Origin of the sequence: Cohnella boryungensis, assembly GCF_042651945.1 — a bacterium.
GTDB lineage: Bacteria > Bacillota > Bacilli > Paenibacillales > Paenibacillaceae > Cohnella > Cohnella boryungensis.
On record NZ_JBHSED010000013.1, the window covers coordinates 344,576 to 387,580 of the forward strand.

37 protein-coding genes and 2 riboswitches (1 of these 39 running past the window's edge) are annotated in these 43,005 nt (G+C 53.7%); of the genes, 11 read left to right on the forward strand and 26 right to left on the reverse strand.

Annotated elements, in window-relative coordinates:
• Positions 1 to 810, forward strand: the 3' portion of a protein-coding gene (locus ACFO1S_RS09325; RefSeq protein WP_204602629.1) for a carbohydrate ABC transporter permease. Its footprint begins 81 nt before the window's first position; the window shows 810 of its 891 coding nt (coding positions 82-891); its start codon lies beyond the left edge, outside the window; it ends in the stop codon at positions 808 to 810.
• Positions 810 to 1,640 (forward strand): carbohydrate ABC transporter permease, encoded by an 831-nt coding sequence (locus ACFO1S_RS09330; RefSeq protein WP_204602628.1) that lies wholly within the window; start codon positions 810 to 812, stop codon positions 1,638 to 1,640. Before ACFO1S_RS09325 ends, ACFO1S_RS09330 begins: the two co-directional genes overlap by 1 nt.
• 109 nt (positions 1,641 to 1,749) lie before the next feature.
• On the opposite strand, the gene ACFO1S_RS09335 is transcribed toward ACFO1S_RS09330, so the two are convergent.
• The 3 genes from ACFO1S_RS09335 to ACFO1S_RS09345 all read right to left on the reverse strand — a co-directional run bounded on the left by ACFO1S_RS09335 (position 1,750) and on the right by ACFO1S_RS09345 (position 6,036).
• Entirely contained in the window at positions 1,750 to 2,724 is a 975-nt protein-coding gene (locus tag ACFO1S_RS09335; protein WP_204602627.1) for an HD-GYP domain-containing protein, read from the reverse strand.
• 84 nt (positions 2,725 to 2,808) lie between these two features.
• Positions 2,809 to 4,647, reverse strand: a complete 1,839-nt coding sequence (locus ACFO1S_RS09340) for a flagellar assembly protein A (protein WP_204602626.1) — start codon at positions 4,645 to 4,647, stop codon at positions 2,809 to 2,811.
• A gap of 75 nt (positions 4,648 to 4,722) precedes the next feature.
• Positions 4,723 to 4,809: riboswitch (cyclic di-GMP riboswitch) on the reverse strand.
• A 159-nt stretch (positions 4,810 to 4,968) separates the two neighbouring features.
• The gene (locus tag ACFO1S_RS09345) at positions 4,969 to 6,036 is read right to left on the reverse strand and encodes a branched-chain amino acid aminotransferase (RefSeq protein WP_204602625.1); all 1,068 of its coding nucleotides are present in this window, start codon (positions 6,034 to 6,036) and stop codon (positions 4,969 to 4,971) included.
• A 129-nt stretch (positions 6,037 to 6,165) separates the two neighbouring features.
• Between ACFO1S_RS09345 and ACFO1S_RS09350 the strand changes: the two genes are divergently transcribed.
• Positions 6,166 to 7,053, forward strand: coding sequence for a LysR family transcriptional regulator (locus ACFO1S_RS09350; protein WP_204602624.1), 888 nt, complete (start codon positions 6,166 to 6,168; stop codon positions 7,051 to 7,053).
• A 69-nt stretch (positions 7,054 to 7,122) separates the two neighbouring features.
• Here ACFO1S_RS09350 and ACFO1S_RS09355 read toward each other — a convergent pair whose 3' ends face one another.
• On the reverse strand, positions 7,123 to 7,854 hold the full coding sequence (locus ACFO1S_RS09355) for a CAP domain-containing protein (RefSeq protein ID WP_378126650.1): 732 nt from the start codon (positions 7,852 to 7,854) through the stop codon (positions 7,123 to 7,125).
• A gap of 137 nt (positions 7,855 to 7,991) precedes the next feature.
• Here ACFO1S_RS09355 and ACFO1S_RS09360 point away from each other — a divergent pair, with 137 nt between their 5' ends.
• Entirely contained in the window at positions 7,992 to 8,933 is a 942-nt protein-coding gene (locus ACFO1S_RS09360) for an alpha/beta hydrolase (RefSeq protein WP_204602623.1), read from the forward strand.
• Positions 8,934 to 8,996: 63 nt separating this feature from the next.
• Here ACFO1S_RS09360 and rpiA read toward each other — a convergent pair whose 3' ends face one another.
• Positions 8,997 to 9,695: a ribose 5-phosphate isomerase A gene (gene rpiA, locus ACFO1S_RS09365; RefSeq protein WP_204602622.1), complete on the reverse strand. Its 699-nt coding sequence runs from the start codon at positions 9,693 to 9,695 to the stop codon at positions 8,997 to 8,999.
• Between the two features lie 205 nt (positions 9,696 to 9,900).
• Here rpiA and ACFO1S_RS09370 point away from each other — a divergent pair, with 205 nt between their 5' ends.
• Positions 9,901 to 10,431: a Crp/Fnr family transcriptional regulator gene (locus ACFO1S_RS09370; protein WP_204602621.1), complete on the forward strand. Its 531-nt coding sequence runs from the start codon at positions 9,901 to 9,903 to the stop codon at positions 10,429 to 10,431.
• Here the strand turns inward: ACFO1S_RS09370 and hmpA are convergent.
• From hmpA to pdxR (ACFO1S_RS09385), 3 genes are all read right to left on the reverse strand, one after another.
• Positions 10,389 to 11,612: an NO-inducible flavohemoprotein gene (hmpA, locus tag ACFO1S_RS09375; protein WP_204602620.1), complete on the reverse strand. Its 1,224-nt coding sequence runs from the start codon at positions 11,610 to 11,612 to the stop codon at positions 10,389 to 10,391. The genes ACFO1S_RS09370 and hmpA overlap by 43 nt on opposite strands.
• A 259-nt stretch (positions 11,613 to 11,871) precedes the next feature.
• The gene (gene greA / locus ACFO1S_RS09380) at positions 11,872 to 12,351 is read right to left on the reverse strand and encodes a transcription elongation factor GreA (protein ID WP_204602619.1); all 480 of its coding nucleotides are present in this window, start codon (positions 12,349 to 12,351) and stop codon (positions 11,872 to 11,874) included.
• Positions 12,352 to 12,454: 103 nt separating this feature from the next.
• The gene (gene pdxR, locus ACFO1S_RS09385; RefSeq protein WP_204602618.1) at positions 12,455 to 13,870 is read right to left on the reverse strand and encodes a MocR-like pyridoxine biosynthesis transcription factor PdxR; all 1,416 of its coding nucleotides are present in this window, start codon (positions 13,868 to 13,870) and stop codon (positions 12,455 to 12,457) included.
• A 104-nt stretch (positions 13,871 to 13,974) separates the two neighbouring features.
• On the opposite strand from pdxR (ACFO1S_RS09385), the gene ACFO1S_RS09390 reads away from it, so the two are divergent.
• The gene (locus ACFO1S_RS09390; RefSeq protein WP_204602617.1) at positions 13,975 to 14,526 is read left to right on the forward strand and encodes a pyridoxamine 5'-phosphate oxidase family protein; all 552 of its coding nucleotides are present in this window, start codon (positions 13,975 to 13,977) and stop codon (positions 14,524 to 14,526) included.
• A gap of 249 nt (positions 14,527 to 14,775) precedes the next feature.
• On the opposite strand, the gene ACFO1S_RS09395 is transcribed toward ACFO1S_RS09390, so the two are convergent.
• From ACFO1S_RS09395 to ACFO1S_RS09430, 8 genes are all read right to left on the reverse strand, one after another.
• The gene (locus ACFO1S_RS09395; RefSeq protein WP_204602616.1) at positions 14,776 to 15,066 is read right to left on the reverse strand and encodes a response regulator transcription factor; all 291 of its coding nucleotides are present in this window, start codon (positions 15,064 to 15,066) and stop codon (positions 14,776 to 14,778) included.
• A 172-nt stretch (positions 15,067 to 15,238) separates the two neighbouring features.
• Entirely contained in the window at positions 15,239 to 16,441 is a 1,203-nt protein-coding gene (locus tag ACFO1S_RS09400; RefSeq protein WP_378126652.1) for a chemotaxis protein CheA, read from the reverse strand.
• A gap of 150 nt (positions 16,442 to 16,591) precedes the next feature.
• Positions 16,592 to 17,251 carry a response regulator transcription factor gene (locus ACFO1S_RS09405; RefSeq protein ID WP_204602614.1) on the reverse strand — a complete coding sequence of 220 codons (660 nt, stop codon included), beginning with the start codon at positions 17,249 to 17,251 and terminating at the stop codon, positions 16,592 to 16,594.
• Positions 17,252 to 17,287: 36 nt separating this feature from the next.
• Positions 17,288 to 20,560 (reverse strand): PAS domain S-box protein, encoded by a 3,273-nt coding sequence (locus tag ACFO1S_RS09410; protein ID WP_204602613.1) that lies wholly within the window; start codon positions 20,558 to 20,560, stop codon positions 17,288 to 17,290.
• Positions 20,561 to 20,592: 32 nt separating this feature from the next.
• Positions 20,593 to 21,588, reverse strand: a complete 996-nt coding sequence (locus ACFO1S_RS09415; protein ID WP_204602612.1) for a peroxiredoxin family protein — start codon at positions 21,586 to 21,588, stop codon at positions 20,593 to 20,595.
• A gap of 45 nt (positions 21,589 to 21,633) precedes the next feature.
• Entirely contained in the window at positions 21,634 to 22,608 is a 975-nt protein-coding gene (locus ACFO1S_RS09420; protein ID WP_204602611.1) for an aldo/keto reductase, read from the reverse strand.
• A 20-nt stretch (positions 22,609 to 22,628) separates the two neighbouring features.
• Complete coding sequence (gene rlmN, locus ACFO1S_RS09425) at positions 22,629 to 23,702, reverse strand: dual-specificity RNA methyltransferase RlmN (RefSeq protein WP_204602610.1); 1,074 nt, start codon at positions 23,700 to 23,702, stop codon at positions 22,629 to 22,631.
• 200 nt (positions 23,703 to 23,902) lie between these two features.
• Positions 23,903 to 24,862: a hypothetical protein gene (locus ACFO1S_RS09430; protein WP_204602609.1), complete on the reverse strand. Its 960-nt coding sequence runs from the start codon at positions 24,860 to 24,862 to the stop codon at positions 23,903 to 23,905.
• A gap of 131 nt (positions 24,863 to 24,993) precedes the next feature.
• On the opposite strand from ACFO1S_RS09430, the gene pdxR (ACFO1S_RS09435) reads away from it, so the two are divergent.
• The gene (gene pdxR, locus ACFO1S_RS09435) at positions 24,994 to 26,436 is read left to right on the forward strand and encodes a MocR-like pyridoxine biosynthesis transcription factor PdxR (protein WP_204602608.1); all 1,443 of its coding nucleotides are present in this window, start codon (positions 24,994 to 24,996) and stop codon (positions 26,434 to 26,436) included.
• Positions 26,437 to 26,498: 62 nt separating this feature from the next.
• A complete protein-coding gene (locus tag ACFO1S_RS09440) occupies positions 26,499 to 28,430 on the forward strand; it encodes an ATP-binding protein (RefSeq protein ID WP_204602607.1) in 1,932 nt (643 codons plus the stop codon).
• 143 nt (positions 28,431 to 28,573) lie between these two features.
• Here ACFO1S_RS09440 and ACFO1S_RS09445 read toward each other — a convergent pair whose 3' ends face one another.
• Positions 28,574 to 28,810, reverse strand: coding sequence for an NHLP leader peptide family RiPP precursor (locus ACFO1S_RS09445; protein ID WP_204602606.1), 237 nt, complete (start codon positions 28,808 to 28,810; stop codon positions 28,574 to 28,576).
• Between the two features lie 132 nt (positions 28,811 to 28,942).
• Positions 28,943 to 29,938 (reverse strand): hypothetical protein, encoded by a 996-nt coding sequence (locus ACFO1S_RS09450; protein ID WP_204602605.1) that lies wholly within the window; start codon positions 29,936 to 29,938, stop codon positions 28,943 to 28,945.
• Positions 29,939 to 30,195: 257 nt separating this feature from the next.
• Here ACFO1S_RS09450 and ACFO1S_RS09455 point away from each other — a divergent pair, with 257 nt between their 5' ends.
• Complete coding sequence (locus ACFO1S_RS09455) at positions 30,196 to 30,735, forward strand: hypothetical protein (RefSeq protein ID WP_204602604.1); 540 nt, start codon at positions 30,196 to 30,198, stop codon at positions 30,733 to 30,735.
• A gap of 136 nt (positions 30,736 to 30,871) precedes the next feature.
• Here ACFO1S_RS09455 and ACFO1S_RS09460 read toward each other — a convergent pair whose 3' ends face one another.
• From ACFO1S_RS09460 to ACFO1S_RS09490, 7 genes are all read right to left on the reverse strand, one after another.
• Positions 30,872 to 31,840 (reverse strand): hypothetical protein, encoded by a 969-nt coding sequence (locus tag ACFO1S_RS09460; protein WP_204602603.1) that lies wholly within the window; start codon positions 31,838 to 31,840, stop codon positions 30,872 to 30,874.
• A 129-nt stretch (positions 31,841 to 31,969) separates the two neighbouring features.
• Positions 31,970 to 32,830: a helix-turn-helix domain-containing protein gene (locus ACFO1S_RS09465; RefSeq protein WP_204602602.1), complete on the reverse strand. Its 861-nt coding sequence runs from the start codon at positions 32,828 to 32,830 to the stop codon at positions 31,970 to 31,972.
• Positions 32,831 to 32,914: 84 nt separating this feature from the next.
• Positions 32,915 to 33,799 (reverse strand): carbohydrate ABC transporter permease, encoded by an 885-nt coding sequence (locus ACFO1S_RS09470; protein ID WP_204602601.1) that lies wholly within the window; start codon positions 33,797 to 33,799, stop codon positions 32,915 to 32,917.
• Between the two features lie 19 nt (positions 33,800 to 33,818).
• On the reverse strand, positions 33,819 to 34,709 hold the full coding sequence (locus ACFO1S_RS09475) for an ABC transporter permease (protein ID WP_204602600.1): 891 nt from the start codon (positions 34,707 to 34,709) through the stop codon (positions 33,819 to 33,821).
• Positions 34,710 to 34,796: 87 nt separating this feature from the next.
• Positions 34,797 to 36,506, reverse strand: coding sequence for an extracellular solute-binding protein (locus tag ACFO1S_RS09480; protein WP_204602599.1), 1,710 nt, complete (start codon positions 36,504 to 36,506; stop codon positions 34,797 to 34,799).
• Positions 36,507 to 36,654: 148 nt separating this feature from the next.
• Entirely contained in the window at positions 36,655 to 37,776 is a 1,122-nt protein-coding gene (locus ACFO1S_RS09485) for a response regulator transcription factor (RefSeq protein ID WP_204602598.1), read from the reverse strand.
• Positions 37,777 to 37,780: 4 nt separating this feature from the next.
• A complete protein-coding gene (locus ACFO1S_RS09490; RefSeq protein WP_378126655.1) occupies positions 37,781 to 39,499 on the reverse strand; it encodes a sensor histidine kinase in 1,719 nt (572 codons plus the stop codon).
• Between the two features lie 210 nt (positions 39,500 to 39,709).
• On the opposite strand from ACFO1S_RS09490, the gene ACFO1S_RS09495 reads away from it, so the two are divergent.
• A complete protein-coding gene (locus ACFO1S_RS09495; protein ID WP_204602597.1) occupies positions 39,710 to 41,101 on the forward strand; it encodes an ADP-ribosylglycohydrolase family protein in 1,392 nt (463 codons plus the stop codon).
• Between the two features lie 71 nt (positions 41,102 to 41,172).
• Here the strand turns inward: ACFO1S_RS09495 and ACFO1S_RS09500 are convergent, their stop codons facing one another.
• Positions 41,173 to 41,859: an MIP/aquaporin family protein gene (locus ACFO1S_RS09500; RefSeq protein ID WP_204602596.1), complete on the reverse strand. Its 687-nt coding sequence runs from the start codon at positions 41,857 to 41,859 to the stop codon at positions 41,173 to 41,175.
• Between the two features lie 117 nt (positions 41,860 to 41,976).
• Between ACFO1S_RS09500 and ACFO1S_RS09505 the strand changes: the two genes are divergently transcribed.
• Positions 41,977 to 42,456 (forward strand): GyrI-like domain-containing protein, encoded by a 480-nt coding sequence (locus ACFO1S_RS09505; RefSeq protein ID WP_204602595.1) that lies wholly within the window; start codon positions 41,977 to 41,979, stop codon positions 42,454 to 42,456.
• Between the two features lie 119 nt (positions 42,457 to 42,575).
• Positions 42,576 to 42,764: riboswitch (cobalamin riboswitch) on the forward strand.
• Positions 42,765 to 43,005: the final 241 nt, after the last annotated feature.

The window sequence follows — 43,005 nt, forward strand, 5'->3', positions numbered from 1 at the left end:
GTCGCCTTCTATATTCCGTTCGCCATGACGATTCAATACTCCATGATGAAATGGAACGGGATATCCAAAAATCCGAAGTTCATCGGTCTGGATAACTTCAAGCAAATCTTCACGGGCGACGCCAACTTTACGAACGCGGCCTGGTTCACCATCAAATATGCCGTGCTGTATATCGTTCTGATCAATGTGCTGGCTATTCTGCTGGCCGTCATTCTGGACATGAAGCTCAAGAGCTCTACCTGGCTTAGAACGTCGTTCTTCATTCCGTACATTCTGAGCCTAGTCATTGTCGGCTTCATCTGGAAGTTCATCTTCATGCAGGGCTTCGAGTCCCTCGGAGCCAGCACGGGCTGGGCCATATTCAAGCTCAGCTGGCTGGGAGAGCCCGGACTTGCCTTCATTTCCATATTGGGCGTCTCGATCTGGCAATCGATCGGCTTCTACCTGGTCATCTACATTGCCGGCCTGCAATCGGTGCCGGAGGATCTGAAGGAAGCGGCGACCGTCGACGGCGCAGGGCCGCTTCGCAGATTTTTCAGCATTACGCTTCCGCTGCTGGCGCCGTCCATTACCATCTCCGTGTTCATGGCGCTTACGAACTCGATCAAAGTATTCGACGTCATCCTGTCGCTGACCGGAGGAGGCCCCGGCGGAACGACCTACAGCGTCGCTTACGATATTTACCGGGACACGTTCCAGAACAACATGTATGGATACGGCACGGCTAAAGCGCTTATTCTGTTCGTGGCGGTACTGATCGTCACTATAGTTCAACTGACCCTCTTCAAGAGAAGGGAGATTGAAGCCTGATGAAAAGCAACAAGGCGGGACGGATCGTCCTCGAAATCGTAATGGTGCTTCTCTCGCTCCTGTTCCTGTATCCGTTGTTCCTGGCCATTAACAACTCGCTTAAAAACTTCGGAGAAGTCATGAGCGATGTCATCGCCCTGCCCAAGCAGCTGGCCTTCGAAAATTATTCTTACGTCTGGTCTTTCATCAACTACCCTCGGCTGTTTCTGAACAATACGATTATTACGGTCGTCGGACTCGTCGGTATCGTGCTGGTTTCTTCTATTGCCGCTTACAAGCTGTCTCGAACGAAGAGCCGCACGAGCACGATTATTTATTTCCTGTGCATCATGCCCATGCTCATTCCCTTCCAATCGATCATGCTGACAGTGCTGCAATTGGCGAAGGACATCCACTTGAACAACAGCACATGGGGACTCGGCCTCCTGTACTGGGGCTTCGGCGCTCCATTGGCCGTCTTCATCTATCACGGTTTCGTGAAGGGCATTCCGAAGGAGATCGACGAAAGCGCGACGATCGATGGCGCTTCCGGTTTCCGATTGTTCTTCAGCGTGATCTTCCCGCTGCTGAAATCCGTTACGACAACGATCATTATCATCGACGTGATGTGGATCTGGAACGACTTCCTGCTCCCGCTCCTCATGGTCAACGGCTCGCCGTCCACGAAGACGCTCACGCTTGCCGCCTATACCTTCGTAGGGCAATATACGTCGGACTGGCAATATGCCATGACGGCCATGGTGATGGCTGTGCTGCCTTCCATCGTCGTATTCATTCTGCTGCAGAAATATATCGTCAAAGGCGTAGTCGCGGGAGCGGTCAAGGGCTGATCTTCGCCCTCCCGCTCGTGGTATGGCTGCCCAAGCAAACAAAAACAGGTCGCGTTCAAGGGAAGCACTGCTCCTTGACGCGACCTGTTTCGTTATATCTATCTTCGGGCTATTCGGCCACAATCTTGTCCAGATTGATGTCCTGGAGCTTGCTCAAATCGATGTATTCGCCCGCCACCTCCACGATGGGGCGAACAGGATCCTGAGCGCTTACCATGACGATTTTCCCCTCTCTCCCATCGGACAACACGACCGTATTGCCGATCAGCATATCCATAATCCTCTTGAGGAAGCTTAGCGTAATGGCTGGCTCAAGCGATCCGTACACGTTAGCCGCCAATTCCTTCAGCACCTGATAAAGCGGGAGCGGACTCTTGTAGACCCGCTTGGACACCATGGCATGGAAGACGTCGGCCACGGCGACGATCTTGCTGTACACGTCGATCTGGTCCGCCTTCAGACCGAACGGATAACCGCTGCCGTCCTCGCGCTCATGATGCTGAAGCGCCACGTAGGCATGGCGTTCGGGCAAGCCCTCCGAGTTTTTCAGAATCTCGAAGCCGTGAAGCGTGTGCTCCTTCACGATGGCGAACTCCTCCTCCGTCAACCTCCCCGGCTTGTTGAGAATCGCGCCGGGAATTCGCGATTTTCCGATATCGTGAAGGAAGCCCGCCGTCATCAGCTCCAGCGTTTGCTTGTCGTTCAGGCCCCGCGCTTTGCCGATCAGCTTGGACAGCAGAGCTACAGCGATGCTGTGCCGATAGACATACTCGTCGTGAACCTCGAGATAGAAGAGAATCTGATTCAAATTCGGATGATTGCTCATGAACAGAATGACGGGAATGATCTTGCTCTGCACATCCTCATACGGAATTCGATCCGTTTGCTTGGCGAACATGAACAGCTCCCGAACCTCCCGGATGGTCGATTCCACAAGATGGACAAGCGAAACCGGTTCAACATCCTGATCGGACAACGCTACCCCTTGCCGATTCAGCAATTGAACCTCCTTATCCGTCAGCACCCGCATGATCGGAACGATCAGAGTTCCCTGGTCGTTATATATATTTTTGTTAACTCGCATTCCTATGTACGATTTCTGTCGCGAAAGCGGCATGTCCACCCCACCAAGCACTGTTCGTTATGCGAAATTTGTTCTCTCGGCCTTCTATTCATTCCTCTTGAGCATCTGAATGTCGAAGGTGGTTTGATCGATGGGCTCGAATATATCCTTGCAGTATTTTCCGATGCACACTCTGCCCGAGTACATCTTCGTTACCTGAATCTTACGCTTGGCCTTAAGGATGGAGTTCGCCCCCGTCTGCCCGCCAATGATTTTCGCTTGAATGCTGTCCCCGGCTTCCAGACGGGAGCCTCTGCAGATCGAATGGCTTGAGTGAAACACGATGTTCCGGGCCGAGAACAGCTCGCACAGCAGCACCCCGTCGCGATGAACCACGATGTCACCGTTCGACTTCAGCTGGCTGTTCTGGCTTTGGCTGATACTGATCTCCACGTTCTCCTCCTGCATTCTCGCCACCTCTTTATGGGTATCCTGCAGCAAGGCGAGAAAGCTCTGCACGTACTCATAGGTGGCCGATTCTATCAGTTGGGTAGGCTGCGAGAATATAAGCGACAATTCCTTAAGCCTCTCGTATTCCGCCTGCTTGATGTGCTGAATGTTGGAGATTACGACATGAAGCTCTTTAATGGCCGGAACGATCTCTTTCATCTTCGTTTCCAGAAGAAGCTGGACGATCTGCCCATAGCGTACGCTCTGTCTCTTGGCCTCCAAGGCTTGCTCCAGCATTCTGGAAGCGGACAGCAGCTTCTCGATGTAGTCGCACAGCAGCTTCGACGTATGATAGAGCCGATTGAACAGTACGCCGAAATAGCCGGAATACAGCTTGCTGGCAATGGCGTTGCCCCTTACGTTGATGCTTCCGGTAGCCGTTATCGTCGAATTATAGACATTGCCGTACACATAGACGTTGCCCAGCGATTCGATGATCATATTATCCGTAACGTCGCCGTAAACGAGCACGTCTCCCGAGAAGACGATGTTCCCGGTCGCAATGTCCACATTGCCGGAAATGACGTAAGCGGTCGACACGTCGAAGGTTTTGATTTTGCCGCCGGTCACTCTCGGCCTTCCTTGCGCTTTGGCGATGACGACTCCGTCAGGCGTCAGCTCCACATTCGGCTTTCCCATGATGAAGATGTCCTTCGGCGGAGTAGGCAGCGACAGATTGCCGAGCACATCGTAGCCTGCGGTGCCTTCCTGCATCGGAATTTTTCGCGCCATGACCTCGCCCTTCTGGACCGTGGGAATACGCAGATGGTTACGATAATCGATCGAGCCCTCAACCTCGAAAAACTCGCTCGTCACCTGCTGAGGAAAGTAAATCTCCAGGCGGGCATCCTGGCCCTCCACCGGCTCCTTGCCGCTGGCTACGACAATCGGTTTGTATGTCGGCTCCAGCAGCTCCTGCTGGATGGCGGCGAACTCGATTCTCGCTTTAATCGACATCGCTTCCAGCTTGGACACGACATCCGCTAGCTGCACTGTCTTCAGCACCAGATTCTCGTCATCCTGCGCCCTAACGATTACCCGCTGAGCGGGTCCCGCATCCACGAGCGTAGTCGCATAGCGCTCTCTCGCATGCACGAGCAAGTAAGCGAACAGCTTGTCCTCGCTGATCGTAATCTCAAACAAAGGCTGCTCCTCGACCTTCCAGGTTACCCGATCGGTCGCCTTCACCGGAGATTCCCAAAGCACTTCCTCATCGTTGACATACAGCTTAACCGGGCTCATCGGGTAGATAATGGCGTATTCTCCGCCCCCCGTCGGGTCTTGAACCGAAATCTGCTGATTGCGAATGCGAATGGATCCGTCCTGCTTGAGAGGCGGATCTGCGGGCTCTTCCTCCGAAGAATCGTCGTCGCGATCAATGTTCAATTGATGAATCAACGTACGCAGCTCTGACTCGGTTATCTGTTTCTTCAAAATCTACACCTCTCGAAAAGCAAGCTGGGACCAATAAAAAAGACACCCTCCGAATGGAAGATGCCTAACGCCCCATTCGGTAGCTTGGCGACCATAGAACTTCAGTTCCTTAGGCCCATAGCTTTGCGTCCCTTTCTTTCAAAAGGTTTGCCTTTTCGTGCATGCGTCTCGTTGTTGTGTCAATCAAATTGTTTATTTATATAGTCAACCATGTCTTTATGCATAAACGATCCGATTTAATTATAAGACTATGGTCTTACTTTTATCAAGAAGTTTATCGATAAATGTCATTTCCTCCGCGATCGGCTCGAATGAACGATTCTACAGCTTAAGCAGCCAGCCGAACGGATCCTCGACGGCCCCGCGTTGAACCCCCGTCACGAAGCCGTACAGCTTCGCGGCCAGCGGCCCTGTCTGTCCGCCGTTCAGGATAAGTCTCTCGCCCTGCCAATTCAACTCGCCGACAGGCGAGATGACCGCGGCCGTTCCTGTGCCGAAGGCTTCCTCCAGCGTGCCGTTGCGGTAGGCTTCGACAAGCTCGTCGATCGAGATGGCTCTCTCTTCCACCTCAATGTTCCAGTATTTCAATAATTGAATGACCGAGTCGCGCGTCACGCCGTCCAGAATGCTGCCGCTTAACGCCGGCGTCACGACCTTGTCCGCGAGCTTGAAGAAGACGTTCATGCTGCCGACTTCTTCTATATACTTGCGATGAACCCCGTCCAGCCAGAGCACCTGGGAATAGCCCTTGTCGGACGCTTCCTCCTGCGCCTTAAGTCCCGAAGCGTAATTGCCGCCCGTCTTGGCGTTGCCCACCCCTCCGGGAACGGCCCGCACATATTGGGGCTCCACATAAATGCTGACCGGATTAATCCCCTCGCGGTAATATGCGCCCACCGGAGACATAATGATCATAAACAAGTATTTCTCCGAGGGAGAAACCCCGAGCGCGGCCTGGGTCGAGATCACAAAAGGCCGAATGTACAGAGACGTTCCTTCCTCTGTCGGTATCCACGATTCGTCGATGGTTACGAGCTGCTTCAACGCTTCCAGGGCCAATCCCTCGTCTATAGCCGGGATGCTCAGGCGGTCGTTAGAGCGATTGAGCCTTTGCAGATTCTTGAAGGGACGGAAGAGAGCCACCTTGCCCTCGGCATCCTTATACGCCTTCATCCCTTCGAATACCGTCTGTCCGTAATGGAACACTTTAGCGGCCGGGTCCAGCGAGATCGGCTGATACGGAACGATTCTGGCGTCGTGCCATCCCTCTCCGTCATCGTACTCCACGATAAACATATGGTCGGTAAAATACTTGCCGAAGCCCAGCTGGGAGAAATCCGGCTTCTGCTTAAGAGCGCTCGTCCGCTCGATCGAGATGGAATAACTCATTTCAACATCTTCTCCTTTAATAATAGCCCGCTGTGTATATAGTTGAATGATACCAAAGCGTTAAGTATATTGATAATATCTGTTTTGTCGGTTATCTATACCTTTTAGGTATAAGAGGAGGGTGCAAACATGGATATGCGACAGCTGCGTTATTTCTTGGCCATCGCCAGCGAAGGGCAGATTACACGCGCCGCAAAGCAGCTCAACATGGAGCAGCCCCCGCTCAGCAGGCAGCTCAGGCTCATCGAGCAGGAGCTCGGCGTCGTGCTGTTCGACCGCAACGGCAAGCAACTGCAGTTAACCCAGGCGGGAGAGCTATTGCGCCAAAGGGCGATCACGCTGCTGAATCAATTCGACGAGACGGTAACTTACGTTCAGGAGCTCGGAGAAGGCGTACAGGGCGTGCTTTCCATCGGAGCGGTCGTATCCTGCGTCTCGCTGCTTCCGCCGGTTCTACGCCGATTCACGGAGAAGTATCCTCAAGTGACCTTCAAAATCCAGGAAGGAGATCACTTCCTGTTGGGCGAACTTATGGAGAACCGCGATCTGGAGCTCATCGTAACCCGTCTTCCCTTCCAGTCAGACTTTCATTCCGAGCACTATTCCGTTCTCCCCTTGCCGTCCGATCCTTTCGTTGCGCTCCTTCCGTCAGAATGGACCCAAGGCGAGCATGAGGAAATGACGCTGCAGCAGCTTGCGCAGCTCCCCTTCCTCACCTTAAAGACGGACAGAACGACCGGAATGCACAATCAGGTGTTCCACGAATTCAAGCAGCTTGGTCTGGAGCCTAGAATTATTAGCGAATGCTCCAGCGTCGCAATCGCTATCTCCCTGGTGTCCGCCGGGATCGGGGCGGCGATTCTGCCCAAATCGGTTGTGAGCGTCTTCGCTCCGCCGAACCTTACGCAAGTCAACATCGCCAATGCTGCGATTGAGAGCGAGGTCGGGCTGGTCTGGCTCAAAAATCGGCATCTCTCCAAAAGCGCGCGTCACTTTCTGGAGCTGTTCACCGCGTAATTCGCGCGCAAGCGCGCAGGGATGACCGTAACCCGCAACGGTTTACGAACATCCCCGCGCACTGCCTGCTTATTTCGAAATAAACTGCTGCGTCCAGCAAGGCTGTCCGTTATTCGCCACGTAACCTACACCCAGGTGCGTATAAGCCCCGTTCAGGATATTGGCGCGGTGCCCCGGGGAATTCATCCAGGCTTGCACTACCTCCTGCGGGGACGGCTGGCCTTTGGCTATATTCTCGCCTGCGGATTGATATTGCACCCCGAAGCTCCGCATCATAGCGAACGGATCGCCGTATGTGGGGGAATTGTGGGAGAAGTATCCGTTGACGGCCATGTCCTGGGACTTGGCTCTAGCCGAACGATTCAGACTAGAGTCGTCGCCTGCGCAGGGCTGCAAGCCTGCCTTCTGCCGTTCCGCATTCGTCAGTCTCAGCACCTCCTGCTCATAGCCGGTCATACTCTCGTTTGCCGGAAGATTTACCTCTTGTCCCTGCGGGATTTGCGTATTCCCTCCCGCTCCGGGCGCCGCCGGTTGGCCCGCATTCGGATTGCCGCCGCCGGTTCGCTGCAGATCCGGGTTGGCCCGCAGCAGTTCGTCGAGATTCAGGTGGTATCTGTCCGCGATCTCCTGAAGCGATTCATTGCTCTTGGCGACATACTTGTTCGCAGGCAGCGTAGTCTCGATCGCGCTTGTCTGCATGGATGAGGACCTCAGGGGCATCGGCTGCGTCTTCATGTTGAGCGATTGATGTCCGCAAGCGGTCACGAGCAGGATACACAGAGCAAGAAACAGTTTTTTCATGGGGAACCTCCTTAGTCTAAGCTCAAGCTTACTTTCCCCGTTCCATGCGCAAAGCATCCAATCCGTTCGATTCGCAATGCCGAAACCGGCGGATGGCCTATACCCTGCCATGAAAAAAGCTAAGGAGGTTCCCCTAAATGAAAATTTCTTTCTACCTCGCCTGGTTTGTCGCATTCGCTCTGGCGAACGTCGGATGCGGCAACGCTTCGAGCCCCGATGCGGCTCCCTCAGTCTCCTCGCCGTCCACTCCACCCACTCCGGCGCCTGCTTCCACAAGCTCGCAAATCGAGCATGCCTATTTTCGCAGCGACACCTTGGGACGGGAAGTCGGAATCACCGTATATCTTCCACCGGGATACAAGGAGGAAGCCCTCGCTCGCTACCCTGTCGTGTATTTATTCTACGGCTATGGCGGAAATCAGGATGCTTGGTTCAGCGGACTGCATCTGGACCAGACGGCCGATCGTCTTATCCGCGATGGAACGATTCGTCCCCTCATTATTGTATGTCCGGACTATGGCAACAGCTTCGGCGTAAATACGGCGCCTGGAGAAGGCGTAGACCCTGGAGGCGTGGATATCGGGCCGTATGAGGATTATTTCATTCAGGAAGTCATTCCCTATGTCGATGCGAATTATCGAACCGATGCCGTCAAGGCCGGAAGATCGATCGGAGGCGCATCGATGGGCGGATTCGCCGCCCTGCATCTCGGCTTCCGGCATCCCGAGCTATTCGGCAAGATCGGCGCGCACAGCGCGGCTATCTGGGACGGCACTTCCAGCGATCTATATACCGATCAGCGCGATTGGCTGTACCCGAGCGAGACGTTGCGAGACGCGCGCGATCCGTTCCGGCTTGCGAAGAAGACCGAGCTCGGCGATGTTCGGGTTTATCTGGATGCCGGAGCGAACGATCCGTTGACCAGGGTGGACTATGCGCTTTACGAGCAGCTGCGAGACCGTAATGTCGATGCTCTGTGGGTGCCGAATGCCGGAGGGCACGATCCCTCCTACTGGTCCGGTCAGCTTTCTAATTATTTGATGTTCTACGCCGATGCAACGGCGAACGAATCGGATTGACCAACGCAAAGAAACGGCTGCTTACACAGCAGCCGTTTCTTTGCGTATTGCGTCGGTTCAGGTTCAAGTTGTTAAAACCTCGAAGTTATAGTTCATGAACAATCCGGATTCGACAACGCCAGGAATCGACTTGACTTCCTTCTCGAAGCCGTCGGCAATCTGGGCGAAGCGCACGTCCAGAATCAGATTGCCCGCCTCGGTAATGACCGGGCCATCCTTGGATACCGCCATTCTCAGCGTCACCTCGCGCGCGCCCAGCTTGGCCAATTCCGTCTCGACGAGGTGCAGCGCACGCGGATCGACTTCAATCGGAGCCGCGAATTTCTCGCCCAGAAACGAGACGAACTTCGAGGAGTCTACAAGAATGTAGTTTTCCGGTGCGCTCTTCATGACGAGCTTCTCCGCGAACATCGCGCCGCCTCTTCCCTTGATCAGGTTTTTCTTCGGATCTACCTCGTCGGCGCCGTCGAAATACCAGTCGGGTCTCGCGTTCAGAAGCGTAGAGGTCGGAAGCCCCATAATCGAGCAGGTCAACGACACCTCGTGAGATGTCGGGATCGCTGTCACGCGCAGCTTCTGCTCCTTGACCTTCTGGCTGATCGCAAGCAGCGCAAGGTATGAAGTAGAGCCGGAGCCGACGCCGATCACGTCTCCGTCCTTCACGCGTTCGGCGATTTTGGCCGCAACCGCTTCCTTCTGCTCTCTATTGGATATTTCCTTCGTCCACTGCAATGTCGTCGCGATTTTATTTTCCCAGATCATGACCAAACCCCGCTTCGATAAAATGTGAAAGCTCGACTGTACAGACTGCTTCTAATTATAGCATGTTTGACCGAAGCCGTCTCAGCCGTCAGCGCGCCGGGGTGTTCGATTGATTGTATCTTAACTGCTATAATGGGCAAAGAAAAAGCGAACAGCCCGCAGCGCGGGCAGTCGCTTGAACGTCACAGAAGAAAGGCGGGCTCGCGTGATTCTGCATCGAGGAGAAATTTTGTTTCGCCAGGGCGACATAGGATCGCTTTACCGCGTCAGGAGCGGCCTGCTCAAGATTATCCGTCTTCATGAGGATGGCACGCCAACGTTGATGAATATCATCGTGCCGGATGAAGTCATTCCCCATCATTCGCTGATCAGTCCGAATCCGAATCACGGAACAGCCGTCGCGCTTACCACCTGCGAGATTGAGCCGATCTCGGGAGCAACATGGTATCGGGAATTGGAGCAGAGCCCCGAGCGCTACCGCTCAATTGCATTGCTCCTCCAGGACAAGCTGCGAATGATGCAGAAGCGTATCGACCAATTGACGGAAGTGTCGCCCGCCGACAAGCTAAGCAAGCTTCAAGGCTGGTTTCGCGCTTACTTCCCGGATATTCCCCTGAAGGAACTGCTTACTCAGGATGAAATCGCTCAGTTTATTGGACTGCGCCGCGAGACGGTGAATCGGCTGCTACGCGCTCAAGCCGTCTCCAATGAACCGGCAGGCCCGAAAAACTCATAACGGATATCCTGCTCCGCAGCGCCCCACTCCTTCAAGGAACGGTAAATGGCTTTCATGAACGGAACCGGACCGCAGAAATAAAAGCAAGCATCCTTAGAAGGAATAATCGATTGCAGCCAAGGAAGATCCACGAAGCCTTCCTTGTGATAGCCTTGCAATTCCCGATCGCGAGCTGTGGGCTGCTCGTAGCACCAGTAAGTCTGGATATGCGGGTGCCGGCGCGCCAACTCCTCCGCTTGAGGCTTCAGCGCATGCCATTCCCCATTGCGAGCAGCTTGAATAAACGTCACGCGCCGACCAGGAGACGATTCCGCCAGCACGCTAAGCATACTCATTAACGGAGTCACGCCGATCCCGCCCCCGATGAGCACGATTGGACGATGGTCCTCCGTATTCAACGTGAATTCTCCGGCCGGCGCCGAAATCCATAGCTCGCTTCCCTCGCCCGCCCGATCGTGCAGATCGCTCGATACCTTTCCGGCAGGCAGGCTTTGAATCGCGTCCTCCCGTTTGACCGAAATCCGGTAATAAGGCTTTCCGGGAGCATCCGATAAGCTGTATTGGCGAATGTGCGTATTCTTTTCTCCGGGAATATCCATCTTGACGCTGATATACTGTCCCGGCAGGTAGCTCGCGATCCCCTTTCCGTCCGACGGCACCAAATAGAAAGAATCGATTACGTCGCTTTCCTTCACTCTCTTCGCAATCTTGAACGCCCGGAATCCCGACCAGCCGCCTTCCTGCTGCTCCGCTTCCCGGTACATATCCGCTTCTATGCCGATGAAAGCATCCGCGATTACGCCGTAAGCCTTCGCCCAAGCGCCGATAATCTCCTCGGTAGCGGCATCCCCGAGCACCTCCTGAATAGCCGCAAGCAAGTTTTGCCCGACAATCGGATAGTGCTCGGCTTTAATTCCCAAGCTTCTATGCTTATGGGCGATCTGCTTAACGACCGGAAGAATCGCTCCGAGATTGTCGATGTGCTTCGCCGCCGCATAGACGGCGTTCGCCAATGCCGTCTGTTGCCTTCCCTGCTTCTGGTTGGCGTGGTTAAAAATATTCAGCAGCTCGGGATGATTCTCGAACATTCTCGCATAGAAGCGCGTCGTAATCGCCGTTCCGTGCACCTCCAGCACCGGCACCGTGGACTTGATGATTTCGATGTTCTTTGCGCTAAGCATTATAAGTTCCCCCTCGTCTTTTCTGTTTGGACAAGACCCAGTATAGACGAGTCTTCTTCGGCGTCCCTGTGATCCGGATCACAGGAAATCGCAACAAAGCATGACGGAACGATAGTGCAAGGAGACAAGTAACAACGGCTTCGCCGTCCCTGAATCGGCGACAGACGTTGTGTAATCTTGGTCTATCCGATCGTTAAATCAAAAGCGGGAGCGCAAGGAAAATTCCCCTCTCGCTCCCGCTTCCCGTACCCCGGATCGTCTAGTCGACCTTGATCTCCAGCAATTCATACTTCACGGCCCCCACCGGAGCCTCCACCACGATAATCTCACCTACCTGCCTGCCGATCAATTCCTTGCCAAGCGGGCTTTCGTAGGAAATCTTGTTCTCGTTCACGTCCGCCTCGGCGGGACCGACAATGCGGTAGGCGATCTTCTCGGCGAATTCAATATCGTTCAGGACCACGGTCGAACCGACGCGAACCTTGGAGCTATCCAGACTGCTCTCGTCTACGACTCGCGCGTGCCGAAGCATCTTTTCCAGCACAAGTATTCTCGTTTCCATGAACGCCTGATCATCCTTGGCCGAATGGTACTCGCTATTCTCCTTAAGGTCTCCATAGCTGATGGCCAGCTTGATCCGCGCGGCCAGCTCCTTGCGCTTTACATATTTAAGGTCATCAAGCTCGGCCTGGAGCTTGTCCAAACCTTCTTTGGTCAGAATCACTTCATCTGCCGACATGGCTTACAGCTCCTAACTAGCATTCTGCTTTCCTAGCTCCATTGTACCCGATATCCAATTCGGTTGCACTTTACCGCGCGGAGCATCGCCGCATTCCGCCAAATCAAGTCCGATCATCGAACCACGCCTGCTTTAACCTGCCGATGCTCGCGGAAATGCGCTCTTCCTCAAGCCCTCCGAAGCCGAGCATCACATAGGAATCCGGACAATCCTCGGGGTTCATCCAGTGGCGACTCGGCGCGTACACCCGAATGCCATGCTCCAAGGCCCGATTCACAAGCTCCGTGCTCTCGCGGCCATAGACGTCCAGAAGCATGTGCAGACCCGATTTCTGTCCGATTACCCCGACCCGCTCCCCCATTTCCCGATGAATGGCATGGAGCAGCGTTCGATGTCGTGCCTGATAGCTTTTTCTTGTCTTACGGACATGTCTTTCATAATGGCCGTCTTTCATAAATAAAAACAACGCTTGCTGCAAGAGCGGAGATACCGACTGGCTGTAAGACTCCAGCCGAGCGCGGAAGTCACCCGCGAGACGCTCCGGCAGCACCATGTAGCTAAGGCGCATAGCCGGCATGAACGATTTGGAGAACGTCCCCAGGTAGATCGTCCTGTCCAGCGCGTCCATCGCTTTAAGCGCGGGAATCGGCTGTCCCTGATATCGGAATTCGCTGTCGTAATCGTCCTCGATGACAAGTCCTCCCGTCTCCTCCGCCCACTGGAGCAGCTCTCGCCGCTTCCCGACGGGCAGCACGCCGCCCAGCGGGAACTGATGCGCAGGCGTGACGTAGACCGCATCGGCTCGGCTGCGCCGCAGCGCCTCCACGCTCAGCCCGTCTGCTTCAACCGGTATCGGAACGATTGTCAGCCGATGGTTAGCCAGCACCGTTCGTACACCGTCATATCCGGGCTCCTCCATCCCGACTACTCTGATCTGCGGCAGCAACTGGCATAAGAGGCTGATCGCCTGCTGCGTTCCGCTCGCGAGAAAGATTCGATCGGGAGAGCACTCGACTCCGCGCGAGGCTTGCAAATACCGGGCAATCTGGGCACGCAGCTCCTTCTGGCCCTGTATATGTCCATAGCCGAGCACCTGACGGGACTCAAAGCGAAACGCGTCCATGAGGCATTTTCTCCATATTGCCAACGGAAAGCGCTCAAGCTCGACATCCCCGTACTGAAAATCGGCGATCAAGGGCGGCCTCTCCTGCTGACCCGGACCGCCCTGAGAGTCCTTCTTGCAAACCATAGGCACCATTTCCATCACAGGCTCAAGCGCAAGGACGAACAGCCCGCTTCGCGGCCTGCTCTGCACATAGCCCTCGGCAATGAGCTGCTGATAGGCAAGCTCTATCGTATTCTTGCTCAAGAGAAGGAAGGTCGACAGCTCCCGGATGGAAGGCAGCTTCTCATTACGCTGACGCTTGCCCGATTCGATCTGATGCCGAATATAGACGTACAGCTGCTTGTAGAGCGGGACTGTACTATCCCGCTCCAGCAATGGAGATAACCCGATCATTTCCGCCCTCTGACCCCTTTATTCTTATTAAATCTGTCACTTACAACCATGCCAGTATTTGAATACAATGAGCTTACCACAATATCGGACAGGAGTGACAGCCCATGATCCCCATGCGAATGTTCAAGCTTGAATGTCTCGATCCCGTGCGGATCGACGCCTTTCTTGCCCAGGCAAGAACCGGCTTTCTCGGCCTATCCTCGGCGGACCGTCCCTATGTCGTCCCGCTGAACTATGTATGGCACGACGGCTCCGTCTATTTCCACGGCGCCTCCGAGGGCCGCAAGACGGATATGCTGCGCCACAATAACCAGGTCTGCTTCACTGTATGCGAGGACCTCGGCACGATTACCGCATCGGTTCCCGCCCATACTGACACGGCTTACATGAGCGTTATGATTTTCGGCGACGTGACGGCCGTATCCGATCTGGATGAGGCCACCGAGGCCATGCAGCGAATGCTCGACAAATACGTGCCCGGTTACTACGATCAGCCGCTCGCTCGCAGTCACGTGGAGAAATACGTCTCTTCGCTGGGAAGCCGCACCGCCGTATTCAGACTGATACCGGACCGAATCACCGCCAAGGAGAACGAAGCTGCGGACGCCAGGGCTCTGTTCCGCCCTGGAAAGACCCGACAGGACGAGCGTATCTGAGCGAGCGTGAAAACCCGCTATCCGATGGACGAAACAAGCCGAGCGCCGGGGTATTAACCTCCCGGCGCTCGGCTCTTTCCTGAATTTATTTGAACGTCTCTGCCTGCTCACGAGAAGCAAGGCGAGCTGGATGAATTCACTTGCCCAATTGCGGCGCCCCGCTCCTGCCCCCACAATCTGTTAAAGCCTCCGGGTCGTCTGCGCCTCGTTTTATTTTTTGCAAGGCTTGCTCATACTTCGCTCATATCTCTAGAGGGCCACAGCCATTTCCTTATCCGTAAGCAGTCGGTTATGTACAATAAATTGCTCGACAACCATCGCTAGCAGCTCTCTCGTCGATCCGGCCTTCGTTTTATCCTGAATTTTGGCGATATGATTTTTGACCGTTTTCTCGGTGATGCATAATGCTTCCGCCAGCTTCCTATTGCTGTAGCCATGTCTGGCAAGACAATATACGATTTCCCTCTCTCTTGCGGTTAGACCGTGCAGCTTGGCAAAGTACGCTACGATATCCAATAAATAAGGCGAATCCTTATGCATCGATTCAGCACCTTTCCTGTCGTTAGATTTCCAATGCGAACATCCGTCAGCATCTTAGGCATAATACTACAAAAGTGTTAGACAAATATTTGCAGGATGTGAAAAATCTACGTTCTCCCCTCTGTCAACTAGGGGTTACAGGACGTTATTGTGCATTATTCCCGAGCTTCCGCTAGCGGGCGTCCGTTCGATCCGAACGGCCGGCATGAAGCGCCGTAATGGCGGCTACATCGACAATCATCGCGGGCTTTCCCCCCGAGAGAATCGCCATACCCGCAACACCCTCCGATTTGCCGATATAAGAGCCCAGAAGCCTCATGCGCACATCCTGGCTCCAGAGCACCTCGTCTACGGCTAGCGCAACTCTGCGCTCCGCCGAGCCGACGATAACCAGCGGTACTTTCTCTGTCGCTTTCACAACTCTCGGTATACGATACTGAGCATGAAGCCAGACAATGGGCAGATTCCTGTGCTGCAGCGGATACATTTGCCGTCCGTCCTGACTTCGAATATCGCTGTAATCGGCTTCTACGATCTCCGAGATCGCGCTTCTTGGGATGATATAGATATGCCTGCCCAGCAGCACCAGTACGCCGAAGAGCAGCTCCAGCGTCTGCGGCAGTTGAATTCGGAAGGAGGTTCCCTGACCGGGAGCCGTGTCGATATCGATCAAGCCTTGAACGCTCTCCACTCTTGTCCTGACCGCTTTAAGCCCCCCGCCCTCTCCTCTATGATAGCCAGGGTGCAGAACCAACTCAGCGGCTTCTCGATCCGTCATGGACGCCGCTTCTTCGGAAGTCGTCAGGCTTCGGCTCAGAGCCAGCCGTATCACGGATTTGGTATCAATACCAACACCGTCGTCCTTTACCCGGATAACGACCTGATTATCTTCCCGGTCCGCCGTAATTCTCAGCGTTCCTTCCCGCCTCTTCCCTTGGCCCTGCCTGGTCTCGGGGCGCTCGATGCCATGCTTGATCGCATTGCGGACAAGCTCTCTGAGCGGTTCCGCGATTGCCTCCAGAATATCGCGGTCCAGTTGGGTATTCTCTCCCTCAATCCTCAGGCTCACTTCCTTGCCCAAGTCTCGAGAGCATTCCTCCGCCAGCAAGGGCAGGTCGTCGAGAATCGTCGCGATCGGAAGCCGCTTAGCCTTCAGCACGCTTTCCTGCAAGCCATGGATCACATACGTCAAATGCTCGGCAATCTGGCCCAGCTCCTCCGTCGTCTCCTCCGCCATACGCATCTTCAGCTTCTGCGACAATTGATGAAGGCGATTCTGCCCGACAACCAAATCCTCCGCAAGCTTCATAATTTCGTCCAAATCGATCTTATTTTCATGAACGGGCCGAATAGTTTCCGCCAAGTCCTCTGTCAACGACTCTTCGCATCCCTTTCTTAGCGTTAAGTGAATCAACACGTATTGTCCTAGACTAGCTTGATCATAATAGGGCAGCACGATTGGCAACACGAAAATATATGGCGCGACCCCGCAATTTTTTTTCGGGCTGCTGCGGCCATAGGACAATTACGGCATAAAGTCCGCGTCGGACAGAAATCCCAATTGCTTAGCCTTGATTGCCGCCTCGATTCTAGACTTCACGCCAAGCTTGACGAACAGGTTGGTCAGCGCATATTCCAGAGAGCGTTGGCTCATTAAAGCGAACTCCGCAATATCCTTATTGCTCTTTCCTTTGGCGATTTGCTTCAGAATTTCATATTCCTTGTGGCTGATCGCGAGATTCACAACGGAGGAATTGTTCGACTCCGCGGCCTGCAGAGTCGTTCGGCGCAGCTGCCTGACTAGGGAAAGGGGGAGCACCACCTCGCCTCGCAGAGCGCAGCGGACGGCGGTCAGCAGTTGCTCGCTGTTGGACGTCTTCGGAATAAATCCGCACAAGCCGGACTCGATCATCAGATTGAAGTGATTGCTGACATCGAAGCCGGTGTAGATAAGAATGGTCGATTCCGGCCTGAGCTTCAACACCCGCTTGGCCAGATCGATGCCGTTGCCGTCGGAGAGATTGAGATCGATCAGCATGACGTCATAGGCCATCTGCTCGACCTTCTCGCAGGCTTCTCCGGCAGAGTGCGCCAGAAAAACCTTCATGCCCCCCTCCTGCTCAAGGATAATCTTCGTTCCTTCCATGACCGCCGGATGATCGTCCACCAGTAAAATCTTAATCATGCTGCCTTCACCTCGTTGTCTGGAGTGGAAACGAAACTATTCAATCCAAGGGACGGAGATCAGGATGGATAAACCCTTATTATGCGAAGAGTACAGCTGGATCGTCCCGTTCAAGCTTCGCACCCGCTCCCTCATTCCATATATTCCCATGCTGACAAAAGAATTATCAATCTTCCTGACGTCCATCCCCACCCCATTGTCCCCATAATCCAACTGAATCCTGCCATTCTGAACGGAGAGGGCAATGCGAACCTCCGAGGCAAAGGAGTGCTTCGTCGCATTCGCCAACAGCTCCTGAATGATGCGATACAAGCCGAGCAGCAGATCATCGTCCAGCGTGCGGAAGAACGGATCCGACTTGAACACAATCCGGTAGTTCGTGCGGAGCTGCGTCACCGCGAACAGCGCCTCCAGCGAGGAGATCAGGCCGCCCTCCTCCAGCATAGGCGGTCTCAGCTCGTTGCAGGTCAAGCGGATTTGGTAGATCACATCGAGCAAGCCCTGAGCGATCCGTTCGATGTGGCCGCGCATTCCAACCGGCAGCTCTTCGTGGGCCGTCAGCCGATCAAGCTCCCGGTACCAAATAATCTGCTCCTGCAGAGCCGAATCATGCAGGTCGTGGGACAAGCGTTTGCGTTCATTCTCGGACAGCTTGAATAACAGTCTCAGCAGCCACGTAGGGGCAACCTGCTGGGAAGCCGTCCGTTCCAGCTCTTTCGTCAAATCCTCTATGAGCAGGAAGTGATCGAACAGAACGCTGACATAACGCGCCAACGTCTCCAGCCATACCTTCTTTGACGTAATCTCCATGAGGGGCAGCTTCTCGTCAATGCGCAGCACATAGTTTTTGCCCCGCACCTCGCCGAGCTTCACTGAATAACCCCGCTCCGTCTCCATGACCCGGCACAGTCCGTCCGCATTCGGTTCTTCTTCCCTCACCCTCACCTTCGTGGCATCGAGGATATCCCGGACTTCCTTGACCAACCGCCGTTCCATCTGACTGATCTTCATCACCCCGAACAGATCGCGGGAGAATCGGTCCAGACTCGTCTGCAAGCGGAAATGCCGCTCCTCGCTTTCCACCAGCGCCCTTTCCGTTTGTTTTCTTGCCGTAATGTCCTCAAACATCAGTTGAATCGAGTCGGATTGCGAATCATAGATCGACATGAGCGAGATATCGATGACATGGCCGTTCGTATGCTTGATCTGGAATTCCCCCGGAGGAGCATAGCCGTTAGCCTCCGTGTCCTGAATCTTCCGCAGGGCATTCTCGCGCGAATCGGGGTGCACCCAATCCAGCATCGTCTCCGTCTCAAACTCTTCTCCCGCTCCCAGCATCCGGGAGCCGGCCGGATTTAAATAAATAATCTCCCCTTCCTTGTAGACGGCGATAGCCACGGGAGACATCTCGACAAGCCTCCGGTAACGCTCCTCGCTCTGCTGAAGCGCCCGCTCCATCTTCTTGCGCTCTGTAATATCGGTGAACAAAGTCAACGTCGTCTTCGTAAAATCATCATAGATTTCGGTTGCCTCTACCTCGACCGCTTGACTATCCTGACGGATAATCCGATATTCCATCACTCCGGCATACTTCGATCCCGCCGTTTGTTTCGCTCTGCGGATAACCGCCTTGCGGTCCTCGGGGTGCACAATATCATAGATCGTCTGAACCGCCAGTCCGGCCCCCGCATCCGCGCCCAGCAGTCGGAAGCCGGCGGCGTTCATGTAGAGGAAGGCTCCCCCGCTGTGAGCGAGCATCGGCTGGGGAGACAGCTCGATCAAGCTCCGGTATCTCTCCTCGCTCTCGCGCAGCTCCAGCTCGATCTTCACCTTCTCCGTAATATCGCGGACGATCACCACGATATTCTCCACTTCTCCGTCGTCTCCCAGCACCGGGGTGCACGAGGCTTCCAGCGTGACGAGATGTCCGTCGACATGAGGCATCCGGCAGCGGAAAAGCCTGTTGCTCTTATTCTCGACGATCTCCTTCAGCTCCAGCCGGAGACGCGAATGGTCGTCCGGATGAATAACCTGCTTCGCCTCTATCCCGTGCAGCGAATCCAAGGAGTAGCCTAATACCTTCTCGAAGGCCGGGGAAACGAACAACACTCGGGCGTTGCGATCCAGCACCCCCATCAGGTCCATGCTGTTGTCGGAGATCAGGCGATACTGCGCCTCGCGATTTCTAAGCTCTTTTTCCACCCTTTTGCGGGCTGTGACATCCTTGCAGATGACGAAGGCGCCCTCGACGCATTGATTCACGTAGATCGGGATCATCTTCATTTCCCAATGGAATTCGCCCCCGTTCCGGTGACGGGACACCACCTCGAATTGAGTGGAATGACCGCTTATCGTCTGGACAAAATACTCCACGAGCAGCTGCGAATTATCTCGCCCGAATACCTCCTCCAGCGGAAACTCCGCCGATTGCCCCACAATCCGCTCCCCGGTCAATTGCTCGGCAATCGGGTTGACGTCGATCACTTCGCCCTTCAGGTCCAGCTCGCAGATGACCTCCGAGTTGTAATCGAATAACGACTTGTACCTCTGCTGGCTGCGATCTCTCTCCTGTTCGGCCAACCTCCTCTCCGTCACGTCCACCGAGACTCCGTCTACGCGCACAACCTCTCCCCGCTCGTTGACCAGCGGCATAATTTTCGTCTGGATCCAGCGAAGCTGACCTTCGGCGTGAAGGATTCTATATTCGACTATATCCGAAATGCCCCGACGCGAGCTTTCCTCAAGCCGTGTAAAATGCGCGCGGTCATCCTCGTGGATGATGTCCGACCAATTCCGGGCGTCGACCAACCAATGCACCGGATAACCGGTCAGGGATCGCATTGCCTCGGACACGAAAGTAAACAATCGAGTAGTCCAGTCATAGGACCAGATGGCCACATCGATCTTGTCCAGCAGCTTCTCCAGCATATCCAGCTTGCTCTCCAACCGATCGCGGGCCGCTCTCTGGCGGGTGATTTCCTGCAGGAAGCCGTCGATGCGAACCAGCTGCGCATCCGGGCCGCACAGCGGGATGCCGGTATGCCTCACCCACTTGATCTCGTCCTTGCCGAGAAGCAGACGATGCTCGATCGTGCTGGAATCGCCTTCGGCCAACAGATCCATATGCTTGCGGAAGCGCTTTCGGTCTTCCGGATGCACGATCTCCTCCAGCACATACGGATCGCATTGCCTCCGGCCTTCGGGTCTGCCAAACAACTTCAAGCAGCCGGTCGACAATGTCAACCGGCTGGGCGATTCGTTTATTTCCATGGACCAGACGGCCGTATCCAAGCTGTCGAGAGTACTCATGCTGCGTCCATCTTCTCCTTCGCTTCGGCGCTTTATCGTTCGGCGGCCTTGACAGCCTTTTTCAAGCTCTCGTAGCTCAACGCTCCCAGATACCGTCCTTGCAGATTGCCGGAAGAATCAATGACATAGGTTGCCGGATACGCTCTTACCTTGTAGCTCTTAAGCGCTTCGCCTTGTTCGTCAAGCAGGATCGGGAAGCTTAATCCTTCTTCTTCCGCGTATTCCGCCACGAGACGGACACTCCTCTCCTGCGTCGTCGCATTTACCGAGAGAACTGCCACGTTCCGATCCCGATACTCCTGGTAGAACTTCTCCACATGCGGCATCTCCGCCTGACATACCTTGCACCAGGTCGCCCAAAAATTCAGCACAACGGTTTTGCCTCGATAATCGGACAGGCGAACCGCCTTGCCTTGCAGGTCTGTCAGTTCTACTTCCGGCGCTGCCTGCTGGTTGCGCACGCCCCCGGCTTCCGCCGGACCGAGCGCCGCATACAGAACCATCGTTGCGATCAGCGCCATACCGACCGCCTGCGCGACCGCCTTGCGAGACATGCCGAGCAGCAGCAGCGCGGCTCCCGCGGCCGCAAACAAGCCCAAATAGTCCCAAGACCCGGACGAATCGGCTGCCAGAATAAGCGCAAGGAACACTACGGCGGCCATCGTCGCTCCCCATGCTGCCGCTGCCAGCGCCGTCTCCCGAAGTCCGGCCCGCTTATAGTTCCTTAGGAAAATAAAAGCTAACGCGAGAAGGGAAGCCAGCCACAGGCCTTTGATCCCTCCGCTGAAGAAAACCAACGACAGCGGGTGCTTCAGAACGGCAGCCGGGTCGAACAGAAGCAGGCTTCCCTTCCAGACAAGCAGCCACACCAGCACGGCATTCCCTGCATCCGACACGAGCCTGTCCCGATCGGGACTGCCGCGCAGCCGATAGCGAACCGCCAGCACGCCGATGAATCCCGCAGCGATATACACAAGTAATTCGAGGTTCAGCACGAAAGTTCCGATTTGCAGGTTCGGCAGCTTCATCCCCCCTAATCGTTACTTCATCTAATAGCTCCGTCGATCGCTGGCTCAGGGCAGCCTGTAGAGCGCGAACGGCTTGCCGTAGAGGAACTCTGCGCTGATCTCGCCAAGCTTGGCCGCCGTGGCCTCATCCAGCTCTAAGTCCACGCTGCGCAGGTTGTCCTCCAGCTGCTGCGCCCGCGTCGCTCCCACAATGACCGTCGACACCGCAGGGCGCCCGATCAGCCAGGCCAGCGACAGCGTGCCGGGTGTGCTGCCCTGCTCGGCGGCAAGCTGTCCAACTTGCTCGGCCAGCATCAGATAACGGTCCTCCAGAAAACGGGCGAAGCTCGGGTCCGTCATGGCCCGCGACCCATGAGGCTCCCGATCGGACTGGCTATACTTCCCGGTGAGAATCCCTCCGGCCAGCGGGAAATAGGGGATGATGCCGACGCCTTGATCCAGGCAAACCGGGACCAGCTCATTCTCCGGCGTGCGATCCGCGAGCGAGTAGCTCGCCTGAGTGGACACATAGCGACAGTATCCCTTCTGCTCGCTGATCCCCAGCGCCTTCATGAGCTCCCACGCCGCATAGTTTGATGCTCCGATATAGCGCACCTTGCCGGAGCTCACGAAGTCGTCCAGCGTCCGCAGCGTCTCTTCCAAAGGCGTGTGAGGATCGAACGTATGAATCTGATAGAGATCGACGTAATCGGTCCTCAGCCGGCGCAGACTGTCTTCCAGCTCCCGCTGCAGATGAAACCTCGACGACCCCCGGCCGTTCGGCCCCTGGTCCTTCACCAGCCCTGCCTTCGTCGCCAGGACGGCATTCGATCGCCGTCCCTCCAACGCAAGCCCGATAATCCGCTCGGACTCCGTTCCCGCATAGATATTCGCCGTGTCGATAAAATTGATGCCGCGGTCCATGGCATCGTGCACGATCCGAATGGAGGTCTCCTGGTCCGCCCTCTTGCCGAACGAGTTCGTGCCCAGGCCGAGTACCGAGACCTGAAGCCCGGCGCTTCCCAAACGACGATATTTCATGAGTGATTCTCCTCTCGCTGCTAGGCTTGAGCAACCTTTTCGCTTTTGATTTGCTTGCTCCTGAGCTGTCCGCAAGCGGCATCGATATCCGCTCCATGCTCCAGCCGAACGCTGCAGCTCACGCCCTGCTTCTTAAGCGTATCGTAGAATTCGCTGACCTTGTCCCTCAGCGTTCTTTGATATTGGCTGTGCTCGTCGACCGGATTGTAAGGGATCAGGTTCACATTGACGGCAGACCGGCGCTCTCCGATCAGCTCGGCGAGCTCCAGCGCATGCTCCCGCTGGTCGTTCACGTCTTTCAGCAAAATGTATTCCAGCGTAATTCTCCGCTTCGTCTTGGACAAATAATAATCGATCGCCTGCATCAGTTTGGCAATCGGGATGGCCTTGTTGATCTTCATAATCTGCGTTCGCAGCTCGTCGTTCGGCGCATGCAGGGAGATCGCCAGGTTCACCTTCAGATCGTCGTCGGTAAACCGATAGATTTTGTCCGCGAGACCGCTTGTCGATACCGTGATATGCCGTCCCGCGATCGCGAGACCCTTCTGGTGCTTGATGACATCCAAGAACTTGACCAGATTGCCGTAATTGTCGAAAGGCTCGCCGATGCCCATCACCACCAGATGGCTGACCGCTTCCCCCTTCCCCGCTCCGTCCAGGTAACGCTGCGCCTTCATCACTTGCTCGACAATCTCGCCGCTGGATAAATCCCGGCTTTTTTTAATCAGCCCGCTCGCGCAGAAGCTGCAGCCGATATTGCAGCCCACCTGGGTCGTGACGCATACGGACAAACCGAATTTATGCCGCATGAGCACCGTTTCGATCAGGTTGCCGTCCTTCAACCGGAACAGGAATTTTACCGTGCCGTCCGCAGATTCCTGACGCGAATGCTCGCTTAACGAATCAATATAGAAGTGCTCTCCCAGCACGCGTAGACATTCCGGATTGCCGCCGCTCATGCCGGCGAAATCCGTCGCCCGGTCGCGGTACAGCCGCTCCCAGACAAGCTGCGCCCGCGACTTCTTCTGTCCGTGTTCGACCAGCCATTCGGTTAAGCCTTCGTAAGTCATATCGTAAACGGATGTTCTGTTCATTCGTAACCCTTCTTTCGAGTAATAGCCGGAGCTTGCGATCTTGTTCCTATTTTCCCAGAAACCGCGCGGATTCACAAGGCATGGACGAAGCCGTCTCGCTGCTTCTCCCGATCTCCCCGCCGCTTGGAACGGGAAAAAGGATCGTTCGACGGAGCCGAACCACCCTCTTCCTTCCTGTCCATGAAACGCAACGCTTCCTCTTAATAGGTCTCCTCGGGAGCCTGCAAGGACGCGATATCCGCGATAGCCCGATACACCTGGGACGGATGATCCGCCAAGCGGTGAAGAAAATACGGGAACCACGCCTTGCCGTACGGCAAGCGGACCCTCGTGCGACAGCCCTTCTCCTTCAGCTGTTTCGCCTGTTCGGGACGTACGCCGTAGGGCAGCTCGATCTCGGCATTCCGCGCCCCGAAGCGCTGTGCGCGCCCTCCCGGAAGATAATAGGCTTCGTCGCACCCGGCGATCGACACGGGACGCCCTGTGGAGAGAGCCGTCTCGATCAGGCCGATGCCCCTCTCTTTGCGCTGCTCCGCGACCAATTCTCTCTGGTCCCCTCCATAATTGTCTCGATCCGTTACGATGCGGATGCGGCCGGTCAAGGGCAGAATCTCCCGAATATCTTCGTCCGTTCGCGGCCAGTGCGCCATAAGCGTCATTCCCAGGGAGGAATGGCTCTCTGCGGCTCTCTTGTAGATGTCCAGAGCGTCGTCCATTCCAGACTCTTCTTCGCATTCGATCAGCGTTTCAATTCCGTAGATCGCCGCCTCCCGGATTAATTGCACCAGATAGCGGTACGTCAGCTCTCTGTCGACCGCCATGCCGATATGCGACAGATTGAGCAAGATCGTAGACGAGCGTCCCGCAATGCCCAGCATGCCGACGAGCCGCAGAAGCTCATCCCGCACGGCCGAGCATTCCCGTTCATCCGCCGCCTCCTTCCCCATGAGGCACAACGACACGCCATACCCTTTATACCCCAACCGGACTGCCTCGCAGACCGCGTCCTCTCTCGACTCGCCAGCCATATATCTCCTTGCCGCGTTGTAGAGAAGCGGATATAGCTCCCTCGATCCCTGGACGAGCTTCGCGATTCCGTCGTTGCAAGCGACGGCCCTCAGCGCCTGCGCCGCAAGCTCCTGTGCCTTGGCCGGTCCCATTCCGCACTCTCCCTTCTTCCATTTTTCACGGTTTCGACTTTTCAGGTCTTACTGTACCGTGTTAAAGTGGATTATAGAAGGATCACTTTACGACCGTTTTCATAGTACCACTTAGAAGGAAGAGGTCGCCTATGTCTTGGACGACGATTGACCGCGCCTGTGGAACGCCCTTGTTCCGACAAATCTACGAGACCTTTCGCCGCAGGATTCTGCAGGGGGAGCTGCAGAGCGGAGAGAAGCTTCCCAGCACGCGGGAGCTCGCCTCCAGCCTTCAGGTTTCCCGCACCGTCATCGTCGAGGCTTACGAGCAGCTTCTGGCGGAAGGATACATCGAGGGACGTCACGGCTCCGGGACCTACGTCGCCGAAGGCGCCTATCTGCAAACGGTCGGCGCTGCTCCCGAAGGGCCGGTCCCAGGGCTCGCCTTGTCCTCCCCCCTTCCTGGCAGACCGGACCTGATCGATTTTCGGCACGGCCTCCCTGCTCTCGACCTGTTTCCGCGAAAGCTGTGGGGAGAGCTGGCTAAGCGCACCTGCTCGAGAACGGCTCCGGAGGCTTTCGGATACGGCAGACCGGAGGGCCGCTCCGAGCTTCGCCAGACGCTCTGCCATTATCTGAGAAGGAGCCGCGGCGTCCTGTGCGAGCCCGATCAGCTCATCGTGACCACCGGGGCTACGCAGGCGATTTCCCTGATTGCCAGAATGCTGCTGACCGGACAATCGGATGTCCTGCTGGAAGACCCGTTGACGCATGAGATCCACACGATGTTCGCTCTGCCGGGAACCGCTCTTCATGCCGTTCCTGTAGACGGACAGGGCATGATGACTCACCTGCTGCCGACCGGATTGCGGCCGAAGCTGATCTATGTGACGCCCTCCCATCAGTTCCCTCTTGGCGGCGTGTTGCCGATTCAACGCCGCGTTCAGCTCATGGAATACGCGGCCCGGACAGGAAGCTACATCGTGGAGGACGATTACGACAGCGAGTTCCGTTACGATAGCGCGCCCGTCAGCTCCCTGCAAGGTCTGGACCCGGATCGGGTCGTCTACATCGGGACTTTCAGCAAGATTCTGTCGCCTGCGCTGCGATTGGGCTACCTGATCCTTCCCAGCTCGCTTGTGGAGAACGCAAGGCAGCACAAGTGGCTGACGGACCTCCATACTCCGTCTCTCGAACAGCTGGTCCTGGCTGAATTTATCGAGGAAGGCCATCTGGAGCGCCATGTATCCAGGATGAAGAAAATCTACCGCAAGCGTCGGGACTTCCTGATTCACTGCCTGACTCGCTCCTTCGGGGACAAGGTAACCGTCGCCGGTTACTCTACGGGTATTCACCTGATCGCCGAATTTGCCGGTATTTCCTTCACCCCGGAGCTGCTGTCGCATATAGAGAACAAAGGAGTCAGAGTCTATCCCGCAGCCTTTCACGCCTATCGCAAAGAAGAGCATCGGCATCGCCTCATCCTCGGATACGGCAACTTGGCGGAGGAGCAGGTGGAGGAAGGAATACGAAGATTACATGCGGTATTGAATAATTATTGGCCCCACAAACAGGAAAATGACAAATTCTGTTGAAATTTATACGGTATCTGGATTCCGTCGTCGCCCTACAGCAGAACGTAACAGCGAGGTGTAAGATGAAGTCGGTGCAAGAGCTTCCCGCTTTTCGTTTGTTCCTATTGCTCCTTGTCTTATTCGCGTTCTTGCCCGAGATCGTCAGCGCCGCCGCCAAGTCGTCCTTGACACTTCAGCGCTGGCAGATTCATTACGCATCGAACAGCGGGTCCTCCATCCCTTCTCCGGAGACCGTATGGCTGGACGCAAGCGTCAGCGATCCGAAGACGGCGCTGCCGGAAGGCATAAGCAGCGTATGGGTTCGAATCGTCCTTCCTCCGACCGAAGGCTGGGTGCACCCCGGCTTGCTCGCCGATCGGCTGTATGGGCACAATCTATACGTCTATAACGAAGGGCAACTGCTCTACCAATCGATACGCGAGTTTGCCTTCGATCTTAATAAGCTGGTGCTGCCCCTCGCCCGAAGCTCGGAGCCGACCGAGCTCTATATCCGCATCGATACGGCCGGCGAGCGGGCCGGGATGCTCAGCGGCTTTAAGCTGGATGAATTCAACGTGCTGTCGGACGAATTCATCGTCCACGACTTGCCGGACGTGCTTCTGGGCACGGGCATCGCTTTTCTCGGACTCATTATGCTCCTCTGCTCCGGCTACCTGCACCGCAGGCAGCGAAGCACCTGGATTTCTCTCAGCTTGATCGCCCTCGCCACCGGTCTTCTCATGATCCTGTACTCGCCATTGCCCTATATCTATTTCAAGGCCTACGGAAACGGGCTGCTGCTCCTGTTCGACGCTTTAATGTTCGTGCTCTTCCCTTCGCTGAATTACTATATTAATCAGATGTTCGAAGGGCAATATCGCTTCTTCGCAAAGTTTGCCCGCCTGCAAGCGGCCTATTCGCTGTTCTGTCTGCTTGCGCTTATCCTCTATGCTATTGTCGGAGAACGATACTTCGAGCCCTACCATCTGATATCCAATCTGATTTGGGGAGTGCTTATCCTCATCCAGCTTCTGGTCATCATTGTTCTATCTATCGTGCATGCCCGGAGAGGCAATCGGAACGCGCTCATATTGTCGATAGGCTTCTTCCTGCTTGCCCTACTGGGCGTTACCGACATGACCCGTTATTATCTAAGCGACAAAACCTATGTGCTGTTTCTATGGAAATTCGGGGTAATCGCCCTGATTGTCGCCCTGGTCGTCATTCTCGCAAGACGAATATCTTCAGATTACGCCACGCTGGTGAACTATTCCAAGGAATTGGAGCTTTACAACCATAGACTGGAACGAACGGAGAAGCTGAAGATTATCAGCGACCTCGCAGCGTCCGTCGCCCATGAGGTCCGCAATCCCCTTCAAGTCACAAGGGGATTTCTGCAGCTGCTGGCGGGCAAATCGGAAGAGAAGAACAAGCCGTACTTCGACCTGGCGACGAACGAGCTGGACAGAGCCTCCGCGATTATTACGGACTTTCTGACCTTCGCCAAGCCGGAGATGGATACCATCGTCATACTCGATCTCGCCGAGGAATTAAAGAAAATCGAAGCGATGATGTCGCCGCTCGCCGCCATGCACGGCACAGTGCTCGCGTTCTCTTCAGAGTCTGATCTGCTGTTTGAGGGCAACTCCTCGAAGCTCAAGCAGGCCTTCATCAACATGATCAAGAACAGCTTCGAAGCGACGGGTATGAACGGCAGGATCGACGTGTCCGCGTTCAGGGAAAAGGACGAAATCGTAGTTCGCATTCAGGACGACGGAGAAGGCATGGAAGAGGATCAGGTGGCCAAGCTGGGCACCCCCTTCTTCTCGACCAAAGCAAAGGGCACCGGACTGGGGCTAATGGTTACGTTTCGCATTATTGAGGTGATGAAAGGAACCATCGCCTTCCATAGCGTCAAATCTCAGGGGACAGAGGTCACGATTCGTTTCCCGCTTGTCGCCCGCCGGGCGGAGCAAGCTCCTCCTGAGGAGGAGGACGGCAACAGGCAGGCCTAGCCTCCGCCGCCGATTCGATGGGCTCGGGATGGCGCCGGACGGGCCTGCGGAACGCTTCGCGGGAACCGTTCGGACAGAAGGCTCTCCGAATGGCAAACAAAGGACCGAAGCCGGAGCTTCGATCCTTTGTTTGCCATTGGCGCTTACCACACGGTATTAACGCTCGCCAGTCCTCCGCCGACATCCTCCGGGCCGGGAGGGAGAATCAGATAATACTGCGAGGGATTTTCTTCAACCACCTTCAGATCGATTGCTGCGGGAATCTCAATGCCGAACGCCTCTTTAATCGCCGCCTTCGGATCAGCCAGCAGGCTTTTTTTGAATTCAGGGTCTACCCAGGCCTTCTGGATAATCTGTACCTTAAGAGATTCCAATGACATGAGGACACGACCTTTCCAATATGTGGTGGATTGACCCTTTCATCATATCATGGATTCTCTTCTCAAGTCCTCAATTTTATGCTAGATTAGCAAGAAATTACGACATTATTTTCATAGCATATTTGTTAGCAACTAGATGAGATCAGGCGCATATTTTGCAAAATGTGGATAGACACTCAAAACTGTTGAGCCATTACCGTTTTTATAAATTTGAGTGTCTACTGATGACCATGAATACCCACCAATAGATTGACATGCAGTCGTGATGAGATTATCCCATCCATCGGCCCACACTGTACGTTGTCTGTCTTTAATAGTGGGAGATTGCAGTTGGTTATTGTAAAATGTAACAATTGAATGCTTTTCAAGAAATGAGACATTATTGGCAGAGGCAACAAGATTCCACACGTCAGAGGCTGAGAAATATTTAAATACATATTTCATTGTAGAAGCATAAGATACTTTTATCTCATAATCATCGTAGGAATCAAAAGTGGGGCGTGACGGCCAGAAGTACTCATATGGCAGCCAAGTTACGATGGGAATCTGTCCAATTGTTTTTTGTGCATAGATTGTGAAGACTTTATTAATCCACGTGGAATGTGGTACTGGTTGCGACTGCAAATTGACCCAATCGTAATGTCTAACAAGAGGAGCCCCACCGCCATTTTTGGGAACTGCGTAAAAAATCCAAAGTTTATTGTTGGTACCATTGTAGTTAACATTTTCTTCTCCCCAAGTTAATATGTCTACATTAGCATAAGGCCCCCATGATGGTGGAGCTGCTCTCAAAGAATTGCTTGGTTGTATTCCATTTAACGAAGGCCCTATTTTATTTAGATCTTCTTGGGTTGCATGTCGAACTCCTTGATCTTGCAGAAGCTTTTCTATTTGCGCCTCTTGTGAAGCCAATGTGCTGTAGCTGAGATTTAACAACGAATCCTCTTCATTACTAGCCAGTTTAAGACGAACTTCTATTAGTTGATTAATTAACTGTTCCACAACTAACTGTTTTTTCTCAAAATTACCTTCCAACATATCCGCTTCAGTCATATTACTCTGGGCAAAAGCATTATGAGTCATGAAAAGAGATAAAACTAATAACAAAATCATTTTCTTCCTCATCATCCAACCTCCAATGAATTGTAATTTAACTCATATAAATGGTAATATAATTACAAAAAAAGGATTAAATGGTCATAAATACTTAATTTCAGGAGGTTAATTTGTTGTAGAATGTCGTAAAAGGTAATTTTTTGCAACCCCCCCACTTCGTCTTGTGCACTTTCCGAATCACTTTTAATATTTTCTCGCGAGCTCTGCATTACTTACTTTGATCGTAAGTCCTAAACGAAATTCAGAACGAATCATTGAGGAGGTTTATAGTGCCAAAAAGAATCACAAAGCTGATCATAATCTCAGTAGCCTTATTAGGTTTAACTGCGATAGCTGTCGGTTATTATGTGAAAAATTTGCCGAACGGAATATTGTGGTCTAAGGGTATTTCGAATGAGGATATAAAGTTAAGGTTAGAATCCGACCAAAATCGTTTTTATCTTTACGACAAAACAATTAAAGGAAAACGGGTTGTTGGAATCATTTCTTTGCGAAAAGAAAAAGGTTGGACGTTTGACCATAAGGTTGAATCGGAATTTGCGAAAAGCGAACTATCCGTTAAGTCTTTTTATGTAACTTATGAAGAGAATCAACTCGTTTCAAAGAATGTATGGGGCGGAGTTGTAAGTATCGATAACTCTACTAACTTGATGGTTAAAACTGCGAATAACGATGTAAAAAAGCACAAACCATTATTGCTGAATGATGAGGAAAATCACATAACCTACTATTTGGTCGATGTAGGCAGTGATGATGGGGATGCAATTATCGTCGGGGATGACAGTACGGGAGTTACGACGAGAGAATAGGAAACCTCAAACAATAATCAAGACGGGTCTTGCAGGCAAGCTAAAAATAAGGTCATTGTGTGTTCAGTAGAGAAAGGGAAAAAGGGATTTGTCCACCCTGTCTCCAGCGGCAAGATAATCCCTTTTGATATCCCAGTCATTGTTTTAGATTATGTAGATTCGACAAGATTATGGACAATCCGCCTTCCGATGCCAGCTTGGACTTTAATTCCTCCGCCGCGCGGTCATCCCTGCGGATTCCCTTAACAATAGAGGAATGGAATGACACCAATCCGACAGGAGCGCAAGCCACCCGCTCAAGCCGTTCGTGATTCCCCTCGGCAATCGCCGCAAGGGCCGCCAACGCTCCCGAATGATAGATTGCCCGCTTCACCTCTTGCTCCTCCAGCCCCCGCTCCTCCGACCCGCCAAGCAGCCTTCTGACGAGCGTCAGGAAGGCGTTGCGCCGTTCGCCGCCCTCATGCAAATCCTCTTGCCAATCCGCCCAATCGTCCGATAGCTGCAGTGTCGCAAGCGTGAGATCAAGGGCTTCCTCCAGTTGATGTATTTGCTCCTGCCTTCCGGCCAGCAGCAGCATTCCCGCTGCGCACAGCTTCACCGGAGCCGACTTGCGGGCAAGCCTGCGAAATTCCTCCGGCTCGGCCCGTATTCGGCCCTCTTCAGCCACGGCGGAGGCCCAATCGGCCAGATAAGTCTCATAGTAGGACCACAGCGGCGAATTCCCGGCAAAATAGCGGCCGTAGCGTTGCCTGAAGCGCTCATGCAGAAGCTGACTCAGCACCAGATAATGGCGCTGCTCCTCCCGATTCAGGGCGGCCCCTGCATCCATCGCGTCGTCCAGAAGAAAAAAATGCAGCATCGCATCTATATTGGCCACGGCAAGCTCCCGGCAAAGCTCGTCCGAGCTCGCCGTCTGCTCCTTAAGCCAAGCAGGCAATAGATAACAAATATAGTTCGTGCCTGCTCCGTTCTGCAACGGATTGGCTTTGGCGAGAAGAGCCTTCCTCGCTTCATTCAGCTGCGGAGGAAACAACGAAGCGCTACCCGCCGCCGCTTCTGCGAAAATCCGCTCGACCTCTTCCCTATAGTCATCCAGCCAGTCCATGCCGCCGCCTCCTGTTCATCGCGTCGCTCTGCGCTCTCGATAACTAGGAATTCGCTAGACAGCTCGGAATGTCCTTGTCCCTCCCTCTCATGCCTCGAGAGCCTGGATAGGCTTGTCGAACATCAGGAATCAGGAAGAGGGGAGCCCGACTGCTTGAAGCAAGAAAGCTCCATAGCGGTTTCTGTACTCTAAGGGCTTCATCCCCGCATTCTCCACGAATGCGCGATAAAAGGCCGAATGGCTTTGAAATCCGCTGCTGTAATAAATGTCCGTAATCGGGAGCTCCGTCCGCAGAAGCAGCTCTTTGGCCGCTTGGATGCGAATCGTCCTGAGAAATTGAGCAAAGGTAGTACCCGCCGCTTCCTTGAAGAGCGACTGCATCCTGGAAGGACTCAGGTGCACGATGGCAGCCACCTCCTGAATTGTGAGAGGCTCCGCGTAGCTGCGCTCCAAATATTCGATCGCCGGTCTGATTGTGCGGTAGGCGGAAATAACGGCGCTTTTCTCCTGACTGTCGGGCGAAGGCTTGTAGTGCCGGAGAAGAGCTACGCAGATGCTCATGAGGTGAGCCTTTAATTGATGATAGAACCCCCGCTCTTGTCTTGAATATTCCTTCCACATGGCAAGGATCTCGCGAGTAATGTCCAAGGAGGAATCCGCCTCGCAGGGGATTCGATTCTCGAACGATTCGGGACGGTACAAGAAGGGAAGCAACAGCTCCGGTTCGGTATGCAGCCAGATGGTGGGCTCGAAGAGAACGAACAGAAATTTGGCTGGACTGCCTGCCGCCGAATGCGCTCGATGAGGCTCCATCGGATTGACGATGAATACATCTCCGGCGGAGATCGTGTATTTCTTCGACCCGAAATAAAAGGTGCCGGAGCCTTCCAGACAGCAGCCCACCTCCAGCATCCGATGACGGTGAAGCGGTTCTAGATGATAGTCCGGCTCGTGCTCCATGATGAAGATCGGCATTTCCGAAGCGGCCATTGTAATCCTCCTCTTGTTATCCTTCATGCAGAACGGCAAAATTCCCTCACCCTTGCGCAGGTGAGAGAATTTGGATAACGCGCGCTACTCCTTGACAGAACCGAGAGTGATGCCATGAATAAAGAAGCGTTGCAGAAACGGATAAACAACCAGGATCGGAATCATCGCGATGAAGATTTTCGCCGCATTCAGCGTCTGGTTGGACATCTCGCTCAGCCTCTTGAACTGGTCCTCCGTCATGTTCGCCGTATTAATCGTAATGACCAATTGTTGAATGTAGGTTTGCAGCGGATAGTGATTTTCACGGGTCATCAGCACCAGACCATTAAAAAACTCATTCCAATGGTAGACGATGCTGAACAGGGTCACTGTCGCGAGTACGGGTACGGCAAGCGGAATATAAAGCCGCAAAAGCATGTACCACGGACCCGCCCCATCTACTACCGCGGCCTCTTCTAGCTCCTTGGGCAAATTCCTGAAGTAGTTCACGACCAGAATGACGCTGAACACCGGAACGCTGCCGCCAAGAGCAAGCGCCCAAATGTTATTGATCAGTCCCAGCTCTTTGATCGTTTGATACCAGGGTATCAATCCCCCGTGAAACAGCATCGTGAAAACCAATAGCCACATGAACACGTTTCTAAGCTTGAAATCCTTTGCGCTCTTAGATAAAGGATACGCCATCAGAACCGTGATTACAAAGCTTATCGAGGCTCCCAGCAGCACCCGCTTGACGGAAATGAAGAAGGAATTAAAGAACTTCGCATCCCCGACGATTTGTTCGTAGGAATTCAAGTTGAACCCCACCGGCCACAGGCGGACAAGCCCTGCGGAGGCAGCGGATTTTTCGCTAAGAGAGACGGCTAGCATGTACCAGATGGGAAGAACGCATAGAAGGGCGATACCCACCAGAATAACGACTAACAGCCAGTCGAACATTTTGGAGCCGAGTGTTTTTTCTGCTACCATAACCATGCTCCTTTATAAGTTAAAAAATACGATAGTTCGCATATTTGGAGGCCAGCATGTAGGATACCGCAATAAGAAGGAAGCTAACGACCGATTTCAACAACCCGACCGCTGTCGCCAGGCCGTACTGCAAGTTCAAGAGCCCTGTACGATATACCCACGTATCGATAATATCCCCCTTCGAATAAACGAGAGGATTATAGAGGTTAAATACCTGATCGAAGCCCGCATTCAGCACATTGCCCAGACTGAGCACGGCAAGAAGAACGATGGTCGCCGATATGCCCGGCAGCGTCACGTGACGCAAGCTCTGCCAGCGCGAAGCGCCGTCAATGCCCGCCGCCTCGTAGAGAGTCGGATTAATAGCCGTCAATGCAGCCAGATAGATAATGGTATTGAAGCCGAATTCCTTCCAGACATCACTCGCCACAATCATAAAAGGGAACAAATCCGCATTGCCGAAAAACAGAATAGGCTCAATGCTGAAGACGCCCAGCAGTGAGTTGACTGGTCCGGTATAAGAGAACACGTCCAGCAGAATGCCGGCCAAAATAACCCATGACAAAAAATGCGGCAAATAGACGATGGTTTGAATCCATCTTTTGAACACCATCGACCGCAGTTCGTTCAGCATAAGCGCAAAAACAAGCGGAACAATGAGATTGCCGATCATTTTCATAATCGCGATAAAAATCGTATTCCAGAAAATAGAGCGGCTGTCGCTTAGAGAAAACATATATTGAAAATTCTCAAAGCCTACCCACTCGGAGTGAAAAATGCCCTTGCCCGGATTAAAATCCTGAAAGGCGATCACGATTCCGAACATGGGAACCAGACTGAACAGCGTCAGCCACGCAAAGCCGGGAAGAAGCATGAGGTAATAATGCTTGGTGAATCCTTTATTTTTCAAGTAGGGTCCCTCCATTCGCTGCAAGAAAAAGATAGATGCCAGTTTTCCACGCTGGCATCTACTCGTGTCATCCCTTGTTTTCCCGCTTTATTTCTTAACCCATTCCGCAACTTCCTTGGTAATTTCATCGCCGCCTTGCTTTTTCCAATCCTCGACGAATTTGTCGAAGCTGTCTATCGGCGCCGCGCCCATGATGATGCTCAGGAACGTTTGCTGCTCCAGCTTGTCGAGCGTAGCCCATTTGCTTTCCATCGCCTTCGTCTGGGAGTAGATCTGGCTGTACACCTTGTTCATTGGCGTATCGACCATAGGTCCCGCGCCGACCAATACCGAGTATGCACGAGTCCATGCTCCCATATCGTTCTGAGGATTCCAGTATTGCATGTCCATCTGGTCATAGGGCTCAAGCTTAACCTTCTTGATGTTGTCCAGATCGCCCTCCAGGAGTCTGTAGCTTTCCAGATCGAACTCTTCCTTTTTCTTCGACCCGGCCAGGAATTCTCTAAGCGCTTGAGCGGAATATTCAATATCGTTCACGGTCGTGTGGGAAACCCGAAGCGGATAGTTGCCAATCGCAACGCTCAAGTCGAAGTTGTTCTCGTCGCGAATCAACAGGTTAGCCATCTTGAAGATCGCTTCCGGGTTTTTGTAGCCTTTGCGAACGACGACAAATTGCGTCGACGGCGTTCCCATGCGCGTATTGAACGTCCCCTCCGAATCAAGGATCGCATAAGCCTGCCAGTTGGCCTTGGGATTATTCTTGACGGCATCCGGAAGCGGCCAGTAACCGCCCCACCATGGGCCAAAGTAGATCCCTGCTTTGCCGCTGCTGATCAACTCGGCCGTATCTTTGCGAATCCCGATTTCCTTATCGATCAAGCCTTTGGCATACAGATCGCGCAGCTTCGCAAGAGCTTCCTTCGTTTCCGGCAGAATCGAGCCGTACACCGTTTGGCCGTCTGCGCCTTCTAGCCAGAAACCAGGGTAAGCCTTATACGCTGTGAAGATTGGATCGAGTCCGAATGTATTGTTGGTGGACTTGATGAAGTTGGCATTCAACTTCCCGCCGGATGGAGGTCCGGCAATCCCGATCGTGTTGGCTTTGCTGTCACCGTCCGGATCTTGGTCGATGAAGGCTTGGGCGATCTTCTCCAGATCTTCGACCGTCTTGGGAGCAGGCAGGCCGAGCTGATCCAGCCAGTCCTTCCGAACCCAGGCCAGATGAACGCCGTCAGCCTGTGCGACGACGCTTGGCAGCGCCAGCATTTTACCGTCGAACGTAACCGACTGCATGGCGACGCCTTCCGTCGAGTCGATAAACTTCTTAAGCAAAGGCGATGCATAATTGTTGTAGGCTTCCGTCAAATCCTCAAGCTGGCCCGCCTTCACCATTTGTCTAAGCTGGGCGTCTGTAACGACCAGCGCATCCGGCAAGTCGTTGCTGGCGATGGACAGATTCACCTTCTGGTCGTAATCCGTGCCGCTGCTGGATGCCTGCCAGGCGATCTTGGTTTCCAGGTTAATCGTATCCTTGATGTAACGGGTGTATTGATTGTTCTCTGGCGTATCTCCGCCCGGCAAGCTCTTGTCGGTAGGATCGACGCCTTTGCCGATGCTGATCGTCACCGTCTCGTCGTATTTGCCGAATGGATCCGCATTCACCGGAGCCGACGAAGCCGTCGAGGCCGGCGATTCCTTGGCGTTGTTCGAGGGGGAGCTGGAATTGTTGCCTCCGCATGCGCTTAGAATAAGCAACGAGCTTGCCAAGCCAATCGCAGCAATTTTTCTCTTGTACAACTTAGCGACCTTCTTTCATCGTGTAATTGAGTCTGTATATCAAAGGTAGCATGGAATAAACACTAAGAAAGAGGGGAAGCGGTTTCACGATCGGGTAGACAAATGATTCGCCTGTCCGTAAGCGGATTGGCTTCCGGCCGCCTTTTCCTCATTTGTCTACCCGACTGTCGGACAATATTCTACCCGCATGCGCTTGTACTCGATATTCGCTGGGAAGCATGCCCGTATGCTCGCGGAAAATACGGCTGAAATACTTCTCGTCCAGATAACCGATATTTTCAGCGATCCAGGAGATGGTTTTATTCGTATGCTGCAAATACTCCTTGGCCTTATCGATCCGAACCTGCCGAATATAGTCGTTGAAGGTTTTTCCCGTCACCATCTTGAAGCATCGACTGAAGTAGCTGCGGCTGAGATTCACTCTCTTCGCCACCTCGATCGCCGTAATCTGATGCTCGAATTCGTCATGAATAATTCTGACCGATCTCATGACGCAATCCACGACCTCGGAGGAGAACGCCGATTTATCCATCGCCTTGCCAATGCGCTGCCTGGTCTCCGTGAGCCATTGCTCGACATCCGACCAGCATTCATAGTGACTTTGCATCTCGGCTTTGACCGAGAACATCGGGACAAGCGTCTGGTTCCATTCCTCTACCAGAAAGAAAAGCATTCCCAGAAGCCTTGTCTCCGGCAGATTCATTCGCTTGCATTCCTCCAGCAGCTTCCGAAACAACGCTTCGTTATAGACCCATTCGAGGGATAGCCAGCGCTCTTTCAGCTCCTCAATGCTTTGCTCCATGCCCTCATGATGAGACTCGCTCTTCCGTTCGTCATCCCTGTTGAATTGCTCCAGATGAGACTTGCCCGAATAGAAATCTATGCGGTTGTGCTCCTGTATCCGATTGTAGATCCGCTGCAGCACCTCGTCGAAGCGCTCTTTCTCCAATTGGATTTTGGCGATATAGTCGATTGCGCCCAGCCTTAAAGCTTCTTGTACATACTCGAATTCCTGATGAAGCGTTAATACAACGATATGGATATGAGGATGCTTATGACGAACGGCTCTCATCAATTCGATCCCGGACATGACCGGCATCTCCAAATCCGTCAAGAGCAGCTCAATGCTCTCTTCTTCAATAAACTCCAATGCCTTGGCGCCATTGCTGGCTTCTCCCACGACCTGCATATCGAACTGCTCCCATGGCATAGCCGAGATCAAGCCTTTGCGAACCAATCTATCATCATCCACAATCAATACCTTTATCATCCCGTCAACTCCCCTCGGAGATTAAGGGCAGAACCAATATAACGGTTGTCCCCTGACCCGATACGCTTCTGATTTCAAGCTTTGCTTTATCGCCGTACCGCGAATGAAGCATTCTCTTGACATAGTTCATGCCGATTCCCATGCCGACCTTGTCGCTATCGTTCGATTTGCGGTTAAGCACCTGATCGATGGCGTCCTCCGTCATTCCGACCCCGTTATCTCGAACCCTGATCTCGACGCCCTCATTCAACTCAACGGTAATCTCAATATAACCATCGTCATTCAGACCATGATAGAGGGAGTTTTCTACAATGGGTTGAAGGATAAACCGAGGGATAGGCATGCTCATCACCCGCTCGTCGACGAGGATGCGTACGTCGAATACAAAATCATAGCGGATTTGCTGCAGAGTTAAATATTCCTTCAGAGCTCCGATTTCCTCCGCAATCGTTGCGCTTTCCTTGTGCTTGCCCAGGTTATAGTACAGCAGCTTGTTCAGCGACAGGACGAAGCGGTCAATCTCCGCCTGCCCATTCATGACGGCCAGCCAGTGCACGGTGTCCAGCGAATTCATAAGAAAATGGGGATTAATCTGATGCTGCAGCTTCTCCAATTCCAGATCGACTCTTCGTTTTTCCTTCTGCTCCACCGTAGCGAACAATTCCCAGATTTGCTCTTTCATTTGGCGGAATTGGCCCAGCAGATAATCGAATTCCGGGATCTTCGTCTTGACCGGCAGCGACACGGATCGATTCTGAGTCATCAGCTTGATTTCGCTGTTGAATCGGGTCAACGGCCCGTAGACCATCTTCCACAGCAGCCACGCCAGGAAGAGCGTAATGGAGAAAAAGAGCAGCGAAAACAAGAAAATCTGCACGAACCAGCGGTTCAGCTCTCTATTGTAGTCCGCCGTCGGGATGACGGAGATAATGCTCCAGCCTTGGTTGCTGGTCTCCTTGAACCAGTAGTATCCGTCTACCTGCTTATTCGTCGCGCCTTGGAACACTGTGTCTTTGACAAAGACGTCGGGAACCTCCGTGTAGGCGATCCTTCCGTCGTTATCCGTGAAAATGTGCGCGTTCTTGCCGCCGTACTGATCGTTGTTCATGATGTTTTGCGTCAGGTTAAAGCTGGTCTCGATATATACATACACGTTCTCGCGATTGGGAAGGTCGACTTCTCTCAAGGCGGAGAGCACGTAATGATTATCAAATCGGTTATTGCTGATATGGGGGCCGTAATAGGAAATTTTGTAGTAGCTTGTGAGCAGAGGCAGCTTGTCCAAGGAAAAGTCCGGCTTTACGGAAAAATTTTCGAAATCGTACGTTTGAGTATCTTGAAAGTAATACATCGTCAGCCCCACGCTCGGATTGGTGAAGTTGATCACGCTAAACTCCCTTTTCAAGTCTCCGGTAAGCTGAGAGCGCTCAAAGGGCTCCGTGCTGGATAAGAGCTCCCCCAGCTTCCGCCCTACGCCGCCTTCATAGCTGAGCTGCTGGGAAGTGTGATTGAGGTTGTCGATGGCGTTCTCTAACGAAAGCTCAACCTGCTTCAAGCTGTTTTGCAGACCGTTCTGGATTTTATCCGATACGATGGAGTAGATAGTAAAGTAAGACACCGTGGCGATTCCGGCAAAGGGAATCAGAGAGCTGAGGAGAAATAAAATGATGATTCTCTTCTTAAGCGTCAAGTAATCGTAGAGAAAGACTCGAAATCTATTCATGCTGCGTCCCCTCCGTTTGTCCGATTGCGATCTCGTATATCAAAATACCCCCTTTAATTGCAAAAGACAAGCCTCCCGAAGCGATCGTCGCTCTAGCCCGATTGAAGCCGCGATTTCAATGAAAACAGATAACAATCCAGCGATTTTCGGGAAGCCCGTCATGGGCTGACGCGGTTACAATAAACAAAATCAGCAATAGGAGGACTCCCGATGTTTCCGACCCTGCCTTTTCTCAAAGACCGTTTGGCCCTGATTCTTCGCAACAAGTTCTCCCAGGGGTGCAACACTTCCGGCTATCTCGAAAGACTGGAGCAGTTGCCCGACAGCTACGATGCTTATCTCAGCTTTGCCGCAAGTCTTGCGGATATACCCATGCGCAAGGATTGGCCGTATGTCGAACCCGATACGCTGGAAGAAATCCAGGCAGAGTGCCATCCGGACAGGCCTCAGGGGACACTGCGCAGCATCGATTTGACGGATAGCGCCTCGCGCGTTGAAACGGCATTTCTGGCATCTGTCTGCGGCTCGATTCTGGGCAAGCCTCTTGAAATAGACCCGACGCTCCATGAAATGAGAGAGGCGTTCTCCAAAGTAGGAGAGTGGCCGGTCAACGATTACGTCACGGAACCGATGCTCCGCTCCCTTGGCAGAAGACATTGGTCTTGGTACGAAACGGAGCTAAGCCGCATTCGTCATGTCGCGCCTGACGACGACATCAACTATACGCTTATGGGAATGCTTGCGCTCGAACAATTCGGCTCTGAATTCACCAAGAGAAATCTTCGCGACCTGTGGATCAATCATGTTCCGATCAGTATGACCTGGGGGCCCGAAAGAGTCATGCTGCTTCGATCGGCAATGACCTATTGGGAATATGACAGAGCTCCGTTCGATCACAGCGTCATCGAAGGCTGGCCCGATTTCCTTACGCCTGAAACCGAGCTCTGCGGAGCGGCCATACGCGCGGACGCTTACGGATACGCCTGTCCCGGAAGACCGGCGCTGGCCGCCGAGCTGGCATGGAGAGACGCCAGCTTCACGCATCGGCGTACGGGCGTCTACTCTACCATGTTTATCGCTGCAGCGATTGCGGCCGCCCAGGTTCTTGAAGACAGGATGGAGATTATCGATACCGCTCTGCAATTCGTGCCTCAACGCAGCCGCTTCTACGAAGCTGCCTTGGAATGCCGCAACATCGTCGCGGCTGCGAATGATTGGATAGAAGCCTATGAGCAAATTCATAGCACATACTCGGAATATCGTCATTGCCAGGTGTATCAGGAAATCGGCACGTTAATGAACACCTTGCGGTTTGCAGAGAATGTCGGAGACGGGATTTGCAAGCAAGTCATGCAGGGCAACGATACGGACAGCTTCGGCGCTACGGCCGGCTCGCTGCTGGGCGCTTACTTCGGCCCTGACGGTCTCGATCCGCGATGGATAGCGCCGTTCCGGGACACGATTCATACAGGCCTGGCTCTGTTTCACGAGCAATCGTTATCCCGTCTTGCCAAGCGAATCGGACAACTCCCGTCCATCCTTCATTACGGTCGCCACAGCGTTCAGCCGAGCGAACTGTATGTTCAAGTGAATGAGCAGTAATACAAAAAAGAGCGGGCTCGCATAGAGCCGCTCTTTTTTATATGTTGGAATGTCGGTATCGGAGGCGAGGCTTACTTGGCTTTTTCGACGTTTAATCTGCGGAACGCGATCGCGGCCAGCAAGCCGCCCAGCAGGGGCGCTGCAAGGAACACCCATAGCTGAGACAGAGCCTGTCCGCCCAGCAGAAGCGCAGGTCCCAGGCTTCTTGCCGGATTAACCGACGTCCCCGTCAGGCCGATTCCCAGAATATGAACGAACACAAGCGTCAGCCCGATTACCACTCCCGTAATCTGCGCATGGCTTGTAGAAGAGGTTATGCCCAGGATGACATAAATGAACACAAAGGTTAGAACCACCTCTACGAGAAAGGCCATACCTGCGGGAATCCCGATCCCATAGCCGGCGCCATAGCCGTTCTGACCGAGATTCACAACCCTTACGCCCGTCGAGTCCACGATCGCGTAGAGAAGCATGGAAGCGACAATCGCGCCCGCCGATTGCGAGATGACATAACCTGCGAAGTCCCTGCCGGACAACTTGCGGCTCAGCAGCATGACGAATGAAACCGCAGGATTGATGTGGCAGCCGGAAATCGGTCCGATGACGTAGGCCATCGCAACGATCGCCAGGCCGAACGCGAATGCGATTCCCAGATAGCCGAGCTCTCCCCCGGCAGTAGCGGCGCTTCCGCAGCCGAATAGAACAAGCACGAACGTTCCGATAAATTCCGCTGAATATTTCTTGACCGGCGCAACCATGGTAATCCCTCTTTTACATGAATTTTCCTCCAATTGTAAATAAGGAAGATATACAAAAACTGATCAGGAAGAGGACTCGGGTATGTTACAGTAGAGTCCATGAAGGGAGCTGTAGATATGGATTACCGAATTGTAGAGAAAGAGGCGTTCACCGTCTTGGGGAAGATTCTGCGGACAACTTGCGAGAATGGCGAGAATCTGCGTCAGATTCCCTGGTTCTGGCAGCAGTGCAACGAAGACGGCACGGTCGATAAGCTGATGAGCATGGCTCCTGGAAAGGACCTGCTCGGCGTGTGCATGGACATGCAGGTCGATAAGGGAGAGTTCAGCTACATGATTGCCTGCGAGACGACGACTTCGCCTACTGCAGAGAGTTTTTCGACCCGGACGATTCCCGCTTCCACATGGGCCGTCTTCACCTCCGTCGGCCCGCTGCCGGGAACGATTCAAAGTCTATTCGGACGTATTTATCAGGAATGGTTCCCGGCTGCGGGGTACGCGCATTCCGGGGCTCCCGAGCTGGAAGTCTATTTGCCGGGGGACACAACGTCCGAGGACTATCGTTGCGAGGTTTGGATTCCGGTAGTAAAGAGGTAACTGAAAAAAGCTGCTCCTACATCCCGTATGGCGGCTCCTGCTTACCTTGTCGCAAGCCCTCCGTTGCCGCAAGAAGGATGTTCACAATTTCATTTATCTGATAGAATGAGAGCTAACCGCATATCATTAACCAATGAGGTGCCCTTGCGAGAGCAAGGGGTAACAGGGAATCGGGTGCAAATCCCGAGCGGTCCCGCCACTGTATACGGGGAGCGGCTTTCAAACGCCACTCGGCATGTTCTGCCGGGGAAGGCGAAAGCAAGCGCAGATCCGTGAGCCAGGAGACCTACCTGATTGGTCATGCACCATCGTTCCTTCGCGGAGAGGAGAGGTGTACGTCCTGCGACGCGACAGATCCTTCTCTCGGGAGGGGGCCGTCTGCTTGTTAACGTACCCGAGCCAATCCTTAGGGATTGGTTTTTTTGTGTTCCAAGAGACAATTTCGAAATCAAAGTCCAGCGGTATGATGTCAAGTCCCTGAATTGAGCGATTTGGAAATTTTCTTGAGCAGAAAGCGTGCGAGTCAGGGAAAAAGGGCGCATCAAACCA

Bases quoted from the DNA above. Each gene is read 5' to 3' on its own strand.
- ACFO1S_RS09445 (WP_204602606.1), bottom strand. From the start codon at position 28,810: ATGTCATTGGAATCTCTTAAGGTACAGATTATCCAGAAGGCCTGGGTA.
- ACFO1S_RS09355 (WP_378126650.1), bottom strand. From the start codon at position 7,854: ATGAAAAAACTGTTTCTTGCTCTGTGTATCCTGCTCGTGACCGCTTGC.
- ACFO1S_RS09410 (WP_204602613.1), bottom strand. From the start codon at position 20,560: ATGAGTACTCTCGACAGCTTGGATACGGCCGTCTGGTCCATGGAAATA.
- ACFO1S_RS09500 (WP_204602596.1), bottom strand. From the start codon at position 41,859: ATGGTTGCGCCGGTCAAGAAATATTCAGCGGAATTTATCGGAACGTTC.
- ACFO1S_RS09490 (WP_378126655.1), bottom strand. From the start codon at position 39,499: ATGAATAGATTTCGAGTCTTTCTCTACGATTACTTGACGCTTAAGAAG.
- ACFO1S_RS09360 (WP_204602623.1), top strand. From the start codon at position 7,992: ATGAAAATTTCTTTCTACCTCGCCTGGTTTGTCGCATTCGCTCTGGCG.
- ACFO1S_RS09505 (WP_204602595.1), top strand. From the start codon at position 41,977: ATGGATTACCGAATTGTAGAGAAAGAGGCGTTCACCGTCTTGGGGAAG.
- ACFO1S_RS09430 (WP_204602609.1), bottom strand. From the start codon at position 24,862: ATGGGACCGGCCAAGGCACAGGAGCTTGCGGCGCAGGCGCTGAGGGCC.
- greA (WP_204602619.1), bottom strand. From the start codon at position 12,351: ATGTCGGCAGATGAAGTGATTCTGACCAAAGAAGGTTTGGACAAGCTC.
- ACFO1S_RS09415 (WP_204602612.1), bottom strand. From the start codon at position 21,588: ATGAAGCTGCCGAACCTGCAAATCGGAACTTTCGTGCTGAACCTCGAA.
- rpiA (WP_204602622.1), bottom strand. From the start codon at position 9,695: ATGATCTGGGAAAATAAAATCGCGACGACATTGCAGTGGACGAAGGAA.
- ACFO1S_RS09390 (WP_204602617.1), top strand. From the start codon at position 13,975: ATGATCCCCATGCGAATGTTCAAGCTTGAATGTCTCGATCCCGTGCGG.
- ACFO1S_RS09350 (WP_204602624.1), top strand. From the start codon at position 6,166: ATGGATATGCGACAGCTGCGTTATTTCTTGGCCATCGCCAGCGAAGGG.
- ACFO1S_RS09485 (WP_204602598.1), bottom strand. From the start codon at position 37,776: ATGATAAAGGTATTGATTGTGGATGATGATAGATTGGTTCGCAAAGGC.
- pdxR (WP_204602608.1), top strand. From the start codon at position 24,994: ATGTCTTGGACGACGATTGACCGCGCCTGTGGAACGCCCTTGTTCCGA.
- ACFO1S_RS09465 (WP_204602602.1), bottom strand. From the start codon at position 32,830: ATGGCCGCTTCGGAAATGCCGATCTTCATCATGGAGCACGAGCCGGAC.
- rlmN (WP_204602610.1), bottom strand. From the start codon at position 23,702: ATGAACAGAACATCCGTTTACGATATGACTTACGAAGGCTTAACCGAA.
- ACFO1S_RS09440 (WP_204602607.1), top strand. From the start codon at position 26,499: ATGAAGTCGGTGCAAGAGCTTCCCGCTTTTCGTTTGTTCCTATTGCTC.
- pdxR (WP_204602618.1), bottom strand. From the start codon at position 13,870: ATGATCGGGTTATCTCCATTGCTGGAGCGGGATAGTACAGTCCCGCTC.
- ACFO1S_RS09495 (WP_204602597.1), top strand. From the start codon at position 39,710: ATGTTTCCGACCCTGCCTTTTCTCAAAGACCGTTTGGCCCTGATTCTT.
- ACFO1S_RS09335 (WP_204602627.1), bottom strand. From the start codon at position 2,724: ATGCGAGTTAACAAAAATATATATAACGACCAGGGAACTCTGATCGTT.
- ACFO1S_RS09330 (WP_204602628.1), top strand. From the start codon at position 810: ATGAAAAGCAACAAGGCGGGACGGATCGTCCTCGAAATCGTAATGGTG.
- ACFO1S_RS09395 (WP_204602616.1), bottom strand. From the start codon at position 15,066: ATGCATAAGGATTCGCCTTATTTATTGGATATCGTAGCGTACTTTGCC.
- hmpA (WP_204602620.1), bottom strand. From the start codon at position 11,612: ATGCTTAGCGCAAAGAACATCGAAATCATCAAGTCCACGGTGCCGGTG.
- ACFO1S_RS09450 (WP_204602605.1), bottom strand. From the start codon at position 29,938: ATGATGAGGAAGAAAATGATTTTGTTATTAGTTTTATCTCTTTTCATG.
- ACFO1S_RS09405 (WP_204602614.1), bottom strand. From the start codon at position 17,251: ATGATTAAGATTTTACTGGTGGACGATCATCCGGCGGTCATGGAAGGA.
- ACFO1S_RS09420 (WP_204602611.1), bottom strand. From the start codon at position 22,608: ATGAAATATCGTCGTTTGGGAAGCGCCGGGCTTCAGGTCTCGGTACTC.
- ACFO1S_RS09460 (WP_204602603.1), bottom strand. From the start codon at position 31,840: ATGGACTGGCTGGATGACTATAGGGAAGAGGTCGAGCGGATTTTCGCA.
- ACFO1S_RS09345 (WP_204602625.1), bottom strand. From the start codon at position 6,036: ATGAGTTATTCCATCTCGATCGAGCGGACGAGCGCTCTTAAGCAGAAG.
- ACFO1S_RS09470 (WP_204602601.1), bottom strand. From the start codon at position 33,799: ATGGTAGCAGAAAAAACACTCGGCTCCAAAATGTTCGACTGGCTGTTA.